45 protein-coding genes (1 of these 45 running past the window's edge) are annotated in these 57,671 nt (G+C 72.2%); 30 read left to right on the forward strand and 15 right to left on the reverse strand.

All coding sequences use genetic code 11. The features are described 5' to 3' along the window. Positions 1-403: 403 nt before the first annotated feature. The 15 genes from ACIP4Z_RS33015 to ACIP4Z_RS33085 all read left to right on the forward strand — a co-directional run bounded on the left by ACIP4Z_RS33015 (position 404) and on the right by ACIP4Z_RS33085 (position 21,173). On the forward strand, positions 404-4,495 hold the full coding sequence (locus ACIP4Z_RS33015) for a discoidin domain-containing protein (RefSeq protein ID WP_401314073.1): 4,092 nt from the start codon (positions 404-406) through the stop codon (positions 4,493-4,495). A 93-nt stretch (positions 4,496-4,588) separates the two neighbouring features. Then, positions 4,589-5,398 (forward strand): phosphatase, encoded by an 810-nt coding sequence (locus ACIP4Z_RS33020; RefSeq protein ID WP_401314075.1) that lies wholly within the window; start codon positions 4,589-4,591, stop codon positions 5,396-5,398. 215 nt (positions 5,399-5,613) lie between these two features. Continuing rightward, positions 5,614-6,126, forward strand: a complete 513-nt coding sequence (gene msrA / locus ACIP4Z_RS33025) for a peptide-methionine (S)-S-oxide reductase MsrA (RefSeq protein WP_355343668.1) — start codon at positions 5,614-5,616, stop codon at positions 6,124-6,126. Positions 6,127-6,311: 185 nt separating this feature from the next. Beyond that, a complete protein-coding gene (locus tag ACIP4Z_RS33030; RefSeq protein ID WP_401314078.1) occupies positions 6,312-7,601 on the forward strand; it encodes an SGNH/GDSL hydrolase family protein in 1,290 nt (429 codons plus the stop codon). Between the two features lie 300 nt (positions 7,602-7,901). Further along, the gene (locus ACIP4Z_RS33035; protein WP_401314080.1) at positions 7,902-10,295 is read left to right on the forward strand and encodes a polysaccharide lyase 8 family protein; all 2,394 of its coding nucleotides are present in this window, start codon (positions 7,902-7,904) and stop codon (positions 10,293-10,295) included. 63 nt (positions 10,296-10,358) lie between these two features. Continuing rightward, positions 10,359-11,900, forward strand: a complete 1,542-nt coding sequence (locus ACIP4Z_RS33040) for a glycoside hydrolase family 88 protein (RefSeq protein WP_401314082.1) — start codon at positions 10,359-10,361, stop codon at positions 11,898-11,900. A gap of 132 nt (positions 11,901-12,032) precedes the next feature. Next, on the forward strand, positions 12,033-13,268 hold the full coding sequence (locus tag ACIP4Z_RS33045) for an epoxide hydrolase family protein (protein ID WP_401314084.1): 1,236 nt from the start codon (positions 12,033-12,035) through the stop codon (positions 13,266-13,268). A 124-nt stretch (positions 13,269-13,392) separates the two neighbouring features. Next, complete coding sequence (locus tag ACIP4Z_RS33050; protein ID WP_355343653.1) at positions 13,393-14,241, forward strand: oxidoreductase; 849 nt, start codon at positions 13,393-13,395, stop codon at positions 14,239-14,241. Continuing rightward, on the forward strand, positions 14,241-14,855 hold the full coding sequence (locus ACIP4Z_RS33055) for a TetR/AcrR family transcriptional regulator (protein ID WP_401314085.1): 615 nt from the start codon (positions 14,241-14,243) through the stop codon (positions 14,853-14,855). Before ACIP4Z_RS33050 ends, ACIP4Z_RS33055 begins: the two co-directional genes overlap by 1 nt. Positions 14,856-15,095: 240 nt before the next feature. Beyond that, on the forward strand, positions 15,096-15,656 hold the full coding sequence (locus tag ACIP4Z_RS33060) for a hypothetical protein (RefSeq protein ID WP_401314219.1): 561 nt from the start codon (positions 15,096-15,098) through the stop codon (positions 15,654-15,656). Next, positions 15,554-15,835: a Gfo/Idh/MocA family oxidoreductase gene (locus ACIP4Z_RS33065; protein ID WP_401314087.1), complete on the forward strand. Its 282-nt coding sequence runs from the start codon at positions 15,554-15,556 to the stop codon at positions 15,833-15,835. The genes ACIP4Z_RS33060 and ACIP4Z_RS33065 overlap by 103 nt, the downstream gene beginning before the upstream one ends. Further along, positions 15,832-15,993: a hypothetical protein gene (locus tag ACIP4Z_RS33070; RefSeq protein ID WP_401314089.1), complete on the forward strand. Its 162-nt coding sequence runs from the start codon at positions 15,832-15,834 to the stop codon at positions 15,991-15,993. The genes ACIP4Z_RS33065 and ACIP4Z_RS33070 overlap by 4 nt, the downstream gene beginning before the upstream one ends. 61 nt (positions 15,994-16,054) lie before the next feature. Next, on the forward strand, positions 16,055-17,059 hold the full coding sequence (locus ACIP4Z_RS33075) for a LacI family DNA-binding transcriptional regulator (RefSeq protein WP_401314221.1): 1,005 nt from the start codon (positions 16,055-16,057) through the stop codon (positions 17,057-17,059). 136 nt (positions 17,060-17,195) lie between these two features. Beyond that, positions 17,196-20,303, forward strand: a complete 3,108-nt coding sequence (locus ACIP4Z_RS33080; protein ID WP_401314091.1) for an alpha-mannosidase — start codon at positions 17,196-17,198, stop codon at positions 20,301-20,303. Between the two features lie 108 nt (positions 20,304-20,411). Further along, a complete protein-coding gene (locus ACIP4Z_RS33085) occupies positions 20,412-21,173 on the forward strand; it encodes a MerR family transcriptional regulator (protein ID WP_401314093.1) in 762 nt (253 codons plus the stop codon). A gap of 49 nt (positions 21,174-21,222) precedes the next feature. Here ACIP4Z_RS33085 and ACIP4Z_RS33090 read toward each other — a convergent pair whose 3' ends face one another. Together ACIP4Z_RS33090 and ACIP4Z_RS33095 are read right to left on the reverse strand one after the other, a co-directional pair. Then, positions 21,223-22,479, reverse strand: a complete 1,257-nt coding sequence (locus tag ACIP4Z_RS33090; RefSeq protein WP_401314095.1) for an RNA polymerase sigma factor — start codon at positions 22,477-22,479, stop codon at positions 21,223-21,225. Beyond that, on the reverse strand, positions 22,476-22,847 hold the full coding sequence (locus tag ACIP4Z_RS33095) for a YciI family protein (protein ID WP_355343632.1): 372 nt from the start codon (positions 22,845-22,847) through the stop codon (positions 22,476-22,478). Before ACIP4Z_RS33095 ends, ACIP4Z_RS33090 begins: the two co-directional genes overlap by 4 nt. 294 nt (positions 22,848-23,141) lie before the next feature. Here ACIP4Z_RS33095 and ACIP4Z_RS33100 point away from each other — a divergent pair, with 294 nt between their 5' ends. From ACIP4Z_RS33100 to ACIP4Z_RS33115, 4 genes are all read left to right on the forward strand, one after another. Next, the gene (locus ACIP4Z_RS33100; RefSeq protein WP_401314097.1) at positions 23,142-23,453 is read left to right on the forward strand and encodes a hypothetical protein; all 312 of its coding nucleotides are present in this window, start codon (positions 23,142-23,144) and stop codon (positions 23,451-23,453) included. A 226-nt stretch (positions 23,454-23,679) separates the two neighbouring features. Beyond that, on the forward strand, positions 23,680-24,843 hold the full coding sequence (locus ACIP4Z_RS33105; protein WP_401314099.1) for a glycoside hydrolase family 88 protein: 1,164 nt from the start codon (positions 23,680-23,682) through the stop codon (positions 24,841-24,843). 220 nt (positions 24,844-25,063) lie between these two features. Beyond that, entirely contained in the window at positions 25,064-26,302 is a 1,239-nt protein-coding gene (locus tag ACIP4Z_RS33110) for an alginate lyase family protein (protein WP_391051866.1), read from the forward strand. Positions 26,303-26,510: 208 nt separating this feature from the next. After that, positions 26,511-27,308: an alpha/beta fold hydrolase gene (locus tag ACIP4Z_RS33115; RefSeq protein WP_401314101.1), complete on the forward strand. Its 798-nt coding sequence runs from the start codon at positions 26,511-26,513 to the stop codon at positions 27,306-27,308. Here the strand turns inward: ACIP4Z_RS33115 and ACIP4Z_RS33120 are convergent. After that, on the reverse strand, positions 27,281-27,904 hold the full coding sequence (locus ACIP4Z_RS33120) for a thaumatin family protein (RefSeq protein ID WP_391051861.1): 624 nt from the start codon (positions 27,902-27,904) through the stop codon (positions 27,281-27,283). The genes ACIP4Z_RS33115 and ACIP4Z_RS33120 overlap by 28 nt on opposite strands. 10 nt (positions 27,905-27,914) lie before the next feature. Between ACIP4Z_RS33120 and ACIP4Z_RS33125 the strand changes: the two genes are divergently transcribed. Continuing rightward, a complete protein-coding gene (locus ACIP4Z_RS33125) occupies positions 27,915-28,187 on the forward strand; it encodes a hypothetical protein (protein WP_401314103.1) in 273 nt (90 codons plus the stop codon). A 567-nt stretch (positions 28,188-28,754) separates the two neighbouring features. On the opposite strand, the gene ACIP4Z_RS33130 is transcribed toward ACIP4Z_RS33125, so the two are convergent. Then, positions 28,755-29,735, reverse strand: a complete 981-nt coding sequence (locus tag ACIP4Z_RS33130; protein WP_391051911.1) for a helix-turn-helix domain-containing protein — start codon at positions 29,733-29,735, stop codon at positions 28,755-28,757. A gap of 172 nt (positions 29,736-29,907) precedes the next feature. After that, positions 29,908-30,504 carry an HD domain-containing protein gene (locus ACIP4Z_RS33135; RefSeq protein WP_401314105.1) on the reverse strand — a complete coding sequence of 199 codons (597 nt, stop codon included), beginning with the start codon at positions 30,502-30,504 and terminating at the stop codon, positions 29,908-29,910. Between the two features lie 125 nt (positions 30,505-30,629). On the opposite strand from ACIP4Z_RS33135, the gene ACIP4Z_RS33140 reads away from it, so the two are divergent. Then, a complete protein-coding gene (locus ACIP4Z_RS33140; protein WP_401314107.1) occupies positions 30,630-33,005 on the forward strand; it encodes an FUSC family protein in 2,376 nt (791 codons plus the stop codon). Here ACIP4Z_RS33140 and ACIP4Z_RS33145 read toward each other — a convergent pair. Next, positions 32,986-34,209, reverse strand: coding sequence for a cytochrome P450 (locus ACIP4Z_RS33145; protein ID WP_391164328.1), 1,224 nt, complete (start codon positions 34,207-34,209; stop codon positions 32,986-32,988). The two genes, ACIP4Z_RS33140 and ACIP4Z_RS33145, sit on opposite strands and share 20 nt — an antisense overlap. A gap of 124 nt (positions 34,210-34,333) precedes the next feature. On the opposite strand from ACIP4Z_RS33145, the gene ACIP4Z_RS33150 reads away from it, so the two are divergent. Beyond that, entirely contained in the window at positions 34,334-34,873 is a 540-nt protein-coding gene (locus ACIP4Z_RS33150; RefSeq protein ID WP_391051849.1) for a hypothetical protein, read from the forward strand. Positions 34,874-34,904: 31 nt separating this feature from the next. Here the strand turns inward: ACIP4Z_RS33150 and ACIP4Z_RS33155 are convergent, their stop codons facing one another. Continuing rightward, positions 34,905-35,207, reverse strand: a complete 303-nt coding sequence (locus tag ACIP4Z_RS33155; protein WP_401314110.1) for a DUF1330 domain-containing protein — start codon at positions 35,205-35,207, stop codon at positions 34,905-34,907. A gap of 171 nt (positions 35,208-35,378) precedes the next feature. Continuing rightward, positions 35,379-38,639, reverse strand: coding sequence for a family 78 glycoside hydrolase catalytic domain (locus ACIP4Z_RS33160; protein WP_401314111.1), 3,261 nt, complete (start codon positions 38,637-38,639; stop codon positions 35,379-35,381). 451 nt (positions 38,640-39,090) lie between these two features. On the opposite strand from ACIP4Z_RS33160, the gene ACIP4Z_RS33165 reads away from it, so the two are divergent. After that, positions 39,091-43,380 (forward strand): glycoside hydrolase family 3 C-terminal domain-containing protein, encoded by a 4,290-nt coding sequence (locus tag ACIP4Z_RS33165; protein WP_401314113.1) that lies wholly within the window; start codon positions 39,091-39,093, stop codon positions 43,378-43,380. Positions 43,381-43,539: 159 nt separating this feature from the next. Continuing rightward, positions 43,540-44,766 carry an FG-GAP-like repeat-containing protein gene (locus ACIP4Z_RS33170; protein ID WP_401314115.1) on the forward strand — a complete coding sequence of 409 codons (1,227 nt, stop codon included), beginning with the start codon at positions 43,540-43,542 and terminating at the stop codon, positions 44,764-44,766. A 123-nt stretch (positions 44,767-44,889) separates the two neighbouring features. On the opposite strand, the gene ACIP4Z_RS33175 is transcribed toward ACIP4Z_RS33170, so the two are convergent. The 3 genes from ACIP4Z_RS33175 to ACIP4Z_RS33185 all read right to left on the reverse strand — a co-directional run bounded on the left by ACIP4Z_RS33175 (position 44,890) and on the right by ACIP4Z_RS33185 (position 47,260). Beyond that, positions 44,890-45,843, reverse strand: a complete 954-nt coding sequence (locus ACIP4Z_RS33175; RefSeq protein WP_391051837.1) for a GNAT family N-acetyltransferase — start codon at positions 45,841-45,843, stop codon at positions 44,890-44,892. Between the two features lie 126 nt (positions 45,844-45,969). Further along, positions 45,970-46,587, reverse strand: a complete 618-nt coding sequence (locus ACIP4Z_RS33180; RefSeq protein ID WP_401314118.1) for a hypothetical protein — start codon at positions 46,585-46,587, stop codon at positions 45,970-45,972. A 232-nt stretch (positions 46,588-46,819) separates the two neighbouring features. Then, entirely contained in the window at positions 46,820-47,260 is a 441-nt protein-coding gene (locus tag ACIP4Z_RS33185; protein ID WP_355343584.1) for a protein-tyrosine phosphatase family protein, read from the reverse strand. A gap of 35 nt (positions 47,261-47,295) precedes the next feature. On the opposite strand from ACIP4Z_RS33185, the gene ACIP4Z_RS33190 reads away from it, so the two are divergent. Beyond that, positions 47,296-47,745 (forward strand): hypothetical protein, encoded by a 450-nt coding sequence (locus ACIP4Z_RS33190; protein ID WP_401314120.1) that lies wholly within the window; start codon positions 47,296-47,298, stop codon positions 47,743-47,745. Here ACIP4Z_RS33190 and ACIP4Z_RS33195 read toward each other — a convergent pair. Further along, a complete protein-coding gene (locus ACIP4Z_RS33195; protein ID WP_401314122.1) occupies positions 47,712-48,329 on the reverse strand; it encodes a PepSY domain-containing protein in 618 nt (205 codons plus the stop codon). The genes ACIP4Z_RS33190 and ACIP4Z_RS33195 overlap by 34 nt on opposite strands. Before the next feature lie 135 nt (positions 48,330-48,464). On the opposite strand from ACIP4Z_RS33195, the gene ACIP4Z_RS33200 reads away from it, so the two are divergent. Both ACIP4Z_RS33200 and ACIP4Z_RS33205 read left to right on the forward strand, forming a co-directional pair. After that, positions 48,465-49,127 carry a response regulator transcription factor gene (locus ACIP4Z_RS33200; RefSeq protein WP_355343575.1) on the forward strand — a complete coding sequence of 221 codons (663 nt, stop codon included), beginning with the start codon at positions 48,465-48,467 and terminating at the stop codon, positions 49,125-49,127. Then, complete coding sequence (locus tag ACIP4Z_RS33205; protein ID WP_401314124.1) at positions 49,124-50,728, forward strand: sensor histidine kinase; 1,605 nt, start codon at positions 49,124-49,126, stop codon at positions 50,726-50,728. Before ACIP4Z_RS33200 ends, ACIP4Z_RS33205 begins: the two co-directional genes overlap by 4 nt. A gap of 16 nt (positions 50,729-50,744) precedes the next feature. Here ACIP4Z_RS33205 and ACIP4Z_RS33210 read toward each other — a convergent pair whose 3' ends face one another. From ACIP4Z_RS33210 to ACIP4Z_RS33220, 3 genes are all read right to left on the reverse strand, one after another. Continuing rightward, positions 50,745-51,725 (reverse strand): aldo/keto reductase, encoded by a 981-nt coding sequence (locus ACIP4Z_RS33210; protein WP_401314126.1) that lies wholly within the window; start codon positions 51,723-51,725, stop codon positions 50,745-50,747. 250 nt (positions 51,726-51,975) lie between these two features. After that, positions 51,976-52,662 (reverse strand): response regulator, encoded by a 687-nt coding sequence (locus ACIP4Z_RS33215; protein ID WP_391051816.1) that lies wholly within the window; start codon positions 52,660-52,662, stop codon positions 51,976-51,978. Further along, a complete protein-coding gene (locus ACIP4Z_RS33220) occupies positions 52,659-54,374 on the reverse strand; it encodes an ATP-binding protein (protein ID WP_401314128.1) in 1,716 nt (571 codons plus the stop codon). The genes ACIP4Z_RS33215 and ACIP4Z_RS33220 overlap by 4 nt, the downstream gene beginning before the upstream one ends. Positions 54,375-54,510: 136 nt before the next feature. Here ACIP4Z_RS33220 and ACIP4Z_RS33225 point away from each other — a divergent pair, with 136 nt between their 5' ends. From ACIP4Z_RS33225 to ACIP4Z_RS33235, 3 genes are all read left to right on the forward strand, one after another. Further along, positions 54,511-55,947: a cation:dicarboxylate symporter family transporter gene (locus ACIP4Z_RS33225; protein WP_401314130.1), complete on the forward strand. Its 1,437-nt coding sequence runs from the start codon at positions 54,511-54,513 to the stop codon at positions 55,945-55,947. A gap of 264 nt (positions 55,948-56,211) precedes the next feature. After that, the gene (locus ACIP4Z_RS33230) at positions 56,212-57,378 is read left to right on the forward strand and encodes an ROK family protein (RefSeq protein WP_401314132.1); all 1,167 of its coding nucleotides are present in this window, start codon (positions 56,212-56,214) and stop codon (positions 57,376-57,378) included. After that, positions 57,375-57,671, forward strand: partial view of a sugar ABC transporter ATP-binding protein gene (locus tag ACIP4Z_RS33235; protein WP_401314134.1) — the 5' end (the start) only. 1,314 nt of this gene lie beyond the right edge of the window; 297 of the gene's 1,611 nt are visible here — the first part of the coding sequence; its start codon is at positions 57,375-57,377; its stop codon lies beyond the right edge, outside the window. The genes ACIP4Z_RS33230 and ACIP4Z_RS33235 overlap by 4 nt, the downstream gene beginning before the upstream one ends.

Genomic DNA, 57,671 nt, shown 5'->3' on the forward strand with positions numbered 1-57,671 from the left:
GCGCCCGGCCGGCCCCTCGCCCGGGGGGGGGTTCGCCCGGGGGGGGGCTCGCGGGCGGGGGGCGGCCGGGGGGGGGGGGGGCGGGGGGGCCCCCCCCGCGCGGGGGAGGGGCGGCGGCTCCCGCGAATCCGCACCAAAGCGTGCCGTTCGCGGGCGGCCGGTACGCACGTGCGGCGCGGCCCCTCGGAGGGCGGAAAGGCCAGCTCACGTCGCGTGTCGGCATCGCTCGACAGCGGTCCCTCGCTCGCCGCTCACCCCCTTTTCCGCCCGTGTCGGAGATCCGGACATCGCGGCAGGTCTTGACAGAAGCCGGTAGGGATTACAGCCTATGGCAACGTTGTCATCCGAGTTGAGAGCCGGGCCGATCGTTCCGTCGGCTCACGTGGGATTGGACTTTTTGGACATGTCGGATCAGCCGCACCTTTCCCGGCGAAGGATCGTCGCCACCGGCTCCACCCTCCTGGCGGGCTTCGGCCTGGGCACCGCCTTTCCCACGGCTGCCTCCGCTACCGCCCCGGCCCCCGCCGCCGGGCCCGCGGCGCCGTCGGGGGGCGCCGCCGCGCGGGCCGAACTCGCCGCCTACCGCCCGATCACCGTGTCGTCCACGGACTACGCCCCCACGCCCGGCGAATTCGCGGTCGACGGGATCGGCACCGTCGGCGTACGCGGCACTGGCTGGCGGGCCGCGGCGGGCGACCCGCAGTGGATCTGTGTCGACCTCCAGGCGGACTGCGAGGTCGACTCCGTGAAGCTGACCTTCGAGGCCACGGTCAACGACCCGGTCTTCACCCCCTCCGACAGCGGCAATCCGCGCGACAGCACCACAGGGCAGGAGATCCTGTCGAGCTGCGCGGTGGACTTCGTCGTCGAGACCTCGCGCGACCAGCACGCCTGGACCACCGTGTACCGGACCACCTCGGGCACCGGCGGCGTCGTGGACATCGCGCTGGACCGCAAGGTCACCGCGCGCTGGGTGCGGCTGACCGTGCGCAAGCGCTCCAACGCCAACCCGCTGGGCCTCAACGGCTTCGCGGTGTACGGCACTTCGCGCGCCCACCGCCCCGCCGCCACCGGCTGGACCGACTGGGGCACCCATCACCACCACGCCCCCGCGCTGAAGACCGCCGCCGACGGCACCGTGCCGCTGGAGTCCGGCTGGACGCTGACCATGGACGACTGGGCGGGCGGCGAGGGCGCCGACCTGTCCCGCCCGTCGGTGGACACCAGCCGCTGGCTGCCCGCGACCGTGCCCGGCACGGTCCTGGCCTCACTGGTCGAACAGGGCCATCTGCCCGACCCCGTGTCCGGCCTGAACAACCTGCACATCCCCGAGTCGCTGTCCCGCCACTCGTGGTGGTACCGGCGCGGCTTCGAGCTGCCCCGTAACCTGACGACCGGCTCGGGCCGCCACATCTGGCTGGAGTTCGACGGCGTCAACCACACCGCGGACATCTGGCTGAACGGCAAGCGGGTCGGCGGCCTGACCTACCCCTTCGCCCGCTCCGCCCACGACGTGACGGCGCTGCTCACCGCCCGCGGCGAACAGGCCCTCGCCGTGAAGATCACCCCGATGCCGTTCCCCGGCAGCCCCGGCGACAAGGGGGCGGCCGGACTGGCCTTCGTGGACGCGGGCGCCACCATGATGAACCGCAACTCGCCCACCTACCTGGCCTCTTCCGGCTGGGACTGGATGCCCGCCGTACGCGACCGCGTCTCCGGGATCTGGAACCACGTACGGCTGCGCTCCACCGGCCACGCCGTCATCGGCGACCCCCGCGTCGACACCGTTCTGCCCGATCTGCCCGACACCCGCAGCGCGGAGGTGACGATCGTCGTCCCCGTGCGCAACGCGGACACCACCGAGCGGCGCGTCACCGTCACCGCCGCCTTCGACGACGTCAAGGTGACCCAGACGGTCACCGTGCCCGGGGGCGGCGGCAAGGACGTCACCTTCACCCCGTCCGTGTACGGCAAACTGCGGCTGCGCAACCCCAAGCTGTGGTGGCCCAACGGTTACGGCGAGGCCGCCCTGCACGACCTGACGCTGACCGCGACCGTCGACGGCCGCACCAGCGACCGGCGCACCACCCGGTTCGGCATCCGGCAGTTCGGCTACGAATTCGCCGTGCCGCTGCCCTTCACCGCCGGCGGCGACGCGTACACGCAGTCCGTCGACCTCGGGGCGCGGACCGCGCGGTACGTACGGGTGCGCTGCCTGACCCGCGCCACCGCCTGGGGCTCGTCGTTGTGGAGCCTGTCGGTGGTCAACAGCGCCGCGCCCGGCACCGACCTCGCGCTGCGCAAGACGGCCACCGCCTCGTCGGTCGACGAGGACGACCACCAGCCGGGCAATGTCACCGACGGCGACCAGGGCACCCGCTGGTCCTCGTCCTTCGAGGACGACCAGTGGGTCCAGGTCGACCTCGGCGCCCAAGTCGCCTTCGACCGCGTCGACCTGACGTGGGAACAGGCGTACGCGCGCACGTACGTCGTCCAGGTCTCGGCCGACGGCTCGGCCTGGACCGACGCGAAGTCCGTCGACAACTCCGCGGTCCCGCTACCCTTCAACGGCGGCGACGCCAGCCTCCAGACCGAGGACTTCAGCGCGGTGACCGCCCGCTATGTCCGGATCAACGGCGGTGCCCGCGCGACCAGTTGGGGCAACTCGCTGTGGACGCTCTCCGTGGTCGACAGCGCCAGGCCCGGCACCGACCTCGCGCTCCACAAGACCGCGAGCGCCTCCTCCGAGGACTCCGGCAGCCCGGCGTCCCACGCCACCGACGGCGACCCCAACTCCCGCTGGTCGTCGGAGTATCTGGACAACCAGTGGATCCAGGTCGACCTCGGCTCGGCCCAGAGCTTCGACCGCGTCGTCATCGTGTGGGAAGCGGCCTACCCGAAGACGTACACGATCCAGGTGTCCGCCGACGCGAAGACCTGGACGGACGTGAAGTCCGTCGACAACACGCCCGAACCGCTGAAGATCAGCGTCAACGGCGTCCGGGTCTTCTGCCGCGGCGGCAACTGGGGCTGGGACGAACTGCTGCGCCGGATGCCCGCCGCGCGGATGGACGCCGCCGTGCGGATGCACCGCGACATGAACTTCACGATGATCCGCAACTGGGTGGCCAGCAGTAACCGCGAGGAGTTCTTCGCCAGTTGCGACGAGCACGGCCTGCTGGTGTGGAACGACTTCCCCAACGCGTGGGGCATGGACCCGCCGGACCACCAGGCGTACAACGACCTGGCGCGCGACACCGTACGGCGCTACCGCGTCCACCCCAGCGTCGTCGTGTGGTGCGGGGCCAATGAGGGCAATCCGCCCGCCGCGATCGACACCGGCATGCGCGACGCCGTCACCTCCGAGGCGCCCGGCGTGATGTACCAGAACAACTCCGCGGGCGGCATCATCACCGGCGGCGGCCCCTACGGATGGGTGGAGCCCGCCCGTTACTACGCGCCGTCCACGTACGGCAGCGGCAGCTTCGGCTTCCACACCGAGATCGGCATGCCGGTGGTGTCCACGGCCGCCAGCATGCGCAATCTCGTCGGCGACGAGCCGGAGTGGCCGGTCGGCGCGGCCTGGTACTACCACGACTGGAGCACACGCGGGAATCAGGCGCCGCAGAACTACCAGGCCGCCATCGAGGCCCGCCTCGACACCGCCACCGGCCTCGACGACTTCGCGCGCAAGGCGCAGTTCGTCAACTACGAGAACACCCGCGCCATGTTCGAGGCGTGGAACGCCAACCTGTGGAAGGACGCCAGCGGCCTGATGCTGTGGATGTCCCACCCGGCGTGGCACAGCACGGTGTGGCAGACCTACGACTACGACTTCGACGTCAACGGCACCTATTACGGGGCCCGCAAGGCGTGCGAGGCGCTGCACGTCCAGGCCGACCCCGACAAGTGGCAGGTCATCGCCGTCAACCACACCCCGCACGCGGTCACCGGCGCCCGGGTGACGGCCAACTACTACGACCTCGACGGCCGCCGGCTCGTCCCGGAACAGCGCAAGTTGGTCAACATCGCGCCGTCGTCGTCGGTCACCGCCTTCACCGCCGACCGGATGGACACCCTGCCGTCCTTCCACCTGCTCCGGCTCCGCCTGGAGGACCCGCTCGGCCGCGTGCTGTCCGAGAACACCTACTGGCGCTACCGCGACACCAAGGACATGCGGGCCCTGAACAAGGCCAAGCAGACCCGCCTGTCCACCGACCTCGGCCGCCTCACCCACTCCGGCGCCCGCCGCAACCTCACCGCCACCGTCCGCAACCGCGGCTCCGCCGTCGCCGCCATGGTCCGGCTGTCGCTCCTCGACGACCACACCGGCGAGCGCGTCCTGCCCACCCTCTACAGCGACAATTACCTCTGGCTGCTGCCCGGAGAGTCCCGCACCCTCACCCTGACCTTCCCCGCCGCCGCCCTGCCCTCCTCCCGCCCCGCCCTGCGCGCCGAGTCCTACACCACCCCCACCACCCTCACCCGCCCCTGACCCCGGGACGCGAGGCGGGCGGCGGCGGGGGAATCCGCAGGTCAGTCCTACCCCCGCCGTCGGCGGACGGCGGGGGGCACGGAGAATGGGGGCATGGATTCGGTGGATATACGTTTTTCGCGTGACGAGCTGATCGACCATCTGCGACGGACCCGCATCGCCGGGGACGTCGCCACCCCGCGGCAGGGGAATCTGCGCCACTACAGCGAGCTGGTGAAGGGGAACCGGCGCTTCTGGCTGGGACTGGAGCTGGGGGAGCGGTGGACCGAGGAGACGGTGCTGGCCGTGATGGCCGAGCGCGTCGGCGTGGTGGCCGACCCCGGACACCTCCAGGGGCAGGACACCATCGACGCGCGGCTCACCGTGGAAGGACTCGACCGGATGGCGGCCGTCCTGCGGGAGGCGGCCCGGCAGCGGTGGCGGGTGCTGGTCGCCACCGGGCACCCCGGCGGGCTGCTCGATGTGCACCAGGCCATCGCGCGGGCGCTGCGCGCGGCCGGGGCCACCGTCGTCGCCATTCCCAAGGGCCTGTCCACCACCGAGGGCGACGACGACTCCTACGGCGACGTCCGTCAGTTCGGCGGCGTCGCCGTGCTGGAGGACGGTGCCACCCTGTGGCACACCCACGCGCCGCAGCCGATGTCGGCCATTCTCGACGCGCTGACCGCCGCGGGCGAGCCGCTGCCCGACCTGGTGGTGGCCGACCACGGCTGGGCGGGCCGCGCGGGCCAGCGCGGGATCAGGACCGTCGCCTTCGCCGACTGCAACGATCCGGCGCTCTTCCTCGGCGAGGCGGAGGGCACCATCGCGGTGACCGTCCCGCTCGACGACCACGTGGTGGACCCGCAGGCGTACGAGCCGATGACCGCCTATCTGCTGTCGGAGGCCGGGCTCACCGCCTGAGGCCCGCGCGAGCCCGTACGACGCGCCGGTGCGACCGCGACCCGCCCCGTACGACCCCGCGGAACGCAGCCGCGTCGCCCCGGCGGGACCCACCGGCCGCCCACGGCCAGTAGGCTTCCCGTGGGTGCCCGAAGCACCGCAGAGACCGCCGCGGACGCCCCGGAACACGGGGCGTCCGCCGTGTGTTACCGCCAAGGAACACGAGGAGGACTGAGATGACCGCTCAGACACAGAAGGCCGTCCTCGCCGGCGGATGCTTCTGGGGCATGCAGGACCTGATCCGACGCCTGCCCGGCGTGACGGACACCCGGGTCGGATACGCGGGCGGCGACGTGCCGAACCCCACGTACCGCAACCACGGCACCCACGCCGAGTCGATCGAGATCACCTACGACCCGGAGCGGACCGACTACCGGGCGCTGCTGGAGTTCTTCTTCCAGATCCACGACCCGAGCACGAAGAACCGCCAGGGCAACGACATGGGCCTCAGCTACCGGTCGGCCATCTTCTACGAGGACGACGAGCAAAAGCGCGTCGCCGAGGACACGATCGCCGACGTCGACGCCTCCGGCCTGTGGCCCGGCAAGGTCGTCACCGAGGTGTCGCCCGCCGGTACCTTCTGGGAGGCCGAGCCCGAGCACCAGGACTACCTGGAGCGCTACCCCGACGGCTACACCTGCCACTACGTACGCCCCGGCTGGCGCCTGCCCGCCCGTACCAAGGACTGACGCCCGGCACGCCCAGCAAACTCAGCACGCCCGGCGCCGCTGGTTACGGCATCCGGCCTTTCCCCGCCGGCCGTCCGACGCCCCATTGATAGCGTCGGACCGTGGCGCATACAGTGCGCGCGGCGACTGGTATCCGGGGAGGCCAGATGTCGGGTTCACCGTCGGGCGGGACGCCGAGGCGTGCCATGGGGCGCAGGGCTCTGTTGCTCGCGGGCGCCGCCTCCGCGGCGGCGGCCGGCGCCGGATCCCTGGCCTCCGCGGAGCCCGCGCACGCGCGCCCCCGCGGCCCGGAGGCCGAGTGGGTCGGCAGTTGGGCCGGGTCGCCGAACGCCGCGCCGACGGCCGCCGTCGTCCACCTGGAGAACCAGACGGTCCGCCATGTGCTGCGTCTGAGCCTCGGCGGCTCCGCGCTCCGGTTACGGCTGACGAACGAATTCGGTGAGAGCGCCGCGTCCGTCGGCGAGGTACGGGTCGCCCGCCGCGCGGGAACGCGGGGCACGGCGATCGTCCCGGCCACCGACCGCCGGGTGACGTTCGGCGGCAGCGGTTCCGTCCTGATCCCGGCCGGGGCCCCGGCCGTCAGCGATCCCGTCGACCTGGCCCTGCCCGGCGGCGCCGACCTGGTCGTGAGCCTCTACCTGCCGGAGCGTACGGCCGCCACCAGCCTGCACGCGTACGCACTCCAGAAGAACGCCGTGGCCGCAGGCAACGTCACCGGCGCGACGACGGTGACGCCGACCGCCGAGCCGCAGGCGGTGTATCTCGTCTCCGGTGTCAGCGTCCGGGCCGGACGGCAGGCGTCCGCGATCGTCGCGCTCGGGGACTCGATCACCGACGGCGGCAAGAGCACCGTCGGCGCCGATCTGCGGTGGCCTGACCAGCTCGCCGCGCGGCTGCGGTCGGCCCGCCCGGCCGCCGACCGCGCGGTGGTGAACGCGGGCATCTCCGGCAACCGCCTGCTGCACGACCCCAATCCGCCCGCGGGCGACCCGGCCGAGGCGTACGCGCTCAACTTCGGACCGAGCGCCCTGCGCCGATTCGACCGCGACGTGCTCGCCCAGCCCGCGGCGGCGTACGTCATCACCCTGATGGGCGTGAACGACCTCGGCCATCCGGGCACCGTGGCGCCGCTGTCCGAGACGGTGACGGCCGAGCAACTGATCGCCGGGCACGGGCAGTTGGCGGCGCGCGCGCACGCCGCGGGCCTGATCGCCATCGGCGGCACGATCATGCCCTTCAAGGACGACACCTTCGGCTTCTGGAGCCAGGCCAACGGCGAGAAGCGGAACGCCGTCAACGACTGGATCCGCACCAGCGGTGTGTACGACGCCGTGATCGACTTCGCCCGCGTCACCGCCGACCCGGCCGACCCGGACAAGCTGGCCGCCGCGTACAGCAGCGGCGACGGCCTGCACCCCAACGACGCGGGCCACACCGCGATGGCCGCCGCCGTTCCGCTCGACCTGTTCCGCTGAGCCGTCTCCGTACGGCTCGGCGGCCACGGCGCGCGGCGGCAGGACGTGCGCGCCTCGGCCCTGAGCGACCCGTGCCCGGCCCTCCGGCACGGCCGCCCCGGCACGCCACCGAGCCCTCCTGGACGGGTCGCTGACCGGCCGTCGGACGCGCGGCGGTTGGCGTGGAGCCCCGTACTAATACGTATTATCCCTTGACTTCCGGGAATCCGGAAGCCACGATCCCTCACGGCGCCGAGCGTCTCCCGATCGGCCGCGCCGCTCCCGTGGCCGATGTCCTCCCCCCAACCGTGAGGGTGCCCCATGTCCGTTGACCACTCGTCCCGCGGCCTCACCCGTCGCTCCGCCCTGCTGGCCGGCGCCGCGCTGGCCCCCGCGTGGTTCCTCGGCACCGCCGGCGCCGCGCCCAGCCGCGCCGCCGCGGCGACGGCCTCGGACTTCGCGACGGTCCGCACCCAGTGGGGCACCACGCTGATCGGCAGCTACGACGCCTCCGACCAGGTGATCTCCGCCTACGCGCAGGCGATGGCCGACACGGCGAACGGCCTGTGGTCGACGCTGAACACCGCCAACTCCCGCACCTACCTGTGGGCGGACCTGAACAGCTCCACCGTCTCGGCCGTCCAGCGCGACGTGATCGGACGGCTGCGCCAACTCGCCCTCGCCTACGCCTCGCCGGGCTCGTCGCTGGCGGGCAACGCGACGCTCCTGGCGGACCTCACCTCCGCGCTCGACTGGTTCCTCGCCCACAAGTACGGCGTCACCGCGCGGTACGACAACTGGTGGGACTTCGAGATCGGCATACCGCTGGCCCTCAACGACACCTGCGTCGCCCTGTACGACCACCTCTCGGCGAGCCAGATCTCCACCGCGATGGCCGCGATCACCCGCTACGCGCCCGACCCGACCAAGGTCAACGGCGGGACGGCCACCGGCGCCAACCTCAACTGGAACTGCGCCATCGCGACCGTGCGCGGCGCGCTGAGCCAGGACGCGGCCGTCATCGACAGCGCCATGGCGGCGATCGCGCACCTCTTCCCGTACAGCACCAGCGGCGACGGCTTCTACCCCGACGGCGGCTTCATCCAGCACGCGGTCTACGCCTACAACGGCTCCTACGGGGTGTCGCTGCTCCAGTACCTGACCTACCTGCTGGTCACCGTGCAGGGCACCCCGTGGGCGGCGACAACGGACCAGGTGCAGCGCGTCTACACCTGGACGCAGGCGAACTACCGGCCGTGGATCTACCGCGGGGCGTTCATGGACATGGTGCGCGGACGCGCGCTCTCCCGCTTCTACGAGACCGACCACCGTATCGGCCGCCTCACCACCGCCACCCTGCTCCAACTCGCCCGCGTCTTCCCGGCCGACCAGGCGCTCACCGTCCGGTCGCAGGCGAAGGGCTGGATCGGCGCGGACACCTACCAGGACTTCTTCGCCTTCGACGCGGCGCCGCTCGAACAGGTGCGGATCTCGTCCATCGCGCTCGGCCGCGCCGTCGTCGCCGACAGCGCCATCCCGGCGGCGGCGGAGTCCACCACCTCCGTCGTGTCGACCTCGATGGCGCGGATCGTGCACCGGCGGCCCACGTTCGCCTTCGGCATCGCGATGGACAGCACGCGGATCAAGCCGTACGAGTCCGCGAACAACGAGAACCTCCAGGGCTGGTACACCGGCGAGGGCGCCACGTACCTGTATCTGCCCACGCAGCCCGGTCACTGGGTGAACGGGTACTGGCCGGCCGCGGACAAGTACCGGCTGCCCGGGGTCACGCTCGACACCAAGACCCTCGCGCTCGGCGCGAACCGCGGCTCGACCAACACCTGGGCGGGCGGCGCGCTGCTGGACGGGAACGTGGCCGCCGGTATGGGGCTGTCGTTCGCCGTCCAGACCCTCAAGGGCCACAAGTCGTGGTTCTGCGTCGACGACATCGTCATCTGCCTGGGCGCCGGGATCACGAGCGACGACGGCCATACGATCGAGTCGGTCATCGAGAACCGCAACACCGGCCCCAACGGGCAGGCGAACATCCACGTCGATGGCAACGTTGTCCTGTCCACGCCGAGCAACACGCCGACGGTGGTACAGCCGCGGTCGATCTTCGTGGACAACCTCGGCGGCTATGTCTTCCCGGTCGGCGGCCACGTCACCCTCCTGCGCCAGGACCGCACCGGCAAGTGGACCGACATGGACCACCGCGGCGTCTACGACGACACCGCCGCGTACACCCGCAGGTTCGTCACCATGTGGGTCGACCACGGCGTGAGCCCGACCGCGGGCAGCTACCGCTACATCCAACTGCCCGCCGCCACCTCGGCCCAGACCTCGGCGTTCGCCGCGTCGAACGACGTGACCGTCGCCTCGAACACCGCCGCGGTGCAGGCCGTCAGCCGCTCCGGCTCCGGCGTGGCCATGGCCAACGTCTGGCAGGCCGGAGCGCCCAAGGCCGCCGGAATCCAGGTCGACAGGACCGCATCAGTCGTCACGCACCGGACGAACGGAACGCTCAGCGTGGCCGTGAGCGACCCGACCCAGCAGCTCACCGGGTCGGTCGTCGTCACCGTCGACGGCGCCGTCTCGGCCGCCACCTCCGTCGACCCCGGGGTGACGGTCCTCGCCACGACACCTGACCTCCGCCTCTCGGTAGCGGTCGCGGGAGCGGCCGGAAGGACCTTCGTCGCACGCTTCACCGTCTGACAGCCGTCGGCCCGGTACCCCGTCGGCCCGTCGGCCCGCGAGATAAGGAAGTCGCACATGCGCATGAGGGCTTTAGCAGTGGTGATCGGCATGCTCGTCGCGAGCTACGGCGTGACGTCGGGCGCGGCGCACGCGGCGTCATCGCTCTACGAGGCGGAGAACGCCACCGTCTTCCACGGGACGGTGGACCGGGATCACCTGGGATACACCGGGACCGGCTTCGTCAACACCGCCAACGAGGTGGGCGCGTACGTCGAGTTCAGCGTGAGCGCACCGGCCGCGGGCGGCTTCGCGCTGGCCCTGCGCCACGCGAACGGGACGGGGGAGGGACGCGCGGGCACCGTCAGCGTCAACGGCACGGTGATCTCCGCACCGGCCTTCGCCGCGACCGCGGACTGGAACACCTGGGCCGTCACCCGGATACCGGTGACGCTGCGGGCGGGAACCAACGCGATCCGCGTGACCGGCGCCACGGCGGGCGGCCTGCCCAACCTCGACTCGCTGACCGTCTCCGACCCGCGGAGCACGGACTGGGCCGACGCACTGGTCGACTCCACCATGCAGCGCTACACCCCCGCGACCGTCGGCGGCTGGAGCTACCCGGTCGCGCTCTACCTGATGGGGCAGTACCAGGTCGCCCGGCACACGGCGGACCCCGCGCGCCGGGCGGCCCTGATCGCGTACATCAAGGCGTGGGCCGACCGCTTCGTGGACGCCTCGGGGCACATCGGCATCACCTTCAACAGCCTGGACAGCATGATGCCGGGTCAGGTGATGATCGCCCTGTACCGCGAGACCGGTGAGGCCAAGTACGGCCTGGCCGCCAAGCAGATCCACGACCGGCTGCTGCCCGGCGCCGGGTACCCGACCACGAGCGACGGCGGCTTCTGGCACGCCAACAGCGCCGACCGGGCCAACCAGCTCTGGTCCGACGGCACCTTCATGGCCGACCCCTTCATGGCGCAGTACGGCAGGTACATCGGCGACAGCGCGCAGTCCTACGACATCGCGGCCAAGCAGCTCGTGGTCTACGCCAGCCATCTGCAACAGGCGAACGGGCTGCTGAAGCACGCCTATGACGCGTCCAAGGCGGCGACCTGGTCCGACCCGACCAGCGGCCTGTCCTCCGAATACTGGTGCCGCGCCGTCGGCTGGTACGGCGTCGCCGCCACCGAGATCCTCGACCTGATCCCGGCCGACCACCCGCTGCGCGCCCAGTTGACCGCGACCGTACGCGACCTGGTGCGCGGCATCGCCGCCTACCAGGACCCGGCCAGCGGGCGGTGGTTCCAGGTCGTGGACAAGGGGAGCAGCGCGGGGAACTGGACCGAGACCTCGTGCTCGGCGATGTTCACCCTGACCGCCGACGCCGCGATCAAGCGCGGATACGTCCCCGCCGCCACGTACCAGGCCACGGTGGACGCCGGAAAGCGCGGCGCATTGGACCGGATCTCCCTGCACAGCGACGGTCTGACGTATCTGACCTCGATCTCGGTCGGCACCAATGTCGGGGACTACGCGTATTACACCGCCCGGTCCCGGGCCACGAACGACTTCCACGGGCTGGGCGCCTTCCTCTACTTCTTCGAGCAGGTCAACGGCTGAACCCGGCTCCTGCGAGCAGATCCGCGGCGGGGGAGTGGCGGTGGAGCGCCGTTCCCGGTTCTGGAACGCTACGACCGTCGGCCCGACAGGCCGACGGCACGGCTCTCCTCGACCCGGTGAAGGAACGACGCCATGACCACCGCGCACCCCATCGCGCTGGAGCCCACCGCGATCCATGTGGCCGACCGCGTCCTCGACGACCTGCGCACCCGTCTCGAACTGACCCGTCCGCCGCTGGACGAGGGGAACGAGGACTGGTCGTACGGCGTCCCGGCCAGCTATCTGCGGGAGTTGGTCGCCTACTGGAAGGACGGCTACGACTGGCGGGCGGCCGAGCGCGCCATCAACGCCTACGAGCACTACCAGGTGGAGGTCGCCGGTGTCCCCGTGCACTTCCTGCGCAAGCCGGGGCGCGGCCCCCGCCCGATCCCGCTGATCCTCACCCACGGCTGGCCGTGGACGTTCTGGCACTGGTCGAAGGTGATCGACCCGCTCGCCGACCCGGCCGCCTTCGGCGGCGACCCCGCCGACGCCTTCGACGTGATCGTGCCGTCCCTGCCCGGGTTCGGTTTCCCCGGCCCGCTCACCGGCTTCCCCGACGTCAACTTCTGGAAGGTCTCCGACCTCTGGCACACCCTGATGACCCGGACCCTGGGATACGAGAAGTACGCCGCCGGGGGCTGCGACATCGGCGGGATCGTCACCAGCCAGCTCGGCCACAAGTACGCCGACGAGCTGTACGGCATCCACATCGGCTCGGGGCTGCCCCTCGACTTCTTCACCGGCCCCCGCGCCTGGGACTTCGCCCGGAACCGGCCCCTCACCGACGACCAGCCGGCCGACATCCGCGCTCGCATCATCGAACAGGACCGCCGTTCGGCGACCCACCTGGTGGCGCATATGCTCGACGGCGCCACCCTGGCCCACGGGCTGAGCGACTCACCCGCGGGACTGCTCGCCTGGCTGCTCGAACGCTGGAACGCCTGGAGCGACAACGGCGGCGACCTCGAATCCGTCTTCACCAAGGACGACCTGCTCACCCACGCCACGATCTACTGGGTCAACAACTCCATCGCCACGTCGATGCGGTACTACGCCAACGCCAACCGCTACCCCTGGACCCCCGCCCACGACCGCACCCCGGCCGTCGAGGCCCCGGTCGGCCTCACCTTCGTGACGTACGAGAACCCGCCCGGCGTTCACTCCGCCGCCGACCGCGTCCAGGCGTTCAAGACCGGCGCGCAGTCCCGCTGGTTCCACCACGTCAACGTGAACGCCCACGACCACGGCGGCCACTTCATCCCCTGGGAGAACCCCGACGCCTGGGTCACCGACCTCCGCGGCACCTTCCGCACGCGCAGGCCCTGAGCGCCGGAAGATCGCTCCCTCCCCGAACGGCAGAATCGACACGGCGGTGATAAAAATCGACACGGTGTAGACTTTTCGACATGGGAGGCCGTCGACTCCCCGCGTGACCGCCGAGGAGGAGCACATGGAGACGCGGAACTGGCTCATCACGGGCGTCAGCACGGGCCTGGGGCGCGCTTTCGCCCGGGCCGCGCTGACAGCCGGGCACACCGTCGTCGGCACCGTCCGCTCGGAGAAGGACCTGCGGGCCTTCGAGGAGCTGGAATCCGGGCGCGCGCACGGCCGCGTCCTGGACGTGACCGACGGCGACGCCGTCACGGCCGTGGTCGCCGAGGTCGAGCGGAGCGTCGGCCCGCTGGACGTCGTCGTCGCGAACGCCGGCTACGGCCTGGAGGGCACCTTCGAGGAGACGCCGCTGGCCGAGGTGCGGCGGCAGTTCGAGGTCAACGTGTTCGGAGCCGTGGCCACCTTGCGGGCCGCGCTGCCCCCCATGCGGCGCCGTCGCCGCGGACACCTGATGGCCGTCACCTCCATGGGCGGGCTCATGGCCGTGCCCGGCATGTCCGCCTACTGCGGCAGCAAATTCGCCCTGGAAGGCATCCTCGAAGCGCTGGGCAAGGAGGTCGCACAGTTCGGGATCCACGTGACGGCGATCGAGCCGGGCTCCTTCCGCACCGACTGGGCCGGACGGTCCATGACGCGCGCCGAGCAGTCCGTCGACGACTACGACGAGCTGTTCACCCCCATCCGCGAAGCGCGGCGGAAGGCCAGCGGGAATCAACTGGGCAACCCGGCCAAGGCCGGAGAGGCGGTCGTGCACATCGCGTCGGTCGACCGGCCCCCCGCCCACCTCGTCCTGGGCTCGGACGCGCTGCGCCTGGTCGCCGCCGCGCGCACGGCCGTCGACGAGGACATCCGCGCATGGGAGACGCTGTCGCGTACGACCGACTTCGCCGAGGGCGCTCAGCTCTGATGCCAGGCCACGAACCCGCCCGAGGCCGCCGGACCGCCGAACGCAAGGGCGATGTCCGGGAGCGCGCCATCCTCGACACCTGCGAGGCACTGCTGGCGACCAAGGGCCACGAGGCCATGACGGTCGCCGACATCGCCCAGGGCGCGGGCATCACCCGCGCCGCGCTGTACTTCTACTTCGGCTCGAAGCAGGAAGTGGTCACCGCGCTCGTGGCCAGAACGGTCGAGCACCTGTGGGAGCGGTCCAGGACCACCGCCCAGGCCGACGAACCGCGCCAGGCCGTCGCGGCGGCCATGCGGCGCACGGTCGAGCTGTGGAACGCGCACGGCCTGGTCATGCGCACCGCGATCGACCTGTCCTTGACCGTGCCGGAGATCGGCGAGCTGTGGAACCACACGGCCGACCTATTCATCACGGCCATCACCGCCGTCCTGGAACGCGCCGGAATCGCACCGGGCACCGCGCCCCACCAGTCCTCCGCCCTGGCCCGCGCCCTGTGCTGGATGATCGAGCGGACCTTTTACCACGCCTCGCGGGAGTCCCCGGAAAAGCTGCGCGAGGCGTCCGCGACCTGCGAACACATCTGGCTGACCACCGCCGGCCTGATCGTGTGAGCCGTCCGCGGCGACCTCCCGACGACCGAACGGCATGTGCGCACCGGACACTTCGACGTCCCGCTCACCCCCCAACCGCTGGACCCTGGTCAACCGTTCCGTCGGTCCGCTCATCGACCTGGCGGTGTCGATGAACGCCGGGGTCGTCAACGCCGCCGTGTCCGGCGGCCAGATCCTGCCGACCGGCGTCGGCGGCTCGCGGCGGTGCCCCTACCGTGAGGGGCCGAACTGCTCGCCGCCATCGGCGCGATCGAAGAGGCGTGCCGTGACCGCGGTGTGCCGCTCGCAGCGACGGCGGTGCGTTTCTCCACGCGCGACCCGCGGATCGCCAGCACCGTCATCGGCACCTCGCGGCCCGAACGGATCGAGCAGACCCTCGCGCTCGACGCGACCGAGGTGCCCGACGCGCTCTGGGACGACGTGGACGCCATCGCCGCGCGCGTCGATCCCGCACACCTGCCCGCCTGGAGCCGACGCGCCGTCATCTCGAAGCCCTCGAAGCCCTCGAAGTCCTCGGAGTCCGATGAGGAGCCCCATGTCCGACCCCCTGCGCGTCCTGCTGTTCGGCTACGGCCTGGCGGGCCGCGTGTTCCACGGCCCACTGCTCGCCACGAATCCGCACTACACGGTCCGGGCGATCGTCACCTCCGATCCGGCCCGCGCCGCCGCCGCGGCCCGACCACCCGGACGCCCGCGTGGTGGCCGACGCCGACACGGCGTTCGCGGCGGCCGACGGCTACGACCTCGCGGTCGTGGCCACGCCCCACCAGACGCACGTCGAACTGGCCGGGCGCGCTCTGAAGGCGGGTCTGCACGTGGTCGTGGACAAGCCGCTCGCGCTCACCGCCCGTGACGCGCAGGAGCTGGCCGCCGCCGACGCCGCGAACCGCGCCCGGTCGGTCTTCCAGAACCGGCGCCGGGACGGCGACTTCCTCACCCCCGCTTCGGCGCCACCGCGCTCGTGGTGGGCGGTTCGATGACCGGCTCCTGGGACCTGATCAGCTCGGCACTCACCGCGGGGCTCCCCGCCGGCCTCCCGCCGCCGCTGCCCGCGGCCCGGCCGGCCGGAGCCGGGCTGATCGGCGCGGCGCGATACGCGGCCGAGGTTCCGGAAGACAACGATGCCTCTATTCTCTAGTCAACGAGCCGAGAGGGAGACCACCGTGGCCGGCGCGCCGCTCACCACCGCACCACCGACCATGAAACAGGTCGCCACCCTCGCCGAGGCCAGCGCGATGACCGTGTCCCGCGTCCTGCGCGGCGACACCGGGGTGTCGGCGGACAGACGCGCACGCGTCGAGGCCGCGGTACGGCAGCTCGGCTACCGGCCCAACGCTCTGGCCCGCAACTTCCGGCACGGACAGGGCACCGGCACCATCGGCCTGATCGTCACGAACCTCGCCAACCCCTTCTGCGCCCGGCTCGCGCTCGGCATCGAGGCCGCGGTCGCCGAGGAGGGACTGCGGGTGGTGATCACCAACACGGCCGGTGACGCGGGCCGCGAGCGCGACGCCGTCCGGGACTTCTCCGCGCGCCGGGTCGACGGCGTGATCCTCGTCCCGGCGGGGGCCGACCAGGCGTATCTGGCCGAGGAGTTGCCCACCTCCCTGCCCGTGGTCACCGTCGCCCGGCCCCCGGCCGGATTCGAGGCGGACAGCGTCCTGGTCGACGACTTCGGCGGCGCGTACGCGGCGACCAGCCGACTGCTGGCGGCAGGACACCGCAGGATCGGCTTCCTCGGCAACCCGCCGTCGGTGTACACCGGTTCCGAGCGCTACCGCGGCTACAGCGCGGCCCTCCACAAGGCGGGCATCGACCCCGACGACGCCCTGGTCAAGCGCGGCCGGGAGGATCTCGCCTCCGCCGAGGCGGCTGCCGCCGAATTGCTCGCGCTGCCCGAGCCGCCCACCGCGCTGTTCTGCGCCAACAACCACAACACCCAGGGCGCCTACCGGGCGTTGCGGCACCACGGCGCCAGCGCGACGCTCGCGGGGTTCGACGACTTCGACCTCGCCGACGTGCTCAGCGTGCCGGTGCTGGTGGTGGACCACGACCCCGACGAGATCGGGCGCCGCGCCGCCCAGTTGCTCGGCGAGCGCCTGGCCCGCCAGGGCGCCGGAGCGCTGCCGCCGCGCCGGGTCGTGGTGCGCACCACGATCATCGCCCACGGGGAGGACCGCGGCCCTGACCGGGACGTGTCCTAGCCGCGCGCCACGGACAACGCGCCCCGGAAGCAGGCGCGTTGCCCGTCCGAGCCTCGCGGTCCCCGAGCCCTGCCTCCACCGCGCCACGCCCGTCAGCCACTCGACCCGGCCGCCCACCACACCCCGGAGCCCGTACATGCACGACGACCGCAGCCTCATCGAGTCCCGCCTGGAACGCGTCCTCAACGAGCGCGTCCGCCCCGCGGTGTACGGGGAGCGGGTGCCGCTGACCGTCGGCATCTGGGACGCGCCCGACGAGCCGGTCCCGGTGGCCGAAGGCATCGCCGCGGCCCGCAGGCCGATCGCGCCCGGCGAGCCGTGGGGTCCGCCGTGGGGAACGAGCTGGCTCACCGTCAGCGGTACCGTGCCCGAGGAGTGGGCGGGCCGCACCGTCGAGGCCCTGCTGGACCTCGGCTTCGAGCGGGACACCCCCGGCTTCCAGTGCGAGGGCCTCGTCTACCGGCCGGACGGCACCCCGGTGAAGGGCCTCAACCCGCGCAATCAGTGGGTGCGCGTCGGCGACCCCGTCACCGGCGGTGAGCGGATCCTGCTGCACGTCGAGGCCGCCTCCAACCCGATCGTGCTGGACAACCCGCCCTTCCGCCCGACCGCTTTGGGCGACAAGGCGACGGCGGGCCGCGCGCCGCAGTACGTCCTGGGCCGGATGGACCTGGCCGTGCTGGACCGCACGGTCTGGGAGCTCGTGCAGGACCTCGAAGTGCTGGGCGAGCTGATGCCGGAACTGCCCGCCGACTCGGCCCGCCGCTGGGACATCCTGCGCGCGGTGGAACGGGCGCTCGACGCGATCGACCTCCAGGACGTCGGCGGCACCGCCGAGGCGGCCCGAGCCCTGCTGGCCGACGTGCTGGCCGCGCCCGCGCACGCGTCGGCCCACCGGATCAGCGCGGTGGGCCACGCGCACATCGACTCCGCGTGGCTGTGGCCGCTGCGCGAGACCGTCCGCAAGGTGGCCCGCACCACCGCGAACATGACGGCCCTGATCGAGGACGAGCCCGACTTCGTCTACACCATGTCCCAGGCGCAGCAGTACGCCTGGATCAAGGAGCACCGCCCCGAGGTCTACGCCCGGGTCCGACAGGCCGTCGCCGACGGACGGTTCGTGCCCACCGGCGGAATGTGGGTCGAGTCGGACACGAACATGCCCGGCTCCGAGGCGATGGCCCGTCAGTTCGTGCACGGCAAGAGGTTCTTCCTGGACGAGTTCGGCATCGAGAGCGACGAGGTGTGGCTGCCGGACACCTTCGGCTTCGCGGCCGGGCTGCCGCAGATCATCCGGGCGTCCGGGTCGAGTTCGCTGCTGACGCAGAAGATCTCCTGGAGCCGCACCAACTCCTTCCCGCACCACACCTTCGCCTGGGAGGGCATCGACGGCAGCCGGGTCTTCACGCACTTCCCGCCGATGGACACCTACAACGCGGGCCTGGAAGGCCGCGAAGTCGCCCACGCCGCACGCAACTTCAGGGAGAAGGGCATGGCCGGGCGGTCGCTGGCGCCGACCGGGCTGGGCGACGGCGGCGGTGGGACGACCCGCGAGATGATCGCCAAGGCCGCCCGGCTGCGCGACCTGGAGGGTTCGGCCCGGGTGGAGTGGGAGTCCCCGGCGGAGTTCTTCGCCAAGGCCCGCGCCGAGTATCCCGAACCGCCTGTCTGGGTCGGGGAGTTGTACCTCGAACTGCATCGCGGCACGCTGACCAGCCAGGCCGGCACCAAGCAGGGCAACCGCCGCAGCGAGCACCTGCTGCGCGAGGCGGAGCTGTGGTCCGCGACCGCCGCCGTACGGGCCGGACTGCCCTACCCGTACGAGGAGTTGGACCGGATCTGGAAGACGGTGCTGCTGCACCAGTTCCACGACATCCTGCCCGGCTCGTCCATCGCGTGGGTGCACCGCGAGGCAGAGGCGACGTACGCCGCCCTCGCGGTGGAGCTGCGGTCGATCATCGACGCCGCCCAACTCGCCCTGGCCGGTGGGCCGTCGCGGGAGGGGGGCGAGGAGGGGGAGGGGGGCCAGGAGGGAGAGGGGGCCCTGGTCTTCAACGCGGCCCCGCACACCCGCGGCGGTGTCCCGGCAGGGGGCGCCGTGCGCGTCGCCGACACCGGCGTCGACGGGACGGTCACCGCTTCGGCCCGCCCCGGCGGCGGCCACGTACTGGACAACGGCCTGCTGCGGGTCGAGATCGACGACCGCGGCCTGGTGGTGTCGGTCCACGACCTCGCCGCGGACCGCGAGACCCTCGCCGAGGGACGCCCGGCCAACCTGCTCCAACTCCACCCCGATTTCCCCACCATGTGGGACGCCTGGGACGTGGACGCGTACTACCGCAACACCGTCACCGACCTGACCGCCGCCGACCGTGTCGAGGTGACCGCCGCGACGGCCCACGCCGTCACCGTCCGGGTCGAGCGCTCGTTCGGCCACTCGCGCGCCGTGCAGGACCTCACCCTCACCGCCGGGCACAAGCGCCTGGACGTCTCCACCGAGGTCGACTGGCGCGAGACGGAGAAGTTCCTGAAGGTGGCCTTCCCGCTGGACGTCCACGCCGACCGCTACGCGGCCGAGACCCAGTTCGGCCACGTCTACCGGCCCACCCACACCAACACCAGTTGGGACGCCGCCCGTTTCGAGGCGTGCAACCACCGATTCCTGCACCTCGCGGAGCCCGGCTGGGGCGTGGCCCTGGTCACCGACTCCACCTACGGCCACGACGTCACCCGCTCCACGAGCGGCAGCGCCCCCGGCGCCGCCGTCACCGTGCGCCTGTCCCTGCTGCGCGCGCCCCGCTTCCCCGACCCGCGGACGGACCAGGGCGTGCACCGCTTCCGCTACGCCCTGCTTCCCGGCGCGTCCATCGGCGACGCCGTCCGCGAGGGGTACGCCATCCACCTGCCCGAGCGCCGCGTGCCCGGCGCCGCCGCGGTCGAACCGCTGGCGACGGTCGGCCACGAGGGCGTCGTCGTCAGCGCCGTGAAGCTCGCCGACGACGCGAGCGGCGACATCGTCGTACGTCTCTACGAAGCCATCGGCGCCCGGACCCGCACCACCCTCACCCCCGGCTTCGCCCTCCACACCGCCACCCCCTGCGACCTGCTGGAACGCCCCCTGACCGACCAGCCGCCCGCCGAGATCCGCGACGGCGCCGTGGACCTGCGCCTGCGACCGTTCGAGATCGTCACGCTGCGCCTGACCCCCTCGACGGACACCGCGCCGCCCCTGGCCGAGCACTGACCCGCCCGTCGTCGGCACCGCCCGCTGTCGGCTTGCGCTTTACGCCGCGTCAACTTCTACGGTCGTCCATGTGGCCGGAACGACCGGCCGGCGAGGGAAGGCAGGGCGATGGCCTGGTCGATCGCGGACGTGGCCCGGCTGTCCGGAGTGACGTCCCGGACGCTGCGGTACTACGACGAGATCGGTCTGCTGCCCCCTGCGGGGACCGGCCGCAACGGGCACCGCTCCTACGAGCAGCGGGATCTGCTGCGGCTGCAACAGATCCTGCTGATGCGGGAGTTGGGCCTGGGCCTGCGGGACATCGCGGCGGTCCTCGACAGGCAGGCGGACCGGGTGGCCGTGCTCCGGGAGCACCACCGGCGTCTGCTGGCGGAGCGGAACCGGCTCGACACCCTGGTCCGCACGGTCGGCCGCACCATCGCGGAGTTGGAGGAAGGAAAGGACGGGGACGACATGGCGGAGATCAACAGGCCGGAGAATCTGTTCGAGGGCTTCGACGCCTCGCGCTACGAGGACGAGGCGCGCGAGCGGTGGCCGCGCGAGTACGAGCGGTCCCGGCGGATCGCCGGCCCGCTCACGGCCGAGGACCAGGAGCGGACGCAGCGCGAGATCACGGCGCGGATGGTCCGCATGGCCGATTTCATGGCGGCCGGCACGCCAGTGGCCGACTCGGCGGTGCAGGCCGAGACGGATGCCCACTACCAATGGCTGTGCGGATTCTGGACCCCCGGCGCGACCGCGTACAAGGGTCTGGGGCAGATGTTCACCGACGACCCGCGCTTCCGTTCGGCGTACGACAAGATCGCGGCCGGGCTGGCCGAGTACCAGCGCGACGCGATGGCGGTCTACGCCGACGCCCGGCTGAGCTGACCCACCGCTGACGCCCGTCGGGTACGCGGTCGTCGCCGCTGTCACCCGCTCAGCGCGCGCCGGGCTTCAGACGGCTCGCGCGGGACTCCAGGAAGCGGCGCTCGGTGAGGCTGGCCGTGCCGCGCGCGGCGAGGAGATAGTGCTCGCGGGCGGCCGGGAGGTCGCCGGAGCGCTCCAGGAGATGGGCGCGGACGACGTGGAGCCGGTGGTGACCCTCGACGCGGGCGTCGTCGTCCAAGGTGGCCAGCAGGTCGAGCCCGGCCCGCGGCCCCTGGATCTCGGCGAGGGCGACGGCGCGGTTGAGGGTGACCATCGGGTTGGGCGCGATCCGCTCCAGGATCTTGTACAGGGTGTGCACCTGGTGCCAGTCGGTGTCCTCGGTGCGCTCCGCGGCGGCGTGCGTCGCGGCGATGGCGGCCTGGAGCTGATACGGCCCGAGCGCCGAGCGGGCCATGGCCGTACTGATCAAAGCGGTGCCCTCGGCGATCAGGTCGGCGTCCCAGAGCGTACGGTCCTGCTCGTCCAGCGGGATCAGGTCGCCGCCGGGCCCGGTCCTGGCGGCGCGGCGCGCGTCGGTAAGGAGCATGAGGGCGAGCAGACCGGCGACCTCGCCGTCGTCGGGCAGCAGCCGATCGACCACACGGGTCAGCCGGATCGCCTCGCGGGCGAGGTCGGCGCGGTGCAGCGCGGCCCCGGAAGTCGCGGTGTAGCCCTCGTTGAAGATCAGGTACAGCACGTGCAGGACGACCCGCAGCCGTTCCTCGCGCTCGCGTGCCTCGGGCAGGGTGAAGCGGCTGCCCGCCGCCTTGATCCGCTGCTTGGCCCGGCTGATCCGTACGGCCATGGTGGCCTCGGGCACCAGGAACGCGTGGGCGATCTCCGCCGTGGTCAGACCGCCGACCGCGCGCAGGGTCAGGGCGGTCTGCGAGCCGGGCGTCAGCGCCGGGTGGCAGCACAGGAACAGCAGTATCAGGGTGTCGTCACCCTCCGGCGCGCCGTCCTCGCCGGGACCCGGGCTGACGCCTGCCTCCCGCTCGGGGGACTGGGCCGCCGCGGCCGTCTCCCGCGCCTTGCGGGCGTGGTCGCTGCGGATCTGGTCGATCAGCCGACGGGAGGCAGCGGTGATCAGCCAGCCGCGCGGATGGTCCGGCACACCGTCGGCCGGCCACTTCACGGCCGCGGCGAGCACCGCCTCCTGCACGGCGTCCTCGCACTCCTCGAACTGGCCGTGCCTGCGGACCAGCACACCGAGGACCTGCGGCGTCAGCTCGCGCAGCAGGTCCTCGGTCACGGTGTCGGTGCTCACATCTCCAATTGTCCACCGGAGAACATCACCTGGCGCACCTCGATGCCCAGCCCCTCCACCTTCGCGTCGGGGATCATCGTGGCGAGCTCCAGAGCGCGCTCGCGGTTCTCGCAGTCGACCAGGTAGAAGCCGCCGAGGTACTCCTTGGTCTCCAGGTACGGCCCGTCGGTGACGACCCGCTGCCCGTCGCGGACCCGCACGACGGCGCTCTGCGAGATGTCGGCCAGGCCCTGGGTGAGGATCATCTCGCCCGACTCGGTGACCGTGTTGATGAAGGCGTCGTGGCCGCCCATGACCTCGTTGCGCTCCTCCTCGGTCAGCGCGTTCCACACCGCCGGGTTCATGTGCATGATCAGCAGAAACTTCATCGCTACTCCTCTGTCCCGCGTGGACGCCGTCCGCGGATGCCCTGCTCGGACGTCCCGCGCGTATGTCGTACGTGTGTGCCGTACGCCGAACCCCTTCCGGGTCCGTGCACCACACAGTCGGAGCCGCGGACGGCTTCTTGACATCGGCGGCGCATCGAATTCCGGCCCGTTTCGATCCGTGCCGATCCGCTCCAATACGGCCCGCTCCGAAAAATTCTTCCAGCCGGACCTCAAGAAGCCCGTCGCCGCTCCGACCGGTGCGGGAAAGAGACCCGACACGGCGGAGGAGCGGACATGCCGGACAACGGGGATACGGGCGCGCCGGGCGGACCGGCGGACCGGCCCGAGTGGCTGGGCCTGACCCTGCTCGCCCTGCCGACGCCACTGGTGGCGATGGACATGACCTCGCTGTTCCTCGCGCTGCCCCGAATGACCGCCGACCTCGGCGCGAGCGGTGTCCAGCACCGGATGTCGGGCGCGCCGCCCGACGCGGCCCCGCCGCCGGCCGTACGCTCGCCGGTGCCACCGCCGCCAGTGACCGGCTCCCGCCCGGTCCGGACGCCGAGCTGGTGCGCACGGCCAGGTCGCCCTTCACCGCCGGGGTGAACCTCACCGGAGTCAGCGCGACCGGGGTTGACGTACGGCGGGCGCGGTCATCTAAGCTCCATCGAGTTCACAAGGACACTCAGCGTTCATGTCCTTGAATCCGCCGGTGAGCGGGCGTCCCGTACGCGCCACCCGCATCGAGAGCCGAGAGCCGAGCCGTACCGACGCCACCACCGGCCGTCCATGCCCGCAGCGCACCTAGCACGCACGGCACTTGGAGACTCCGATGGACCGACGCCACTTCCTGATCGGCGGTGCGGCACTCGCCGCGACCGCCACCGCGACCGCGATCCCCGCCACCGCGCACGCCACCGCCCGCGCCGCGGCCTCTGCCGCCGCCCCGCCCTCCCCGGTGCTGCCCTCCAGGGCGGCCGTCGTCACCGCACTGCGCCGCGTCGCCGACCACTGGATCGGCGCCCACACCGACCCCGGCAACAACCAGTGGGCCAACGCCACCTTCTTCAGCGGCCTGACCGCCCTGTACCGGCTGACGTCCGACACCCGCTATCTGGCCTATGCGCGCTCCTGGGCCGAGCGGAACAACTACGGCCTCAACGGCGGCACGACCACCCGCAACGCGGACAACCAGTGCGCGGGCCAGGTGTATCTGGACCTGTACGAGATCGAACCCGACCCGGCGAAGCTGACCGCGATCGAGACCTGCCTGCACCGCATGGTCTACACCGACCAGGCCGGCAAGGACGACGACTGGTGGTGGGACGACGCGCTGCACATGGCGATGTCGCCCTTCGCCCGCCTGGGCGTGCTGCGCGGTGACGCGAACTACCACCGCAAGCTGCACGACCTGTACCGGCACACCAAGTCGGCCGAGGGCGGCCCCGGTCTCCACGACCCGGCCACCGGGCTGTGGTACCGCGACAGGAACTTCCTGCCCGGCGGCATCCTCTCGCCCCCGGGCAAGCCCGTGCTGTGGTCGCGCGGCAACGGCTGGGGCGCCGCCGCGCACACCAAGAGCCTCAAGGTGCTGCCCGCCGATCAGGCCGACACCGCCGAATACCGCGCCACGCTCAAGGAGTTGGTACGGGCGGTCGCCGCGGTCCAGCGCACCGACGGCTTCTGGAACGTCAACCTCGCCGACCCCGCGCACTTCCCCGGCCCCGAAACGAGTGGAACCGTTTTCTTCGCCTACGGCACCGCGTACGCCGTACGCGCGGGACTCGTCGACCGGGCCACGTATCTGCCGGTCGCCGCGCGCGCCTGGAACGGCCTGCTGGCCACGGCGGTTCACCCCGACGGCACCCTCGGCTGGATCCAGAAGGTCGGCGACCGGCCGGACTCCAGCCAGCCCGTGACGTACGACAGCACGGCCGACTTCGGCGTCGGCGGATTCCTGCTCGCCGGGACCGAACTCGCGGCGCTCGCCACCTGATCGCGAGCCGGGTTCGGCCAACTCCCGCACCGCGCAGGGGCTTGACGGGGCATTAGTCCGTACCTATGGTCTGCGGTCAGTCAAGTGTTCAGAAATGCAAGCTCGGTTCACACTCAGGAACGCCACGGTGCACACCGGGGAACACGCGCTCACCAACGCGCTCACCCGGGAACGCGCCCGCTCACGAACAGCCCCCCACTCAAGATCGGATGGTCACCGCATGGCAGGCACCCCCACGCCCTCGCCCGCGCGCCACCGCCGCCGCGTACGGCGCCCCGTTCTGCTGGTCACCGCCGCCTGTGCGGCCGCGGCCCTTGTAACCGGTTTCTCCGCCTGGCCCGGAGGCGCCCAGCGCGCCAGCGCCGCACCGGCCGCCTTCGTCCACCCCGGAGTGACCGTCTCCGCCGCCCAACTCGACTTCGCCCGCGCCAAGGTGCAGGCCAACGCCGAGCCGTGGAAGAGCGCGTACAACCAGATGATGGCCAGCTCGTACGCCTCGCTGACCCGTACGCCCAAGCCGCGCGCGAACGTCGAGTGCGGCTCCTACTCCAACCCCAACAACGGCTGCACGGACGAGCGCGAGGACGCGATAGCGGCCTACACCGACGCCCTGGCCTGGTACTTCACCCGTGACGCGCGCTACGCGCAGGAGTCCATCAAGCTGATGGACGCGTGGTCGGCGACGATCACCCAGCACACCAACAGCAACGCCCCGTTGCAGACCGGCTGGGCGGGCTCGTCGTGGCCCAAGGCCGCCGACATCATCAAGTCGACCTACACCGGCGGCTGGCCGAACGCCGGGCGCTTCGGCACCATGCTCCGCAACGTCTACCTGCCCGAGATCATCAACGGCTCGAACAGCAACGGCAACTGGGAGCTGTCGATGATGGAGGCCGCCGTCGGCATCTCCGTCTTCCTCGACGACAAGACCGACTACGACAAGGCGATGGCCAAGTTCCGCACCCGCGCCGCGGCCTATGTCTACATCGCCGCGGACGGGGCGCTGCCCAAGACGGTTCCGAGCCAGAACCTCGACACCAAGGCCAAGATCGTCAGCTACTGGCAGGGGCAGTCCACCTTCGTCGACGGGCTGACCCAGGAAACCTGCCGCGACTTCACGCACACCGGCTACGGCATCTCCGCGATCTCGCACATCGCCGAGACCAGCCGCATCCAGGGCGACGACCTGTACGGCACGGACATCGGCGAGCGGCTGCGGCAGGCGCTCGGCTTCCAGTCCAAGTACGAACTGGGCACGGCGCCGCCGAGCTGGCTGTGCAACGGCAGTGTCAACCGCGGCCTCGGCCCGATCACCGAGACCGGCTACAACGCGCTGCACACCCGGCGCGGGGTCGCGATGACCAACACGCAGACCCTCACGCAGAACAACCGCCCCGCCGGTTCCAACAACCTCTTCGTGGCCTGGGAGACCCTTACGAACGCCGAGAACCCCAACTGACCCACGCGGACGGCGAATCACGCGAGGGCCGCGCACCCCACCGGGCTGCGCGGCCCTCGTCGCGCGCTCTGCGCGGAGCCCCGCGGCCACGGCGTCCGGCAAGCGCCTGACGGACACCGGATGTTCGGCCCCGGCAGCGGCGGCCGACAGTGTCGCCGAGAGCGAAAACCGGAGGGAATCACGCGGCGCGGTGCGTACCGTCTGCCGGATGACTCTCTCTTACGACACGGCGGGCGCCGGCCCCGCACTGGTATTCCTGCACGCCGGGGTCTGCGACCGGCGGATGTGGGACCCGCAATGGCAGCCGCTGGCCGACGCCGGTTACCGCGTGGTCCGCTGCGACCTGCGCGGCTTCGGCCGGACCCCCGCGCCGGACGCGCCGTACAACAACGCCGACGACGTGATCGGACTCCTCGACACGCTCGGCATCGGTCAGGCGGCGCTCGTCGGCGCCTCCTACGGCGGCAAGACCTCGCTGGAGATCGCCGCGCGCCACCCCGAGCGGGTCGGCGCGATGGTGCTGCTGTGCCCGGGAATGGCCGGGCACGAAGCCTCCGCCGAACTCGACGCGCTGGACGAACGCGAGGAGGCGCTGCTGGAGGCGGGCGACCTCGCGGGCGCCGTCGAGCTGATGGTCGAGACCTGGATCGGCCCCGAGGGCGACGAGGCCGCCCGGCGGGCCGTACGCGTCCAGCAGCGGAACGCCTACGAAGTCCAGCTCGCCGCCGAGGAGTTCGACCAACTCCGCCCGCCGTACGACCTCGCGGCGGTACGGGCGCCGTCCCTCGTCGTCTCCGGCGCCCACGACCTGGCGGACTTCCGGCAGATCGCCGCCCGGCTGCCCGGACTGCTCGCCGACGCCGGCCACCTCGAACTGCCCTGGGCCGGACACCTGCCCAGCATGGAACGGCCCGCCGCCGTCACCCACCTGCTGAAGGACTTCCTGGGGGAGCGGTGGAGCGAGACCCCGCGCGAGCCTCAGGTGACGCCGAAGGTCACCCGGTAGTCGCACCGCCCCTTGCACGACATCGTCGCCGCGTCGTCGAAGGCGTACGAATAGGCGTACGGCGCGGCCTTCTTGAACACCTGCGTATAGTCCACCGGCCACTTCGACGGCACGCACTTCTCCCGCCCGGCCCAGGCGCCTTGGCAGCAGTAGGTGTCCCCGCCGAAGGCCGCGCACGGCGGCTTGCAGCCGACGACCCGGCCGCCCGACATGGCCCGCATGGCGCTGGGGCAGTCCACCGGCTTAGTGCACGCGCCCTTGTAGCAGCCCGTCGCACTCACCGGATCGGCGGTCACGGTGTGCGAGATGTTGATGTACATCGGCAGATTCGCGCCGTCGACCATGCTCACGTCGTAGAAGTCGAGCCCGGCGTACGCGTCGAAGGTGAACTCACCCAGCGTGGTGGGCGGGTTGGCGCCCGAGCACTGCGACGTGCAGTCCCCGGTCAGGCACGCGCCCTGGCCGCCGGACGTGCAGCCGGTACGGCCCCAGATCCGGCCGCCCCATTTGTTGCCCACGGTGAGGGACGTGCTCTGCCCCGGCCGCAGCTCCCGGCCGTTCGGATACGCGGCGGTGCCGGTGACGATCGCCCACACCGTCTCCTGCGTGCGGTTGACGACGGTGATCGTCCGCCCGCCGCCCGAACCGGCCCCGGCCGCCGCTGACTTCGGCGCGGACGGCTTCGGCGACGACGGCTTGGGACTCGGCCGCTGCGACGGGCGCGCGGTCGCCGACGGCGAGGCGGACGCGCGGGTCGCGGTCGCGGACGCCGTCGGCGACCCGGACACGGTCGGGGCCGCCGGAGCCGAAGCCGCGGCCTGGCGGGTCACCGCCTCCGTACTCGCGGACCCGTCACCGCCCGGCGAGGACGGCCAGTAGTAGACCACCCCGCTCGCGACCACGGCGGCCACGACCAGCCCCCACCAGCCCCGTACGGATCTCGTCCGCCGCCTGCGTCCCATCGTGCCGCCTCCAGCCGTGCCACGTGCATCGGTACACGTCGGAGACCCCGTGGGACGCGGCCGGATAACACAAACCGTCCGGCGACGGCATGGCGAAGGGCGGGAACACCCCCGTGGCTCCCGCCCCTGTCATTCGGACCGCAACCGCCGTCGCGCCCCGGCCGTCCGGCCGAGGCGCGGAGGAAGGGCCGGCGCCTGCCGTCCGGGATTCCGCTAGGTCTCGTCGTCGTGGAACGGGAGCCAGTTGGCGCGGCGGCGGGCCGCCTTCGGCTTGTTGAGGTGCATGATCGGTTCCTGTCTGTCGGCGAACCGTCCGTGGACCGCCCTCGTGGGCGACGGACGGGCCGCCCCGTGGCCGGGGTCCGCGGGTGGCGGGTCCGACCTGGGGCATGCACGGGCAAGCCTGCCGGTCACGGCGCCGGCCTGTCGTTAGCAGCCGGTCGCCTGACGACTTGGCAATGCGTCCACAACGGCCGGAGCCACCCTAGGAACCCGCACCCGGACGTACGGACCGCTGGCGGTGGTCGGTGGGCGCCGCCCCGTGGACGGCGCGGTAGGCGCGGCTGAAGTCCGCCGCCCGCGGAAAGCCCCAGCGGGCCGCGATGAGATGGATCGGCGTCTCCAGCAGCGCCGGATCGGCCAGGTCGCGGCGTGCGCCCTCCAGCCGCAGGCGGCGTATGTACGAGGCGACCGTCTCGTCCTCCGCCTGGAAGAGCCGGTGCAGGTAACTGCGCGAAATGTGGTGCACCGCGGCGATATGACGAGGCGTCAGCTCCGGGTCGTGCAGATTCTGCCGGATGAAGGACTTCACCCGCAAGGTGAGCGCCCGGGTCCGCGTCTCCGGTGTCAGCGCCGCCTCGGCGTCCAGGGCGTTCGCGAGGAGCGCCGCCACCAGGTCGACCAGCACGGCGCCCAGCCGAGGACCGTCGGAGGGCGCGTACGGCACGGTGTCCGCGGCGAGCTGGGTGAGGAACTGCGCGAGCAGCGCGCCCACGCCCTCGCGTCCGGTGATGTGCCGCCCGATCACCTTGTCCAGCCGGTGCTGCGGAAGCGGCAGCAGCACCTTGGGGATCTCGACGCCCACCGAGGAGATCGACCCGTGCCCGGTCCAGATCTCGTACGGCCGCGAGGAGTCGTTGGTGTGGATGTCGAACGCGCCGTAGGAGTTCTCCTCCCGGCCCCACGACACCCCGGCCTCACCGCTCAGCAGGAGCGAGAGGTGGTAGACCTCGGGGTCCGACTGCCGGATCAGCTTCGGCGTGCGCAGGAAGACCAGCTGCTCGAAGGTCGCGGGCCAGATCGACACCGCGCCCAGCCCGATCAGCCGCTGATGCGCCTTGAAGTCGGCCGCGCACTCGCTCTCCAGCCGCATCGGGGCGTGCGTACGGTTCATGCACTCGCGCCAGGCGTCGAATCGGTCCTCGACCGCCAGGTCCTCGCTGCGGAAGACCGTCTCCGCCAGCATCGCCACACCCACTTCCGCACCGCGACATCGCGCCGCCGACGTCGTGCCCGCCCCGGCCGTCCCGGAAAGCGGAACGTACGGCGCCGCGTCGGCGACCCCGGTGAGTTTGCCATGCGCCCCGGCGAGCCCGGCACGGCACCCGGCCGGGCCGCCGCCCCGGCACACCCTCCGGTCAGGTCCTTCGCGCGTCACCGCGCCGGACGCGGTGCCCGTACTCGGCGATCAGCGGGTCGAGGTCCGGCTCACCGAATTCGGCGATCAGCGCGCGGAACGCGACCACCTTGTCCGGGCCGAACCGCGCCACCTTCCCGGCGTACGCGGCGGCGTCCAGGAACTTCGGCGGGCTCGACTTCGAATGGAACTTGTCCGCGTACATCACCAGCCGCTCCTCGACGGACTCGGCGACATACTCACCGGGCGGGATGGGCAGCCGCTGCCGCTCGATGTCGGCGCGCGTCAGCCCGACGCCGGTGTGGTGGGAGGCGAAACGGCACAGCTCCTCCGGCAGGCCCTCCGCGCGCAGCAGCTCGTGGCCGAGCACACCGTGCCGGACGTACGCGTCGTCGCCCAGCCGGTAGACACCGATGTCGTGCAGGAGCGCACCGGTCTCGACGAGCCCGGTGTCCACCGGCTCGGGCGAACGCGCGGCCAGGTCGAGGGCGATCCGCGCCACGATCTCGCAGTGGGTGCGGACGAGGGACAGGGACTCACGGGTCGGAGCGTACTTCTCGTGCAGCGCGCGCACGCTCTCGGCGGTGGGAAGAATCACTTCCGCAGCGTATGACCCGACACCCCGCGCCGGGGGCCTGCGGGCGGCCGTACGGAGTGCGATGCTCTGCTGATGACCACAGAACCGGACGCGGCGCGGCGGGCACGACGACACGTGGCACCGCCGTGCTGAACGTCCTGAACTGGCTCCGCACCCGCGACGCGGACCTGTCCGCGCTGCGCCGCGCCGGACGCGCCGCGATCGTCATGCCCGCCCTGTTCGCCCTGTGCGACAAGGTCGTCGGCAACCCGGCCATGGCCACCTTCGCCTCGTTCGGCGCGCTGTCCGGCCTGCTCTTCGTCGACTTCAGCGGCGCGATGGGCCAACGGCTCGCCGCGCAGACCGGTCTGGTGGCGGCGGGCGCGGTCCTGGTCACCGTCGGGACGCTCGCCTCGCGGACGGCGTGGCTGGCCGTCCTGGTCACCCTCGTCGTCGGCTTCCTCGTGCTGTTCGCCGGGGTCGTCAGCTCGGTGCTGGCCAGCGCCTCGACCGCGCTGCTGGTCGCCTTCGTGCTGCCGGTGACGCTGCCCGCCCCTGTGAGCGCGCTGCCCGACCGGCTCGCGGGCTGGCTGCTGGCCGGTGCGGCGTCGGTGATCGCCGTCGGCCTGCTGTGGCCCGCGCCCCGGCGCGAACCGCTGCGGCTGGCCACCGCCACGGCGTGCGCGCTGCTGGCCCGGCGGCTGCGCTCCGAGGTCGACTGCGTCCGCGGCGGCTTCGGACCGGTCGGCGCGGCCGAGTACCGGGCGCTGTCCGACGAGGCGGGCGCCGCCGTCGCCGCGCTGCGCACCTCGTTCTTCGGGACGCCGTACCGCCCCACGGGGCTGTCCACGTCGGCGCGCACGCTGGTCCGGCTGGTCGACCAGGTGGTGTGGCTCGACGCGATCTTGGAGCGCATGCCGCTCGACGAGGAGCCCGGGCCGACGGACGCGGTCGTCTGCGACGTGAAGGTGGCCGCCGCGACCCTGCTCGAACACGGCGCGGCCAGCCTGGAGTCGGTCTCCGACAGCTCCGCGGAGCTGGAGCGGGACCTGCGGCGGCTGGAGGCCGCCCGCGAGGCGATGGAGACGGCCGTCACCGGCGATCTGCCGCTGCACCGGCCCCGGACGACGAAGTCAGGCTCCGCCGACGCGCCGGGCCCGTCCGGCGCGCCCGACACCCCTGCCGCCGACGACGCCATGGCCGGAATCCTCGGCGCCCTCGAACCGAGCTTCCGCGCCCAGGAGATGAGCTTCGCGATCTCCGCCATGGCCACCAACATCGGCCTCACCGTCGCCGCCCTGCGCCGCGGCTGGTGGGACCACGTCCTGGGCCGCGGGCCCTCGGGCGTGCCGTCCTTCCTGTCCTCCGCGCAGGAACGCGCCGGGGCCCACGTCGAGCGCCACTCCGTCTGGCTGCACAACAGCGTCCGCGGCGCCATCGCGCTCGCCCTGGCCGTCCTGCTCGCCGAGTCGACCGGAGTCCAGCACTCGTTCTGGGTCGTCCTCGGCACCCTCGCGGTGCTGCGCTCCAACGCCCTGAGCACCGGCCAGAACGCGCTGCGCGGCCTGCTCGGCACGGGCGTCGGCTTCGTCATCGGCGGCGGCATCGTCTACGGCGTCGGCACCCACACCACCGCCCTGTGGCTGCTGCTGCCCTTCGCCGTGGCCTTCGCGGGACTCGCGCCCGCCGCCATCTCCTTCGCCGCCGGACAGGCCGGATTCACCACCGTCCTGCTCATCCTCTACAACATCATCGAGCCCGCGGGCTGGCAGATCGGGCTCGTCCGCGTCGAGGACGTCGCCCTCGGCTGCGGGGTCTCCCTGGTGGCCGGGGCGCTGTTCTGGCCACGCGGGGCAGGACGCGCCCTCGGCCAGGCACTGGCCGACGCCTACGAGGAAGGCGCCCACTATCTGCGCGGCGCCATCCAGTACGGCGTCGCCCGCTGCGACGCCGCCGCCCCCGCGCCCGCCACCCCGCAGGACGAGCGGCGCCGGGCCGCCGCCGCCTCGCGCCGCCTCGACGACGCCTTCCGCGGCTTCCTCGCCGAGCGCGGCACCAAGCACATCCCGCTGGCCGACGTCACGACCCTCATCACCGGCGTCGCCGCGCTGCGGCTCACCTCCGACGCGATCCTCGACCTGTGGGAGCGCGAGACCGTGACCTCGCAGGAGGACAGGACGGCGGCCCGCGGCGAGATCCTCTACGCGGGCACCTTGCTGGTCGACTGGTACGAGGCCGCCGCGCGGGCCCTCGCGGGCTCCGGCGCCGTCCCCGACGGTGCCGCCCGCGACGAGGCCGCGGACGGGCGGCTGCTCGACGCCGTACGCCGCGACCTCACCGCCGACGACGGGCGCGGCACCTCCACCGCCGTCAAGATGATCTGGACCTTCGACCACATCGACGCGGCCCGCCGCCTCCAGGCGGGCATCCTGCGCCCGGCGCGGGCCGCCGCGACCCTGCGACAGGGCCGCGGCCCGTTCGGCCCGCGTCCGGCGCTGCGGGTCAGGTCGTCGCGGGCGTGAGGCTCAGGTCGAGGCGCTGCGGACCGCGGACGAACACCCCGCTGTCCGGGGCCGGCGTCCCGTCGGCGAAGCCCATCTCGGTGAAGGCGTCCAGGAGTTGGTTGGCGCCGACCTCCACCTCGGCCTTCGCCAGCAGCGCGCCCACGCAGAAGTGCCGCCCGAGCGCGAACGCCAGGTGGTCGGCGGCGGCGCTGAAGGCGTTCGCGGTCGTCAGGTCCGTGCGGTGGATGTCGAAGGTGTCGGGCCTGTCGTAATGCCGCTCGTCCCGGTTGGCCGCGCCGATCAGACAGGTGACCGTCGCGCCCGCCGGGATGGTGACGCCGTGGAGCGTGACGTCCTGGGCCGGCTGCCGCATGATCATCTGGAGCGGGGGAGTGAACCGCAGGGACTCCGCGAAGGCCGCCGCCACCAGGTCGCGGTCGGCCCGCACGGCCTCCAACTGCTCGGGGTTGGCCAGCAGATTGCGGAACATCCCGGAGATCGCCTTGTCGGTGGTCTCGCCGCCCGCGGACAGCAGCAGGCTCACGAACGAGGTGATGTCCTGGTCGGTCATCACCGTGCCGTCGATCTCCGCCGTGCACAGCGACGACAGCAGGTCCTCGCCCGGCTCGGCCCGCCGCCGGTGGACGATCGGCACCAGATACGCGGCCAGCTCCCGGCTCGCGCGCATCCCGGCCTCGGCGACCTCGGGGTCCTGCGCGAGATTGGCGAAGAAGCCGACCACGGCGGCGTACCAGGCGTGGAAGCGGTCGTGGTCGTCGCGGTCGAGCCCGAGCATGTCGACGATCACATTGACCGGGAAGCGGGTCGCGAACTGATCGACCAGGTCCGCCTGTTCGGCGTCACGGAAGGCGTCGATCAGATCGCGCGCGTTGCGCTCGATCACCGGCAGGAACCGCTCCCGTAACTCCCGGCCGCGGAAGGCCGGTGCCACCAGCGCCCGGTGGACGGAGTGCTCCCGCCCGCTCATCTGCACGATGGTCCGCCCGCCGTGCACCGGTTCGAGCTGCCAGGCGTAGTTGTCGGTGGTGAACACCGGGTCGCGGAAGGCCCGTTCGACGTCCTCGTACCGCGACAGCAGCCAACTGCCGGTGCCCTCGTGGAAGACGACGGGGTAGTGCTCCCGCAGGACGCGGTAGGCCGGATACGGGTCGGCGGCGAACTGCGGCGAGAGGATGTCGGGCGGTTGCGGTATGACGGTCACGATACGTCCTCTGCTTCCCTGCTCACGGGCGCGTACGGCATGCGGGCGGTCACGACGCTAGGGCACGGCGGGCAGCCGCACCTAGGCGCTTTCGCGCCCTGTGCGGACCTCTACACTCCTGGCCATGCTGCCTCTGGACGACCCCCGCTGGACCACGCTCGACCACCGCGACCGGTCGAACGGCAAGGGCGGTTCCGACGCCCCCTGCGTGCCCGACGAACTGCGCCACCTGCTCGACCACCCCGCCGACCGCGAACGCTTCGACGACCTGTGGCCGTACCTCTGCTCCGAGGGCACCGCCTGGCCCGCCGCGTACGCCGCCGTGCCGCACATCGTCGCCATCGCGCGCGGCCTTCCGGCGGCCGAGAGGGACGACTACCTGTACGTGATCGGGCTCGTCGCCATGTGCTCGGGCGAGTACGGACAGGTCTGGGACGGCCTGCCCGACGACCTCGCGCAGGCGTACCGGCAGGCGCTCCCCGAGGCGCTGGCCCTGCTCGGGGAGACGCTGGTGGCGGGCGAGCACGACCAGGTCACCACGGGTTATCTGCTCGCGGCCACGGCCGCGCTCAAGGGACACGGCGAATACGCCGAAATCCTCAACGACCTCGATGTGTACGCCGAATGCCAGTCCTGCGGCGAGCCGATGCTCGAACTGCCCTGATCCGCGCCGACCGTATACAGCGCCGAACCGGTCAGACCGATTCGCCGAAGCCGGGAAGAATGGCGAGGCGCCGCACGGTCGCCTTCTTGGCGATCTCGATGCCGGGCGCGTAGGTGTCCGAGGTGTACCAGGCCCGCGCCTGCTCCACGCTGCTGAACGACAGCAGCGTCAGGCCCTTGGCACCGTCCCACGTGCCCTCGACCGCCTCGGGCCTGGCGTTGATCATCAGGTACTCGCCGCCGAATTCGGCCACCGCCTTCTGGGCGATCTCCCGGTAGTCCGCCATGGCGGCCATGTCGGTCACTTGGATTTCCAGCAGGACATACGCGGTCATCTGCGGTCTCCCCGAATTCGGCTGCGAAATACGTCACATGACGTGGAACGCTGTGGATCACATGTGATCCGGCGCTCAGCATGCCGAATTCGGGACGGCCGCGCAATGGTCCCAAAGTCCCCGTGCCGTGCGGGAATTGGCGTGACTGTCACGCTCCGGTCCGCGATCGGTTCACCGGCCCGCCGCGGTGAACCGCCAGTGGCCGGAACCGATCGCGTAGACCGCCTCCTCGCCGTCGCTGTGCAGCAGCCGAGCGCCGTGCGTGGCCTCGACCCGCGGATGCCGTGCGTCGGGCAGCGGCAGATGGACGGTCGCGGTCGAGCCGACCGGCACCGTGACGTCGAGCGTGGTCCGGCCGTTCGTGACGGTCCAGGAACTGGCGACCGTGCCGCGCGGGGTGGCGATCGAGGCCGCGGCGTGCCGCATCCCCGCAGGGATACGCGGCGCGACCGTCACCGTACGGTAGGCCGGCCCGGTCGGCTCGATGCCCGCCAACCGCGTGTAGAGCGAGGCGTTGACACCGGCGAACATCGCGTGGTCGTGGGTCTCCATGTTGGAGTAGTACGTCCACTGCTCCCACGAACTCGTCGCGCCCTGGCCGATCTCGTACCCGAAGCCGGGGTAGGTGCGCTGGTCCAGCACCGTCATCGCCACATCGATCCGGTCGATCGCGGCGAGCGCGTCCATCAGGTAGCGGGTGCCGAAGATGCCGGTGTCGAGGTGTCCGCCGTCCTTCTCGGTGATGGTGGCGACCAGTTGCCGTCCGACGGCCGCCACATGCGCCGCGGGCACCATGCCGAAGGCCAGCGGCAGCACGCTCGTGGTCTGCCGCCCGTCCCCGTAGGTGTCGCCCGCCGCGTTGAGGAACGCGGCGTTGAACGCGTCCTTGATGTCCCGCGCCAGCGTCCCGTAGCGGGCGGCGTCCGCGCTGTGGCCCAGCGCCGTCGCCGACTTGGCGACATCCACCGCCTGGAGGTAGGACAGCGCGGTGTTCACCACCGACACCTCGCTGGTGCAGGCGCCCGCGTTCGGCCCGCCGCGACCGCCGTTGGCGTTGGCGCCGCGGTCCGGCGGACACCAGTCGCCGAAGCCCCGGTCGCTCGGCCAGATGTGCCCCGGCACATCGGCGGCGTTCTTGTCGACGAACGCCTTCATCGCCGGATACGTGGCCGCCAGCGTCGCCCGGTCGCCGTACTGCTCGTACAGCGTCCACGCCAGCGTGATCTGGTCGCCGCCCATGTCGGGCTGCTGCGCGTTGCCCGCGTCGTTCGGCAGGGCCGTGCCGGGCGGCATGTCCTGGAGGTACTTGGCGTAGTAGCGGTCCATGCCGAACTCACGGGTGGACGCGTCGTGATACGCCTGCACGTCCATGCCGGGAGGAGTCCGCTCGTCGCGGACCGGATTGTCGGTCGGGACGCTCATCGAGTTGTTGAGGACGCTCCACCGGTTGTTCCGCCAGATCTGGTTCAGCAGCGCGTCGGAGGAGGAGAAGGTGCCCGTGGAGGCCACGTCGGCGTGCACCACGCGCGCGTCCAGGCTGCTCAGGGCCGGTTCGCCGGGGAAGCCGGTGACCTCGACATAGCGGAAGCCGTGGTAGGTGAAGCGCGGCTCGTACGTCTCCGCCGTACGGGCACCCGCCAGGGTGTAGGAATCGGTGGACGCCGCCGCCCTGTTGGTGGCCGTGTCCAGCGTCCCGTCCGCGCCGACCTCCTCCGCCGTCCGCATCCTCACGGTCGTCCCGGCGGGACCCGTCACCCGCAGCCGCTCCCAGCCCGCGATGTTCTGCCCGAAGTCGTAGACGTAGACGCCGGGCTGAGGCTGCGTCAGCTTCACCGCGCGGAGCGTGTCCGTCACCCTGACCGGCGGCATGGTGTCCGCGACGAGCTTGTCGGAGGGCGCCGCCACCGTCCGCACCGGCTGCCAGCCGGAGTCGTCGAACCCGGCGCGGTCCCAACCCGGCTTGTCCAGAAGGGCGTTGTAGCTCTCACCCGCGTAGAGGTCATTGGCGGTGACGGCGCCGGTCGACCACTTCCAGGAGTCGTCGCTCACGACGCTCTGCCGGGTGCCGTCGGAGTAGCGGACATCGAGCAGCACGACGGCCTGCTTGGGCCCGGTCCAGCGGAAGCCGTACGGGCTGAACCGTGGCCCGTATCCGTTGCCCAGCCAGAGGCCCACCGTGTTGGCGCCCTGCTTGAGGGAGCCGGTGATGTCGTACGTGGCGTACAGATCGCGCTGGTCGTACGGCGTGCTCGCCGGTGCGAGCACCCGGTCGCCGACCTTCGCGCCGTTCAGGTGCATCTCGTAGAAGCCGAGCCCGTAGACGTACGCCCGCGCCCTGGTGACCTTCTTCCGGCCGTCGAGGGTGAAGCCCTTGCGGAGCAGGGGCGCCGCGGGGTTCGGGTCGAGCAGTGTCGGGTCGCCCTTGGGTTCGAGCTGCCCGTCGGTGACCGCCGAGTCGGGGAAGGACGGGTCGGGCGAGGCGGAGAAGTCGTCGGAGAACAGCCTGGCCCCGTCCAGGCCGCGCACCACGAGGTTGTCGTACAGGGCGTCCTCGGCGACATGGCCGGTGGTCGAGGTGCGGAAGCCCAGGGTGCCGGCGGTGAAGGTGGTGTCGGTCCGGGTGTCCACCCGCGTGCCGTCGACCGAGGTGGTGATCGTGGCGCCGTCCGCCCGGACGGTCAGGTGGTGGGGCGCTCCGGCGTTCGCCGTGGTGACCACCGGGCTGAGGTCGACCTCACCGAGGGTGGCGAAGGAGCCGTCCTTCTGGACGTGCGGGCGCAGCAGCACCTTGCCGGGCGTCGAGGCCGCGTTGATCTGCCACATGTAGTAGTCGCGGCTGTCCTTGACGCGGAACAGGACGCTCGCCGCGCCCGCCTTGATGGTGAAGTCCGTGTCCAGGGTGAAGTCCGACCAGGAGTCGGCGCCGCCGGTGTCCGGGGTGATCCACCGCGCGCCCTTCCAGTCCGCCGAGTTCAGCAGGCCCATCTCCCAGCGCCCGACCGGACTCCAGGCCGACGCCCGGCCGTAGGCGTCCCAGACCTGCACCTTCCAGTAGTAGGTGCGCGAGGACTCCAGCGCGGGACCGCCGTAGGGCACGCCGGTCGAGTCGTCCGTCGCCACCCGGCCGCTGTCCCAGACGTCCGCCTTCGGGGAGTTCAGCCGGGCCGGGTCGCTCGCCACCAGCACCCGATAGGCGCTCTGCCGCTGGCCGTTGGCCGCGGCGCGCAGTTTCCAGCCGAGCGCGGGACGCGGATCGTCGATGCCCAGCGGATCCGTCGTGGCGTCAGCGGTCAGCTCACCCACGGAGATTCCGCCGGACGCGGCCTGCGCGGCCGGGGGGTGACCGAAGGGCGCGCCGCCCAGGGACAGCGACGTCACCAGGACCGCGACGGCGATCCCGTACGACAGTTTTTCCCGCGCAAAACCGGACATCGGACTCCTTGCGGTGAGTGAAACGATTCACTCCATTGGGGCGTGAGAAACGTATGAGAACGCCCGGCGGGGCGTCAATACTTCTGACGCGGCCCGGTTGCGTGCAGCCGCCATCCGGGGGTGTGCGCCCGATCCATCGGATCGGACATCGTTGTCGACATTGAAAGACGTTTCAATATCCTGGTCTTGGGATTTCGGGTAATTCCGGGCGCATGCCTATTGACCGGCCGCTGAGATGGACTTAGGTTCTCCACGGCTCCTGTTGAATCGTTATATGGTCTGCCCCGCTTCGGATACGGCGCGTCCCCCGTGGCCCGCGCCCGGCGACCGGCCCCGCACCGCCCCTGTGAGGCGGGCCCGTTCGGCGCGACGACGGAATGAATCGATTGACCGGGCAGGTGGCGCCGCACCACGGCCGCGCACCGCGCGACGTACTCCAGAGGGGACACCGATGACCGCACACCCCGCAGCGCAGCCCGACGGCGGACGGCCCGCACGGGCCCGACCGGCCAGGCTCGTAAGGGCGTTGACCGCCGCCCTGCTGCTCACCTCGGCCACCGGACTGCTGCCCGCCGTCACCGGACAGGCCGCGGCCGACAGTGGCACGGCCGCCTGCCCCTGGCTGCACTCCAAGGCCGCCCCGGAACAGCGGGCCGCGCAGGTGCTCGCGCGGATGACCACCGACGAGAAGCTGTCGATGACCCACGGCAGCCAACTCCCCGGCTACGCGGGCGTGGTGGCCCCCCTGTCCCGGCTCTGCGTACCCGCGCTGAACCTCAACGACGGGGGAGCGGGCGTGGTGATGGGCGGCACGACAGCCATGCCCGCTCCGGTCGCCGCCGCCGCCACCTGGGACCCGGCCGTGGAGACCGCGTACGGACAGGTCGTCGGCGCCGAGGCGAAGACCAAGGGCGTCAGCGTCAACCTCGGACCCGATGTGAACCTGGAGCGCGACCCGCGCGGCGGACGCGTCTTCGAGATGGCCGGTGAAGACCCCTACCTGTCCGGCGCGATGGCCACCAAGTACGTCCAAGGCGTCCAGTCCCAGGGCGTGATGGCCGACCTCAAGCACCTCGCGGCCAACGACACCGAGCAGAACCGCAACAACGGCAACGCCATCGTCGACGAACGCACCCTCAACGAGATCTACTACCCGGCGTTCAAGCAGGCCGTCCAGCAGGGCGACGCCGCCTCCATCATGGCCGCCACCAGCCTGGTCAACGGCGTCCACTCCAACGAGGACGCGTATCTGCTGAACCGGACCGCCAAGCAGGACTGGGGCTTCGACGGATTCGTCGTCACCGACTGGGACGGCGCCCGCAGCACCGTCCGGGCCGCCAACGCCGGTCTCGACCTCACCATGCCCGCCCCCGGCAACTTCGGCCAGCCGCTCGCCGACGCCGTCCGCTCCGGGCAGGTCGGCATGGCCGTGCTCAACGACAAGGTCGCCCGGCTGCTCACCGAGGAATTCGCCTACGGCCTCTTCGACACCGCACCGGGCTCGCCCTCCGCGACCGCGACCACCCCCGCGCACGTCGCCACCGCGCGCGACATCGCGGCGCAGGGCACCGTCCTGATGAAGAACGCGGGCCGGCTGCTCCCGCTCGACCCCGCCAGGACGCCCACGGTCGCCGTGATCGGCGCCGCCGCCAAGGACGCGCCGATCACCGGAGGCGGCGGCAGCTCGCACGTACCCGTGGACGCCTCGTCCGTCGTCACCGTCGCCGACGGCATCGCCCAACGGCTCGGGACGAAGGGCCGCGTCGACTACCTCGGCTCCTGGGCCGCCCTGGCGTCCTCCTCCGCCGGCCCCTCCGACCAGCCGCACAACATGGTCGACGGCAACGCGGGCACCCGCTGGTCCAGCGGCACCCCGATGGCCGACGGCCAGTGGGTCAGCGTCGACATGGGCGCCTCGCACAGCATCGACCGGGTCACCCTGGACGCGGGCAACAGCACCGACTACGCCCGCGGTTACCGCGTCCTGCTCTCCGCTGACGGCGCCACATGGGGCGACCCGGTCGCCGAGGGCGCCGGCACCGGACAGGTCGTCACCGCGACCTTCGCCGCCCGGCAGGCCCGCTACATCAGGATCGAACAGACCGGCACCGCCGACAGTTGGTGGTCGATCGCCGAACTGACCGCCTTCGGCGCGGACGGCACCGGCGCCCAGGTCGCCATCGGCAGAACCGGAGTCGACGTCCCCGGCGTGACCGACAAGCTGGCGACCGTACCGGCCGCGACCTTCACCACCGCCGACGGCCAACCCGGCCTGACCACGCAGTACTTCAACAACCTCGACCTGTCCGGCACCCCCGCGCTCACCCGCGTCGAGCCGACCGTCGACGACCACTACACGGCCGCGCCCGGCCCCGGTGTCAACCCGGCCGGATTCTCCGTGCGGTGGAAGGGCTACCTGACGGCACCCGTCACCGGCACGTACACCTTCTCGATGGCCAACACCGGCGGCATCCGGATGACCCTCGACGGGCAGCCGGTCTTCCAGGACTGGGCGCAGTACGGCCCTGGCGTGTCCGCCATCCGCCTCAGGGGCGGCGTGCGGACCCCGATCACGGTCGAGAACTACCAGCCGGTCAACGGCCCCACAGGACCGGTCGCCGGGACGCCGACCAGCCCGCCGGGCAACGGCTCGGTCACTCTGGGCTGGCAGGTGCCCGACACCGCGGCCATCGCCGCCGCGGCGGCCGCCGCACGACAGGACAGCGTCGCCGTGGTCGTCGTCAACGACGACGAGAGCGAGGACGGCGACCGGCAGAATCTCACCCTGCCCGGCGCGCAGGACGACCTCGTCGCCGCCGTCGCCGCGGCCAACCCGCACACGATCGTCGTCCTCAACACCGGCGCGCCCGTGCTCATGCCGTGGCTCGACAAGGTCGACGGCGTCCTCGAGTCCTGGTACGGCGGCCAGCAGAACGGCGCCGCACTGGCCTCCGTCCTGTTCGGCGACGTCAATCCCTCGGGCAAGCTGCCCCAGACCTGGCCCGCGAGCATGGCGCAACTGCCGACCGCCGACCCGTCCCGCTACCCGGGCACCGTCGATGTGGCCACCAACACCACCGACTACCACTACAGCGAGGGACTCGAGGTCGGCTACCGCTGGTACGACGCCCACCACCTCACCCCGCTCTTCCCGTTCGGCTACGGCCTGACCTACTCGTCCTTCTCCTTCAGCGGGCTCACCGTCTCACCGGGCGTCACCGGCACGACCGGGCCGGTGAAGGTCTCCGCGACGGTGAAGAACACCGGCACCCGTACCGCCTCCGAGGTCGCCCAGCTCTACATCGGCGACCCGGCGGGCGCGGGCGAACCCCCCAAGCAGCTCAAGGGATTCCAGCGCGTCACCCTCCGGGCCGGACAGTCGCGGCGCGTCACCTTCACCCTCGCGCCCGACGACCTGCGCACCTGGGACTCCAAGGCCCACGCCTGGACGACGATTCCGGGCACGTACCGGATCTACGTCGGTAACTCCTCCCGCGATCTGCCGCTGACCGGCGCCCACACCCTCACCACGACCACCGGCGCCCGTACCGTCACCGCGCAGGCTCCCGCCGCGCTCGACCCCGTCCACGGCAACGTGGTCACCACCACCCTCACCGCGGGCGGCACGCGCACGCTCCAGCACGTCCGGCTCGGCCTCGGCGTACCCGCCGGATGGACCGTACGGGCCCTGACGCCCGCCACTTTCAACCGTGTCGACCCCCGCACCCGCCCGCGCACCTCATGGCTGGTGACCCCGCCCGCCGACGCGCAGAACCGCCTGTGGCGGCTCACCGCGACGGCGACGGCGAGCGGCGGATTCAGCGTCTCCGGCGGTCAACAGGTCACCACCGCGCCGCTGGTGGCCGCGCGACTGACCTCCGCCACCAAGCTGGCACGCACCGGCACCGCGTTCCCCGCGACCCTCACCCTGCGCAACGCGACCGACCAGACCGTCACCGTCACCGCCGACATCAAGGCGCCGACCGGCGTCACCGTCACACCGTCCCGGGCCGCGGTGACCCTGCGCCCCCGCGCCACCGCCACCACCAAGCTGACCGTCACCGTCGGCGCGAACGCCACCTCCGCGGCGCTCGACCTCACCGGTACCGCCACCGTGGCCCGCCACGACCACCCGCTCGACGGCGGATCGCTCGCACTGCCCCTGCTGTACGGATCACTCGCCGCGGCCTTCGACAACACCGGGGTCGGCGACGAGACCGCCCCCGGCGCGGCCGACTTCGACGGCGCGGGATTCAGCTACTCCGCCCAGGCCCTCGCCGACGTCGGCGTCAAGCCGGGCCAGCCCGTCGCACACGGCCCGGCCACCTTCACCTGGCCGGACCCGGCACCGGGCGGCGCGGACAACGTGGTCGCGGCCGGACAGCACATCGCGGTGGACACGAGCGGATCTGCCCTGTGGTTCCTCGGCGCCGCGAACAACGGCAGCGGATCGGGCACCGGCACCCTCACGTACACCGACGGCAGCACCGCCCCGTTCACCCTCGCCCTCACCAACTGGACCCCGAGCACCCCGCTCCCCGAGGACGAACCCGTCGCCACCGCACCCCGCTGGAACCGTCCGCCGAACAGCGGCTATCCGGCCGACACCGCCGTCAGCCTGTACGCCACCAGGATCCCGCTGGCCGCGGGCAGGACGCTGGCGTACGTCACCCTGCCGACCACGGTCACCGGCGATCAGGCGGGCACCCGGCTGCACGTCTTCGGCCTGACCGTCACCTAGGGCGGACAGGACCCGCCGGACCATGAGCGCCGTTCCCCGTCCACCCCTCCCGGGCGGGGAACGGTACCGCCGAGTGCCGTACACGCCGGGCCGGGCACGACTAAGGTGTGCCCGGCCCGCACCCGCCCGGCGGGCCGGATGTTCCTTGGGGGGACCGTCATGCGTATCTCACTGCGCGCCTCACTGCGCGCCACCTTATTGACCACCGCCGTCCCGCTCGGACTTGTGGCCGGGGGAGTCGCCCCCGCGCAAGCCGCGACCGGCTACGACCGGTGCCCGCAGGGCGCCCTGTGCCTGTTCGACCAGCCCGGCGGCCAGGGGACCATGACGTCCTATACCGCCGCGCAGCCGACCCTCGGCGCGTGGGACGACAAGGCGTCCTCGGTCTACAACCGCACCGGCTACCACGCCCTGTGCATGTACAGCCTGGCCGACTACCAGTACCTCGACGCCGTCCACGACGTCGAGGCCGACACCACCGGCACCGGCGACGACCGCTGGGAGCTGTCGCGGTTCACCAGCCCGGGCGCCACCCTCGACCACAACCTCAGCTCCTTGCGCTGGGCGCACACCCTGCGGGAGTGCCAGGGAGGCCCCGAGTACCTGCCGTGGTTCGCGCCGTACGGAGTCTTCAAACGCCCCGCCCAGCCGTTCGGCGATCTCAACGGCGACGGCCGCGAGGACCTGCTGCTGCGGACGTACTCCGGAAAGCTGTGGCGGCTGCCCGGCGACGGCACCGCCGGTCTTGAGGGGTCCGGCTGGAACTCCATGTCGGCGTTGACCCGGCACGGCGACCTCAACGGCGACGGCACGGAGGACCTGCTGGCCCGCGACACCACCGGTCGGCTGTGGATGTATCCGGGCACCGGCCGCGGCACCTTCGGCGCCCGGCTCCTGGTGGGTCCCGGCTGGAACACGATGACCGCCGTCACCGCCGCCGGAGACCTCGACGGCGACGGCAAGGGCGATCTGCTGGCCCGCGACACCACCGGCCAGTTGTGGATGTACCCCGGCCGGGGCGACGGCACCTTCGGCACCCGCCTGCTCGTCGGTCCCGGCTGGAACGTGATGGGTGCCTTCGCCGCCCCCGGCGACCTGACCGGCGACGGCCGCCCCGACCTCGTCGTGACCGAGCTGTCCACGGGCAAGCTGTGGCTCTATCCGGGCGACGGGCACGGCCGCCTCGGCGCCCGCGTCCTGGCGGGCACCGGCGGCTGGACGCCCTTCACCACGCTCCTCGGCATCGGCGACCTGACCGGTGATCTGCTGCCCGATCTCGTGGCCGCCACCACCGGGCAGATGCGCGTGTACTCGGCGGGGACGCCGGAGGGCGTCTTCGACACCGGGGCGCGCGTGAGCCTGTCCGAGGGCGACGCGCTGTTCTGAGCCCGCCGGGAGTCACCGGACGGGTGCGTCCGGCGGACGGCCCGCCAGGGAGTCGAGGAGGCTGCGCGCGGCGGTCGGTGCGCCGATCGCCGCGCTGGTCCGGTGACTCCCGGCGCGGACCGCTCAGCCGGAGGCGCGGACCCTGATCAGCGGCGCGTCCCGCGAGAACTCCCGGAATCCGACGCCGTAGTACAGGGCGCGCGCCGCCGGATAGCCCGGCGCGCCCAGGCAGGCGACGGTCGCGTGCGTGGCCCCGGCGGCCCGCGCGCGACGCATGCCGTGCAGGAGCATCGCCCTGGCCAGCCCCAGACGCCGGTAGTCCGGATGGGTGCCGACCGGCTCGAACTCGACGGTCGCGTTCGCCTCGTCGAACCACATGATGGTCGAGGACGCCATCGTCGCGTCCGGCGCCTCCACCAGAAGGTGCAGATCCGCGCGGTAGCCCGTCGCCCGCCGGACACCCTCATAGCTCTCGGCCGTGTACGTCGAGGGCGCCCACGCGTCCACATGGGCCCGGACCGCGGCCTGCGGTCCCGCCTCCTCGGCGGTGCGGAACCGGAATCCGTCCGGCAGCAGCGGCTCCTCGACGTCGGTCAGCTCCCGCTCGTTGAGCTGCGTCCAGGACCCCTTCTCGCCGAGCGAGGCCGGATCGGGCTCGTAGCCGTGCGCCGCCCACCGCGCCAGGCCGAACGTGTCGGCGCCGCTCGGCACCACCGTCCGCTCGACGTCCGGCGTCGTGGCGTGGAACCAGTCGATCACCTCGTCGACCAGTCCCGCGTGGTCGGGGTGGACCTGATACGCCAGATAGGCGCCGGTCGCATCCCGCACAGAACCGTCGCTGCGCCGCAGCCGGTGCGGAAGCTGGGCCCAGCCCCACGCGACCGGCTCCCCGCCGGAGAACCACAGCCGCCGCGGCCAGTTCGCGCCGCCGGCGGCGTGCCCCTTGCCCCAGTTCCACGCCAGCTCGCCGTACGACGCGTCGGTGTTCACCAGGTCAGGGCGCACGGCGGTGACGCGCTGCGCCATGTCCTGCATGAGCTGTACGTCCGCGGCGGTCAGCAGCTCGAAGTCGGTCATGGTCCGCCACAGTGTCAGGACTCGGCGGAGCCGTCGAACGGTTTTCCGGGCCCACCGGTCGCGGCGGCCGAGAACACGGGCGGGCGTGTCGTCACCGGCCTCGGGTGCGGCAGAGCCGGATCGGGCTCAGCCCTCACCGGGGCGCGGGGCGTCCGACTCGGCGGGGAAGCAGTCCAGCCGGGCGGCGGCCAGTTCCTGGAGTGTGCCGCCCGCCGTCAGCCAGCCGAGCAGGCACGACGGCAGTAACCAGGGCCGCAGCGACGTCGTCACCGGTACGAAGGTGATCTGCCGGTCCGTGGTGTCGAGCACCGCCCAACCGCCGTCCCTGACCAAGGGAACGGCCGCTATCCGGCAGGTGTCGTGCGCCGCGGTGACGGCCAGCAGCCAGCGGCTCGCGTCGCCTGCCGAGCGCGACCTGCTCCCGTAGAGCACATCGGCGAGCTGCCGCCACTTCGGCGCCTCGTGGGTGTCCGCGTCGACCACGAAGTGCTCGTCCAGGACGCGGTGTTCACCCGGCAGGGCCGCGCCGGGCGCGGCCGAGAAGACGGCCTGCCGCCCCGGCGTCCGTACGGCCAGCGAGAGCGCGGGCGCCGGTCGGTCGGCCACCGAGGCCGTGGGCATGTCCCTTTGCGTGACGGCGAGTTCGACGCCGAGGTCCATGCCGAGTTCGACACTGACCAGACATCGGCCGCTCGGCGGTTGAGGTCCGTCCGCCCATGCCGCCGACCCGCTGTCCATCGCCATCCGGGCCGTCCTCCCCCCGCTCACCCGCTGGACCCGTCGGAACCGCTGGGTCCGCCGAGCCCCCGAGCCCTGAGCGCCTCCGGTACGGCTCTCACGAAGAAGCCGGGGACCGGGCCGTTCTGTGACTCGACAGGACATCAAACCGGCATTTCGCCCGCGTTACGATCAGCGAACAAGCGATGACGGATTCCCGTACCGGTCTGGCGCGTTGGGGATCGCCGCAGGCGCGCGCTCAGCGCTCCGCGCGGTCGAAGCGGCGGATGAAGCGGCGCTGCCACGGCGTCTCCACGGCGCGGTGGTGATAGTGCCGGCGGATGAAGGCGACGGCCTCGTCCGCCGGCACCCCGTCCAGAACGGCCATGCACGCGAGGGCCGTTCCGGTCCGCCCGATGCCGCCGCCGCACGCGACCTCCACCCGCTCGTCCGCCGCCCGGGCCAGCGCCTCCTCGAAGGCCGCCCGCGCCTGCCGTCGATCGGCGGGCAGCCGGAAATCCGGCCAGCGCACCCACCGCGCCTCCCACCGCGTCAACGGCGGCTCGCCGCCCAGCAGATAGACGCCGAAGGACGGCGTCGGGCCCGCCGGAAGCGGTCGGCGCAGACCGCGCCCGCGCACCAGCGCACCGGACGGAAACCGCACGATCCCGTCGCCCGACGGGTCCCAGCTCTCGGTCATCCCGGCACCCTACCGAGACCCGCCGGTCGCGACCCGTGCGCAGACCCGCCGCCCCACTGGGCGTGGCGAACGCGCGCGGACAGGCGATCATGGCCGGTCTGTCCAGCCGCTCGTTCGACGCCCTGCTGATAGCGGGCGATCGCGACCTCATCGACCACCTCCCGCTGCTGGTGGACGCGCTTCCCCGTCGTGCTCTGCGCCTGGGAGAACGCGGCCCCGAGCTGTTCCCCGTCCTCACCAGCGACTACGAGGGCGCCGGTCACCTCGCGGGACGGCGCCTGCGCGGCCTCGGCCACGGGCGGGTCGCCGTCGTCGCCAGCCCCGCGCACACCGTCCGGATCGCGGGCTTCCGCCGCGCCTTCGCGGCCGACGGCCTCGCCGTACCCGACACCGCCGTCCTCCTCGCCCCGGAACCGACCCCCGAGGGCGGCTTCGCCGCCGCGCCCACGGCTCAGGAGTCGTCGCCGCCTCGGCCCCGGTGCTGACCGCCGGCGTCCGCGCCGTGCCCGCTCCCATGACCGTCGCCCGACCGGTCACCGCCGTGGTCGTCACTGCCGTGGTCGTCGGTTCCGGGGGAGCGGGTCGGGCTCGGGGTGCCGCCGCCCTGGTCGTCACCTCCGGGCGAACGCGTCGGGCGGGGAGTCGCCGCGCCCCGGCCGCCGCCACGGTGACCGTCCAGGCTGACGGTGTCGGAGGTCGCGTTCACCCTCAACTCGCGTAGCACGCCGTCCTTTCCGAGCACCCTGACCTCCCAGAAATCCGCGCCGGAACGCTCGACGGAGACGACCGTCCCCGGATACAGCGTGAGCGCGGCGGTCACGGCCTCGGCCGCCGTGAGGCCGGTGCTGCTGGGAGTCGGGGCGCCGGTGCGCGGGACGCCCGTCGGGGCACCGGTCGACGGCGTACGGCGGTCGCCGCCGTGGTCGTCGCCCGCGTCGTGCGGGGACGTGGCGCTCGGGACTGCCGTCGGACGGCCGCCGTGGTCGTCACCCGCGGCGAAGGCGGTGTAGCCGCCACCGGCGAGCAGGGCCGCCGCGGCGACGGCGGCGACGCTGATGTTGCGCTTCATGAGGAGCCTCCCCGGCCGGGCTGTACCCGGCCTGTGTCGTTGCTGTGTCCGTGCCAACACGATGGCCGGAGCAAGCTGAAGGCAGCCTGAAGCGACCTGAAGATCGCTTCAGGTTCGATTTGGGAGGGTGGGCCCATGCGCTTGCTGATCGTGGAGGACGAGAAGAGACTCGCCGTCTCCCTGGCCAAGGGACTGACGGCCGAGGGCTTCGCCGTGGACGTCGTCCACGACGGGCTCTCGGGACTGCACCTGGCCGGAGACCGCGCCTACGACCTCGTCGTCCTCGACATCATGCTGCCCGGCATGAACGGCTACCGCGTGTGCGCCGCGCTGCGCGCCGCGGGCAACGACGTACCGATCCTGATGCTCACGGCCAAGGACGGCGAGTACGACGAGGCCGAGGGCCTGGACACCGGCGCGGACGACTATCTGACCAAGCCGTTCTCCTACGTCGTGCTCGTCGCACGGGTGAAGGCACTGCTGCGCCGCCGGGCCTCTCCCGGTGCCTCGCCGGTCCTGCGGGTCGGCGGCCTCGCCGTCGACACCTCCGCCCGGCGGGTGTTCCGCGGCGAGGACGAAGTGGCGCTCACCGCCAAGGAGTTCGCGGTTCTCGAACAACTCGCCGTCCGGGCGGGCCAGGTGGTCGGCAAGCCGGAGATCCTGGAGCACGTCTGGGACTTCGCCTACGACGGCGACCCCAACATCATCGAGGTCTACATCAGCGCGCTGCGCCGCAAGCTGGGCGCGGCCACCATCCAGACGGTACGCGGCGCGGGTTACCGCCTGGTCACGTCATGAGGCGCCGCCCGCTCGGCTCCGTGCAGGCCAAGACGGTGCTGGGCGCGACCGCCGTGGTGACCGTGGCGATGGTGGCCGCCGGGATCGCGGTCCTCCTCTCGCTCGGCGCCAACCTCACCGAGCAGGCCCAGAGCCAGGCCAACGACACCGCACGCCGCGTCGCCGTGACCGTCGCGACCCGCAAGGCGGACGCCGCGCTCTACTCCGGGCTCGCCCTCCCCGACGACGCGCCCGTCCAAGTGACCACCACCGACGGGCGGTTGCTCGCCGCGAGCAGGACCCTGGAGAAGATCAGCGGCACGGGTGTGCCGGACGTCAGGCCGCGTGGGTCTGCGCCCGAGCCGACACCCACCGTCAGTCCGACCTCGGCACCGACGCCGCCACCGACCGTGTCGCCGAGCGGGACCGCCGACGACCACGGCGGCGCAGGCGGCGGCCGTGGCCGGGGCAAGGGCGGGCGCGACGGCGACGCGCAGGAGACGACCCCCAGCGGCCGGGGGAGCGACGACCACGCCACGCCCACCGGCACCGCCGACCCCGTCGTCGGCGAGATCAGCGGCACCGTTCAAGAGGGCGCGGGACACGCCACGTTGGACGGCCGCGGCGCCGCCTACCGCTTCGCGACGGTCAAGGCCACCGACCTCGCGGGGCAGACGGTCCTGGTCCACGCGGGCGCCTCACTCGCGGCGCGCGAGAGCGCCGTGCGCACCACCACCGTGGTCATGCTGGCGGGACTGCCCGTCCTGCTGACGGTCGTCGGCGGCGTGACCTGGCTGGTCACCCGCCGCGCACTGGCCCCGGTCGCGGGCATCCGCCGCGAGATGGCCGCCATCACGGCCTCGGAAGACCTCTCCCGGCGCGTGCCGGAGCCCGCGGCGCACGACGAGGTGGCCCGGCTGGCCCGGACCACCAACGAAACGCTCACCGCCCTCGAAGCGTCCGTCGAGCGGCAGCGCCGCTTCGTCGCCGACGCCTCGCACGAACTGCGCAGCCCGATCGCCTCCCTGCGCACGCAGCTCGAAGTGGGCTCCGCGCACCCGCAGTTGCTCGACGTCCCCGGCGCCGTCAAGGACACCGTGCGACTCCAGCAGCTCGCGGCCGACCTGCTGCTGCTCGCCCGCCTCGACGCGGGGGAGACCCCGACGCAACGGCCGGTCGATCTGGCCGCGTTGGTGCGCGAGGAGGCCGAGGGGCGGGCCGCCGACCGTACGCCGGTCGCCGTCGACATCGGTCAGGACGCCGCCTTGAGAGCGGAAGTCAACGGGTCACGGGGCCAGTTGGCCCGGCTCGTGCGCAATCTGCTCGACAACGCCCAACGGCACGCGCGCACCGAGGTCACCGTGTCCGTACGCCGCGGGGACGGCCGGATCGTGCTCGCGGTCGCCGACGACGGCGCAGGCGTACCGGAGGCCGAGCGCGAGCGGATATTCGAGCGGTTCGTACGGCTCGACGAGGCCCGCAGCCGGGACGACGGCGGGGCCGGACTCGGCCTGGCCATCGCCCGCGACGTGGCGCACCGGCACGGCGGCACGCTCACCGTCGGCGCAGCGCCGAGCGGCGGCGCCCGCTTCGAACTCCGGCTGCCGGACGCCGATGTGTGACCCCGTCAGTTCCGGGTCAGTTCCACGGCATGCGCGAGCGGTGATCCCAGTACGCGGCCGGTGTCTGCGCCAACTCGGCGACGAGACGGCCGAGTTGCGCGTCGTCGAGGTGGACGTCGGTCGCGCGCAGATTCGAGGCCAGTTGGTCCTCGGTCGCCGCTCCCGACAGCACCACGTCGACCCACGGCTGACGCAGCGCGGCGGCCAGCGCCAGAGCGTCGTAGGAGGCTCCCGTCGCCTCGGCGACCGGAGCCAGCACCGCGTCCAGCCGCGGGTCGCGTTCGGCGAGACGCCCGTTGGCGAGACCTTCCTTGATGATGACGGTACGACCCGCCTCGTGCGCCTCCGCCAAGGCGGGGCCCGCCGACGGCTCCAGGACATTCCAGGTGGACTGGACGCTGCCGAACACCGGACGCCCGTCGACGCCGACATCGAGGGCGGCGCGGATCGCGTCACCCTGCCGGGGCCCGCTGGTCGAGATGCCCACGGCCACCCCCTGATCGGCGAGCGCGACCAGCCGCCGGTGCAGGACGGGATCGGTGAGAGCCGGGCTGTCCGGTGTCACCGAATGCACCTGGTAGAGGTCGAGCCGGTCGCCGAACAGCCCGCGCGTCTCGGCGAGTTGACGGTCGTAGACCCCGACGCTGTGGTCCTTGACCTCATGGGTCTCCGCGTCGACCCGCCAGTCCGCCGTATAGGTGTAACCCCACTTGCTGCCGACCATGACCCCCGGCCGGTCACCGCCCGCGTCCAGCCACTCGGCCAGGAACTCCTCGGCCCGGCCGTACGAGCGCGCCGCGTCGAAGTAGCGCACGCCGTGCGCGTACGCGAAGTCCAGCACCTCGTGCGTCCGCCGTCGCATCGCCGCCACGTCCCGGCCCGGCGGCAGATCCCGCTCCCGGCCGAGATTGATGTATCCGGGCCGCCCGAGAGCGGCCAGGCCGAGGCCGATCCGGTGGGGTACGTCGGCGAGCGACGGCGGCGGCTGCGTGACCATGCGACGGCTCCTGACCGTGGGGCGACTGCGACTGCGACTGCGACTGCGACTGCGACTGCGACGACGAGGACGGCTGCGGCCGTGCGGCGCGGGCGTACACCCGCGACATCCCGCCCACCCGCATGATCACCGTACGTCGCCCGCCGCCGCGCCCGTCACCCGCCGCACCGACCGGGCCCGCACCGGCCGTGCCCGCCCCGACCCGTACCGTCCTTGACCGGCCCGGACCGTACCGCCCCGGCGTACCGCCCTACGGCTTCGCCCCGTCCGACCAGCGGTAACACAGCTCCGGGCGGCCGACCTGCCCGTACTGCGGGCTGCGGACCGCGAGCCCGGTGTCGACCAGGTGCTCCAGATAGCGGCGGGCCGTGATGCGCGAGACCCCCGCCGCCTGGGCCGCCGAAGCCGCCGACAAACCGCCGTCCGCCGCCGCCCGCAAGGCCGAGGTCACCGCTTCGAGGGTCGGACCGCTCAGCCCCTTCGGCAGCACGGTGGCCTGCGGACTGCGCAGCGCCCCCAGCACCCGGTCCACCTCGTCCTGCCCGGACGCCTCACCGCCCGCCGCGTCACTGCGGTAGCGCGCCCAGCGCTCCAGCCGGTCCCGCAGCGAGGGGAAGGTGAACGGCTTGAGCAGGTACTGCACGACCCCGAGCGAGACGGCCTGCCGTACGACCGCGAGATCCCGCGCCGAGGTCACCGCCACCACATCGGCGCTCTGCCCCGCGCTGCGCATCCGTCGTACCAGGTCGAGACCGTGGCCGTCGGGCAGATGGAGGTCGAGCAGCACCAGGTCCACCGGCTGCCGGTCCAGCAGGCGCAGCGCGGCGCCGCCGGTGTGGACGACGGCCGCCACCGCGAAGCCGGGCAGCCGCTCGACGTACATCCGGTGCGCGTCGGCCGCCACGGGATCGTCCTCGACGACCAGGACCCTGATCACGCGCGTGCCTCCTGCCCCAGCGGCAGCCGTACGGTGAACTCCGCGCCGCCGCCCTCGGCGCGGTCGAGGCCGACCGTGCCGCCCGCGCGGCGCGCGGCCTGCTCGACCAGGGCGAGGCCGAGACCGTGGCCTTCGCTCTTGGTGGTCCAGCCGCGCCGGAACACCTCGCGGATGGTGGCGGGGTCGACGCCGCGCCCGGAGTCGGTGACCTTCAGCAGCAGCTCGTCCTCCTCGACCTTGGCCCGTACGGTGACCGACGGCCGGCCGCCGCCGCGCGCGGCGCCCTCGATGGCCGCGTCGATCGCGTTGTCTATCAGGTTTCCCAGCACGGTGACCAGGTCGCGGGCGGTGAGCGCGGGCGGCAGGACCCCGTCGTCGATCCGGCTGTCCTCGGTGACGGTCAACTCAACCCCGCGCTCGTGGCTCTCGGCGGCCTTGCCGAGCAACAGCGCCGCGAGCACCGGTTCGCCGACCGCCGCCACCACCCGGTCGGTGAGCGCCTGGGCGAGTTCCAGCTCGGAGGTGGCGAAGTCCACCGCCTCCTGCGCGCGGCCCAGTTCGATCAGCGACACGACGGTGTGCAGCCGGTTGGACGACTCGTGGGCCTGGGAACGCAGCGCCTCGGCGAAGCCGCGCACCGAGTCCAACTCCCCGGTCAGCGCCTGGAGATCGGTGTGGTCGCGCAGGGTGACCACGGTGCCGCGGCGCTCGCCACCGCGTACCGGCGAGGTGTTCACGACCACGACCCGCTCGGACGTCAGGTGCACCTCGTCGACCCGCGGCTCGGCGGCCAGCAACGCGCCGGTCAGCGACACGGGCAGGCCGAGCGTGTCCACGTACCGGCCGACGACCTCCTGCTCGCCGAGGCTCAGCAGCTCGCGCGCCGCGTCGTTGCACAGCGCGACCCTGCGGTCGGCGTCGAGCAGGATCAGGCCCTCGCGCAGCGCGTGCAGCGTCGCCTGGTGATAGTCGTACATCCGGCTCAGCTCCGTCGCGGCCATCCCGTGGGTGTGCGTGCGCAGCCGTCGGTTGGCCACATACGTGCCGAGGCCGCCGACGACGAGCGCGGCCAGCGCCACCGCGACCAGGGCGGTGAGCTGCTTGCGGACCTGCTGGCTGATGGTGTCGACCTTGATGCCGACGCTCACCAGCGCGACGATCCGGTCGCCGGAGCGGACCGGCGTCACGACGCGCACCGAGGCGCCGAGCGAACCGGTGTACGTCTCGGTGAACGACTGCCCGCGCAGGGCGGGGCCGATGTGGCCGAGGAAGTGCTTTCCGATCAGCGACCTGTCGGGATGGGTCCAGCGGATGCCGTGGGTGTCCATGATCGTCACGAAGTCCACGCCCGCGTCCGCGGTGACGCGGTCGGCGTACGGCTGGAGGGCCGCGGTGGGATCGGCGGAGCGCGCCGCCCGCACCACGGTGTCGGAGTCCGCGACGGCGGTGGCCGCGGCGGAGACCCGGTCACGGGCCGCGTCCTCGGCCCGGCTGCCCGCGTTGACGTACGCCAGCACGGCGCAGCCGCCGACCACCAGGGCCACGATCACCACCTGCACGGCGAAGAGCTGACCGGCCAGGCTGCGCGGCCGGGTCCGAGTGCGGCGGAAGCGGCTCAGTCCGGGCACGGTGAACCGCGCGGCCGGGCTCGCCGCGCCGGACTGGTGCGTCGGTCCGGCCGCCGTGCTCGACGTGGGGGGTATGGCGGGCATGCACAACAGTGTGCACGCCAACCCGCGAACTCAATGAACGCAAACGTGACCTGGCTCACGCCCCGAGCGCATAGTCACCGGGACCTGTCCGATCGCGGGCGCTCGGGACGGCGCCCGCGGACCGAGGGAGACGAAGGTGTCAGCCCAGGCCCCCAGCGACGTCACGAGCCGTCGAGACCATACCCACTACCTCTACACCGCCGTCATCCTGGCGACGATCGCGGGCGCCGTGCTGGGCCTCCTCGCGCCCGGTGTGGCCGTCGAGCTGAAGCCGATCGGTACCGGCTTCGTCAATCTCATCAAGATGATGATCTCGCCCATCATCTTCTGCACACTCGTGCTCGGCATCGGATCCGTCCGCAACGCCGCCAAGGTCGGCAAGGTCGGCGGCCTCGCGCTCGGCTACTTCGTCACCATGTCGTTCGCCGCGCTCGCCGTCGGCCTGCTGGTCGGCAACATCCTGCACCCCGGCAGCGGGCTGCACCTGACCGAGGCGCTGAAGAACGCGGGCCAGGCCCAGGCCACCGACGCCCCCACCGAAGGCGTGGACTTCGTCCTCGGCATCATCCCGACCACCCTGGTCTCCGCCTTCACGCAAGGCCAGGTGCTGCAAACGCTGCTGGTGGCGCTGCTCGTCGGCTTCGCCCTCCAGGCCATGGGGCCGGTCGGGGCGCCCGTGCTGCGCGGCGTCGGGCACATCCAGAAACTGGTCTTCCGCGTCCTGTCGATGATCATGTGGGCGGCCCCCGTCGGCGCGTTCGGCGCGATCGCCGCCGTCGTCGGCTCCGCGGGCGTGGACGCGCTCAAGGCGCTGGCCACGATCATGATCGGCTTCTACGTGACCTGCCTGATCTTCGTCGTGGTCATCCTCGGCGCGGTGCTGTGGCTGTTCGCCAAGGTCAACCTCTTCCACCTGCTGCGCTACCTCGCCAGGGAGTTCCTGCTGATCGTCTCCACGTCGTCGTCGGAGTCGGCGCTGCCGCGGCTGATCGCCAAGATGGAACACCTCGGGCTGAGCCGGCCCGTCGTCGGCATCACGGTCCCGACCGGCTACTCCTTCAACCTCGACGGCACGATGATCTATCTGACGATGGCGTCGCTGTTCATCGCCGACGCGATGGACCAGCCGCTCTCCCTCGGCCAGCAGATCTCGCTGCTGCTGTTCATGATGATCGCCTCCAAGGGCGCCGCCGGGGTCTCGGGCTCCGGCATGGCCGTGCTCGCCAGCGGACTCCAGTCGCACCGTCCCGCGCTGGTCGACGGCATCGGTCTGATCGTCGGCATCGACCGCTTCATGAGCGAGGCCCGCGCCGTGACCAACTTCGCGGGCAACGCCGTCGCCACCGTCCTGATCGGCACCTGGACGAAGGAGTTCGACCGCGACCGCGCGCGGCGGGTCTTCGCGGGAGAGCTGCCCTTCGACGAGTCGACCCTGTCCGACGAGGACGACGCCTCCGCGCCGTCGGCCACGCCCGGCCAGCCCGTTCCCGGCCGGCCCGCGCCTGATCAGTCCGCGCCCGATCGGTCCGCGCCCGAGGGAGCCCTGGTCAAGAAGGAGACCGCCGCCCTCTGACCTCCCGCGCCCTCCCGAACGGCCCCGTCGGAACTCCCCCTTCCGGCGGGGCCCGCGTGTGTGCCCGGCACCCCGGAACGCCCGCCACCGGATCAACTCCCTGACGCGTGGCCGGAAGTGATCCACCTTCAGTTCGGACCGTCCACTCTTTTTGTCATCCCTATAACAACTTTTAGCAATCTCTGTGAAAGCTCTAGACCGACCCTTGGTGCGGTCCTAACGTTCCGTCACAACTTCTGATGCCGTCAGAGGAAGTGTGGGCCTGTGAGCATCCAGTACCGCGTACTGAGCCGACTGCGTGACCTCGGGCCGCTGTCCCGGGCGCAGCTCTCCGACGAGCTGGAGATGCCGCGCCCACGGCTGGTGGCCGAACTCGACCGGATGATCGCGAGCGGCACGATCCTGGAGGCGGGACCCGCGGCCTCGCGCGGCGGTCGTCGCTCCACCCTCGTCCAACTCGACCCGGAACTGCGCTTCGCCGCGGTCGACCTGGGCGCGAGCTCCATCGACATCGAGATCACCGACGGCCGCCTGGCGGCGGTCGCCTCGTACTCCGAGAGCGCCGACATCCGCCAGGGACCGGGACCTGTGCTCGACCGGGTCAGCGAACTCCTGCGCAAACTGGGCGCGCAGAGCCGCAGCGCCCGGCTCGACACCATCGGCATCGGACTGCCGGGACCGGTCAGCTTCCGGGACGGCGTCTCCGTCTCCCCGCCGATCATGCCCGGCTGGGACCGCTTCCCGGTGCGTTCCACTCTGACCAGCGAGCACGGCTGCCCGGTCGTCGTCGACAACGACGTGAATCTGATGGCGCTCGGCGAACACCACAGCGGCGTCGCCCGCTCCGTCGACAACCTCCTGTTCGTGAAGATCGGCAGCGGCATCGGCTGCGGTGTCCAGGTGCACGGCCAGATCTACCGGGGCTCGGAAGGCTCGGCGGGCGACATCGGACACATCCAGGTCGAGGCGGCGGGCCTGCCCTGCTCCTGCGGCAACACCGGCTGTCTCGAAGCGCACTTCGGCGGTGTCGCCCTCGCCAGGGACGCCACCGCCGCCGCCCGCGCCGGACGCTCCGAGGCGCTGGCCGAACGGCTCGCCGCCCACGGAGCGGTGACCGGCGCGGACGTCGCCCAGTGCGCGGCGGGCGGCGACCTCGTCTGCCTCAACCTCGTCCGGGACGGCGGCCACCGCGTCGGACAGGTCCTCACCCACCTCGTCAGCCTCATGAACCCGTCGATGATCGTCATCGGCGGCGGCCTGGCCGGACTCGGCCACCTCCTGCTCGCCGAGATCCGCAGCGTGGTCTACAAACGTTCGCCGCCGCTGGCCACCGGCAATCTGGCGATCGTCCTGTCGGAACTCGGCCCGCGGGCCGGGGTCGTCGGCGCCGCGCTGCTGGCCAGCGAACTCCACTACGGGAGACAGCTATGACCGCCAACCCTCCCAGCCCACCCGCCCGTTCCGCCGCGTCCACGGGCCGCCACCTCGTCCGGGAGCCGATCCTCCGCCTGGACCGGGTCGTCAAGACCTTCCCCGGCGTCCGGGCCCTGGACGGCGTCGAGTTGGCGGTCCGGCCGGGGGAGGTGCACTGCCTGCTGGGCCAGAACGGCGCGGGCAAGTCCACCTTGATCAAAGTGCTTTCCGGAGTGCACCGGCCCGACTCCGGCCGTATCGAGTGGCGGGGCAGACCGGTCACCTTCGCCGACCCCCAGGCGGCCATGCGC

Origin of the sequence: Streptomyces sp. NPDC088910, assembly GCF_044749865.1 — a bacterium.
Taxonomy (GTDB): domain Bacteria; phylum Actinomycetota; class Actinomycetes; order Streptomycetales; family Streptomycetaceae; genus Actinacidiphila.

Coding starts and splice junctions, on each gene's coding strand:
- ACIP4Z_RS33015 (WP_401314073.1), top strand. CDS start 404: ATGTCGGATCAGCCGCACCTTTCCCGGCGAAGGATCGTCGCCACCGGC.
- ACIP4Z_RS33020 (WP_401314075.1), top strand. CDS start 4,589: ATGGATTCGGTGGATATACGTTTTTCGCGTGACGAGCTGATCGACCAT.
- msrA (WP_355343668.1), top strand. CDS start 5,614: ATGACCGCTCAGACACAGAAGGCCGTCCTCGCCGGCGGATGCTTCTGG.
- ACIP4Z_RS33030 (WP_401314078.1), top strand. CDS start 6,312: ATGGGGCGCAGGGCTCTGTTGCTCGCGGGCGCCGCCTCCGCGGCGGCG.
- ACIP4Z_RS33035 (WP_401314080.1), top strand. CDS start 7,902: ATGTCCGTTGACCACTCGTCCCGCGGCCTCACCCGTCGCTCCGCCCTG.
- ACIP4Z_RS33040 (WP_401314082.1), top strand. CDS start 10,359: ATGAGGGCTTTAGCAGTGGTGATCGGCATGCTCGTCGCGAGCTACGGC.
- ACIP4Z_RS33045 (WP_401314084.1), top strand. CDS start 12,033: ATGACCACCGCGCACCCCATCGCGCTGGAGCCCACCGCGATCCATGTG.
- ACIP4Z_RS33050 (WP_355343653.1), top strand. CDS start 13,393: ATGGAGACGCGGAACTGGCTCATCACGGGCGTCAGCACGGGCCTGGGG.
- ACIP4Z_RS33055 (WP_401314085.1), top strand. CDS start 14,241: ATGCCAGGCCACGAACCCGCCCGAGGCCGCCGGACCGCCGAACGCAAG.
- ACIP4Z_RS33070 (WP_401314089.1), top strand. CDS start 15,832: ATGACCGGCTCCTGGGACCTGATCAGCTCGGCACTCACCGCGGGGCTC.
- ACIP4Z_RS33075 (WP_401314221.1), top strand. CDS start 16,055: ATGAAACAGGTCGCCACCCTCGCCGAGGCCAGCGCGATGACCGTGTCC.
- ACIP4Z_RS33080 (WP_401314091.1), top strand. CDS start 17,196: ATGCACGACGACCGCAGCCTCATCGAGTCCCGCCTGGAACGCGTCCTC.
- ACIP4Z_RS33085 (WP_401314093.1), top strand. CDS start 20,412: ATGGCCTGGTCGATCGCGGACGTGGCCCGGCTGTCCGGAGTGACGTCC.
- ACIP4Z_RS33095 (WP_355343632.1), bottom strand. CDS start 22,847: ATGAAGTTTCTGCTGATCATGCACATGAACCCGGCGGTGTGGAACGCG.
- ACIP4Z_RS33100 (WP_401314097.1), top strand. CDS start 23,142: ATGCCGGACAACGGGGATACGGGCGCGCCGGGCGGACCGGCGGACCGG.
- ACIP4Z_RS33105 (WP_401314099.1), top strand. CDS start 23,680: ATGGACCGACGCCACTTCCTGATCGGCGGTGCGGCACTCGCCGCGACC.
- ACIP4Z_RS33110 (WP_391051866.1), top strand. CDS start 25,064: ATGGCAGGCACCCCCACGCCCTCGCCCGCGCGCCACCGCCGCCGCGTA.
- ACIP4Z_RS33115 (WP_401314101.1), top strand. CDS start 26,511: ATGACTCTCTCTTACGACACGGCGGGCGCCGGCCCCGCACTGGTATTC.
- ACIP4Z_RS33130 (WP_391051911.1), bottom strand. CDS start 29,735: ATGCTGGCGGAGACGGTCTTCCGCAGCGAGGACCTGGCGGTCGAGGAC.
- ACIP4Z_RS33150 (WP_391051849.1), top strand. CDS start 34,334: ATGCTGCCTCTGGACGACCCCCGCTGGACCACGCTCGACCACCGCGAC.
- ACIP4Z_RS33155 (WP_401314110.1), bottom strand. CDS start 35,207: ATGACCGCGTATGTCCTGCTGGAAATCCAAGTGACCGACATGGCCGCC.
- ACIP4Z_RS33160 (WP_401314111.1), bottom strand. CDS start 38,639: ATGTCCGGTTTTGCGCGGGAAAAACTGTCGTACGGGATCGCCGTCGCG.
- ACIP4Z_RS33165 (WP_401314113.1), top strand. CDS start 39,091: ATGACCGCACACCCCGCAGCGCAGCCCGACGGCGGACGGCCCGCACGG.
- ACIP4Z_RS33170 (WP_401314115.1), top strand. CDS start 43,540: ATGCGTATCTCACTGCGCGCCTCACTGCGCGCCACCTTATTGACCACC.
- ACIP4Z_RS33175 (WP_391051837.1), bottom strand. CDS start 45,843: ATGACCGACTTCGAGCTGCTGACCGCCGCGGACGTACAGCTCATGCAG.
- ACIP4Z_RS33180 (WP_401314118.1), bottom strand. CDS start 46,587: ATGGCGATGGACAGCGGGTCGGCGGCATGGGCGGACGGACCTCAACCG.
- ACIP4Z_RS33185 (WP_355343584.1), bottom strand. CDS start 47,260: ATGACCGAGAGCTGGGACCCGTCGGGCGACGGGATCGTGCGGTTTCCG.
- ACIP4Z_RS33195 (WP_401314122.1), bottom strand. CDS start 48,329: ATGAAGCGCAACATCAGCGTCGCCGCCGTCGCCGCGGCGGCCCTGCTC.
- ACIP4Z_RS33200 (WP_355343575.1), top strand. CDS start 48,465: ATGCGCTTGCTGATCGTGGAGGACGAGAAGAGACTCGCCGTCTCCCTG.
- ACIP4Z_RS33205 (WP_401314124.1), top strand. CDS start 49,124: ATGAGGCGCCGCCCGCTCGGCTCCGTGCAGGCCAAGACGGTGCTGGGC.
- ACIP4Z_RS33210 (WP_401314126.1), bottom strand. CDS start 51,725: ATGGTCACGCAGCCGCCGCCGTCGCTCGCCGACGTACCCCACCGGATC.
- ACIP4Z_RS33220 (WP_401314128.1), bottom strand. CDS start 54,374: ATGCCCGCCATACCCCCCACGTCGAGCACGGCGGCCGGACCGACGCAC.